At 74.3% G+C, this 57,671-nt stretch carries 42 protein-coding genes (2 of these 42 only partly in view); 25 read left to right on the top strand and 17 right to left on the bottom strand.

Features of this window, described 5'->3' with window-relative positions; all coding sequences use genetic code 11:
- Nucleotides 1–199 carry the 5' portion of an ArsR/SmtB family transcription factor gene (locus DVA86_RS04270; RefSeq protein ID WP_208884372.1) on the bottom strand. It extends 155 nt beyond the left edge of the window, so only the first 199 of its 354 coding nucleotides appear in the window; the start codon lies at nt 197–199; its stop codon lies beyond the left edge, outside the window.
- Nucleotides 200–425: 226 nt separating this feature from the next.
- On the opposite strand from DVA86_RS04270, the gene DVA86_RS04265 reads away from it, so the two are divergent.
- The 5 genes from DVA86_RS04265 to DVA86_RS04245 all read left to right on the top strand — a co-directional run bounded on the left by DVA86_RS04265 (nt 426) and on the right by DVA86_RS04245 (nt 5,650).
- Nucleotides 426–1,508 carry an NADH:flavin oxidoreductase/NADH oxidase gene (locus DVA86_RS04265; protein WP_208875915.1) on the top strand — a complete coding sequence of 361 codons (1,083 nt, stop codon included), beginning with the start codon at nt 426–428 and terminating at the stop codon, nt 1,506–1,508.
- A gap of 124 nt (nt 1,509–1,632) precedes the next feature.
- Nucleotides 1,633–2,742, top strand: a complete 1,110-nt coding sequence (locus DVA86_RS04260) for a WD40/YVTN/BNR-like repeat-containing protein (RefSeq protein ID WP_208875914.1) — start codon at nt 1,633–1,635, stop codon at nt 2,740–2,742.
- 154 nt (nt 2,743–2,896) lie between these two features.
- The gene (locus DVA86_RS04255; RefSeq protein ID WP_208875913.1) at nt 2,897–3,574 is read left to right on the top strand and encodes a uracil-DNA glycosylase; all 678 of its coding nucleotides are present in this window, start codon (nt 2,897–2,899) and stop codon (nt 3,572–3,574) included.
- Nucleotides 3,571–4,623: an N-acetylglucosamine kinase gene (locus tag DVA86_RS04250; RefSeq protein ID WP_208875912.1), complete on the top strand. Its 1,053-nt coding sequence runs from the start codon at nt 3,571–3,573 to the stop codon at nt 4,621–4,623. Before DVA86_RS04255 ends, DVA86_RS04250 begins: the two co-directional genes overlap by 4 nt.
- 151 nt (nt 4,624–4,774) lie before the next feature.
- Complete coding sequence (locus DVA86_RS04245) at nt 4,775–5,650, top strand: sirohydrochlorin chelatase (RefSeq protein WP_245996339.1); 876 nt, start codon at nt 4,775–4,777, stop codon at nt 5,648–5,650.
- Between the two features lie 34 nt (nt 5,651–5,684).
- Here DVA86_RS04245 and DVA86_RS04240 read toward each other — a convergent pair whose 3' ends face one another.
- Nucleotides 5,685–6,773 (bottom strand): lactonase family protein, encoded by a 1,089-nt coding sequence (locus DVA86_RS04240; protein WP_208875908.1) that lies wholly within the window; start codon nt 6,771–6,773, stop codon nt 5,685–5,687.
- Between the two features lie 141 nt (nt 6,774–6,914).
- Between DVA86_RS04240 and DVA86_RS04235 the strand changes: the two genes are divergently transcribed.
- Nucleotides 6,915–7,940, top strand: a complete 1,026-nt coding sequence (locus DVA86_RS04235; protein ID WP_208875906.1) for an alpha/beta hydrolase — start codon at nt 6,915–6,917, stop codon at nt 7,938–7,940.
- A gap of 21 nt (nt 7,941–7,961) precedes the next feature.
- Here the strand turns inward: DVA86_RS04235 and DVA86_RS04230 are convergent, their stop codons facing one another.
- The gene (locus DVA86_RS04230; RefSeq protein WP_208875905.1) at nt 7,962–9,137 is read right to left on the bottom strand and encodes an acyl-CoA dehydrogenase family protein; all 1,176 of its coding nucleotides are present in this window, start codon (nt 9,135–9,137) and stop codon (nt 7,962–7,964) included.
- 211 nt (nt 9,138–9,348) lie between these two features.
- Here DVA86_RS04230 and DVA86_RS04225 point away from each other — a divergent pair, with 211 nt between their 5' ends.
- Both DVA86_RS04225 and DVA86_RS04220 read left to right on the top strand, forming a co-directional pair.
- On the top strand, nt 9,349–10,014 hold the full coding sequence (locus tag DVA86_RS04225; RefSeq protein WP_208875904.1) for a GntR family transcriptional regulator: 666 nt from the start codon (nt 9,349–9,351) through the stop codon (nt 10,012–10,014).
- 81 nt (nt 10,015–10,095) lie between these two features.
- On the top strand, nt 10,096–10,791 hold the full coding sequence (locus tag DVA86_RS04220) for an HAD family hydrolase (protein ID WP_208875903.1): 696 nt from the start codon (nt 10,096–10,098) through the stop codon (nt 10,789–10,791).
- Here DVA86_RS04220 and DVA86_RS04215 read toward each other — a convergent pair.
- Nucleotides 10,770–12,401: a bifunctional phosphatase PAP2/diacylglycerol kinase family protein gene (locus DVA86_RS04215; protein ID WP_208875901.1), complete on the bottom strand. Its 1,632-nt coding sequence runs from the start codon at nt 12,399–12,401 to the stop codon at nt 10,770–10,772. The genes DVA86_RS04220 and DVA86_RS04215 overlap by 22 nt on opposite strands.
- Before the next feature lie 190 nt (nt 12,402–12,591).
- On the opposite strand from DVA86_RS04215, the gene DVA86_RS04210 reads away from it, so the two are divergent.
- Nucleotides 12,592–20,448, top strand: coding sequence for a type I polyketide synthase (locus DVA86_RS04210; RefSeq protein ID WP_208875899.1), 7,857 nt, complete (start codon nt 12,592–12,594; stop codon nt 20,446–20,448).
- 53 nt (nt 20,449–20,501) lie between these two features.
- On the opposite strand, the gene DVA86_RS04205 is transcribed toward DVA86_RS04210, so the two are convergent.
- On the bottom strand, nt 20,502–20,924 hold the full coding sequence (locus tag DVA86_RS04205) for a YjbQ family protein (RefSeq protein ID WP_208875898.1): 423 nt from the start codon (nt 20,922–20,924) through the stop codon (nt 20,502–20,504).
- Between the two features lie 111 nt (nt 20,925–21,035).
- On the opposite strand from DVA86_RS04205, the gene DVA86_RS04200 reads away from it, so the two are divergent.
- The 3 genes from DVA86_RS04200 to DVA86_RS04190 all read left to right on the top strand — a co-directional run bounded on the left by DVA86_RS04200 (nt 21,036) and on the right by DVA86_RS04190 (nt 23,910).
- Nucleotides 21,036–22,163, top strand: coding sequence for an NAD(P)-binding domain-containing protein (locus DVA86_RS04200; protein ID WP_208875897.1), 1,128 nt, complete (start codon nt 21,036–21,038; stop codon nt 22,161–22,163).
- A gap of 112 nt (nt 22,164–22,275) precedes the next feature.
- Nucleotides 22,276–23,571, top strand: coding sequence for an exo-beta-N-acetylmuramidase NamZ family protein (locus DVA86_RS04195; protein ID WP_208875896.1), 1,296 nt, complete (start codon nt 22,276–22,278; stop codon nt 23,569–23,571).
- 51 nt (nt 23,572–23,622) lie between these two features.
- Nucleotides 23,623–23,910 carry a YiaA/YiaB family inner membrane protein gene (locus tag DVA86_RS04190; protein WP_208875895.1) on the top strand — a complete coding sequence of 96 codons (288 nt, stop codon included), beginning with the start codon at nt 23,623–23,625 and terminating at the stop codon, nt 23,908–23,910.
- Nucleotides 23,911–23,944: 34 nt separating this feature from the next.
- Here the strand turns inward: DVA86_RS04190 and DVA86_RS04185 are convergent, their stop codons facing one another.
- Nucleotides 23,945–24,463, bottom strand: a complete 519-nt coding sequence (locus DVA86_RS04185) for an O-acetyl-ADP-ribose deacetylase (RefSeq protein ID WP_208875894.1) — start codon at nt 24,461–24,463, stop codon at nt 23,945–23,947.
- A 155-nt stretch (nt 24,464–24,618) separates the two neighbouring features.
- On the opposite strand from DVA86_RS04185, the gene DVA86_RS04180 reads away from it, so the two are divergent.
- Both DVA86_RS04180 and DVA86_RS04175 read left to right on the top strand, forming a co-directional pair.
- Entirely contained in the window at nt 24,619–25,725 is a 1,107-nt protein-coding gene (locus DVA86_RS04180; RefSeq protein WP_208875893.1) for a DUF2332 domain-containing protein, read from the top strand.
- A gap of 168 nt (nt 25,726–25,893) precedes the next feature.
- On the top strand, nt 25,894–26,274 hold the full coding sequence (locus tag DVA86_RS04175; RefSeq protein ID WP_208875892.1) for a VOC family protein: 381 nt from the start codon (nt 25,894–25,896) through the stop codon (nt 26,272–26,274).
- A gap of 141 nt (nt 26,275–26,415) precedes the next feature.
- Here DVA86_RS04175 and DVA86_RS04170 read toward each other — a convergent pair whose 3' ends face one another.
- The gene (locus DVA86_RS04170; RefSeq protein WP_208875891.1) at nt 26,416–28,245 is read right to left on the bottom strand and encodes an ABC transporter ATP-binding protein; all 1,830 of its coding nucleotides are present in this window, start codon (nt 28,243–28,245) and stop codon (nt 26,416–26,418) included.
- A 159-nt stretch (nt 28,246–28,404) separates the two neighbouring features.
- On the opposite strand from DVA86_RS04170, the gene DVA86_RS04165 reads away from it, so the two are divergent.
- Complete coding sequence (locus DVA86_RS04165; protein ID WP_208875890.1) at nt 28,405–28,920, top strand: MarR family winged helix-turn-helix transcriptional regulator; 516 nt, start codon at nt 28,405–28,407, stop codon at nt 28,918–28,920.
- Between the two features lie 125 nt (nt 28,921–29,045).
- Here the strand turns inward: DVA86_RS04165 and DVA86_RS04160 are convergent, their stop codons facing one another.
- Both DVA86_RS04160 and DVA86_RS04155 read right to left on the bottom strand, forming a co-directional pair.
- Nucleotides 29,046–30,413 carry an alpha-amylase gene (locus DVA86_RS04160; protein WP_208875888.1) on the bottom strand — a complete coding sequence of 456 codons (1,368 nt, stop codon included), beginning with the start codon at nt 30,411–30,413 and terminating at the stop codon, nt 29,046–29,048.
- Between the two features lie 171 nt (nt 30,414–30,584).
- A complete protein-coding gene (locus tag DVA86_RS04155) occupies nt 30,585–32,552 on the bottom strand; it encodes a heavy metal translocating P-type ATPase (RefSeq protein WP_208875886.1) in 1,968 nt (655 codons plus the stop codon).
- A gap of 94 nt (nt 32,553–32,646) precedes the next feature.
- On the opposite strand from DVA86_RS04155, the gene DVA86_RS04150 reads away from it, so the two are divergent.
- Nucleotides 32,647–33,033 carry an ArsR/SmtB family transcription factor gene (locus DVA86_RS04150; RefSeq protein WP_208875884.1) on the top strand — a complete coding sequence of 129 codons (387 nt, stop codon included), beginning with the start codon at nt 32,647–32,649 and terminating at the stop codon, nt 33,031–33,033.
- Between the two features lie 109 nt (nt 33,034–33,142).
- Here the strand turns inward: DVA86_RS04150 and DVA86_RS04145 are convergent, their stop codons facing one another.
- Complete coding sequence (locus DVA86_RS04145) at nt 33,143–33,895, bottom strand: L,D-transpeptidase family protein (protein WP_245996338.1); 753 nt, start codon at nt 33,893–33,895, stop codon at nt 33,143–33,145.
- Between the two features lie 119 nt (nt 33,896–34,014).
- Here DVA86_RS04145 and DVA86_RS04140 point away from each other — a divergent pair, with 119 nt between their 5' ends.
- Together DVA86_RS04140 and DVA86_RS04135 are read left to right on the top strand one after the other, a co-directional pair.
- Nucleotides 34,015–35,862 (top strand): ABC transporter transmembrane domain-containing protein, encoded by a 1,848-nt coding sequence (locus DVA86_RS04140; protein ID WP_208875881.1) that lies wholly within the window; start codon nt 34,015–34,017, stop codon nt 35,860–35,862.
- Nucleotides 35,859–37,640 (top strand): ABC transporter ATP-binding protein, encoded by a 1,782-nt coding sequence (locus DVA86_RS04135; RefSeq protein WP_208875879.1) that lies wholly within the window; start codon nt 35,859–35,861, stop codon nt 37,638–37,640. Before DVA86_RS04140 ends, DVA86_RS04135 begins: the two co-directional genes overlap by 4 nt.
- An 11-nt stretch (nt 37,641–37,651) precedes the next feature.
- Here the strand turns inward: DVA86_RS04135 and DVA86_RS04130 are convergent, their stop codons facing one another.
- A complete protein-coding gene (locus tag DVA86_RS04130; RefSeq protein WP_208875877.1) occupies nt 37,652–38,443 on the bottom strand; it encodes a metal-dependent hydrolase in 792 nt (263 codons plus the stop codon).
- A 169-nt stretch (nt 38,444–38,612) separates the two neighbouring features.
- On the opposite strand from DVA86_RS04130, the gene DVA86_RS04125 reads away from it, so the two are divergent.
- The 3 genes from DVA86_RS04125 to DVA86_RS04115 are packed head-to-tail and all read left to right on the top strand — an operon-like array spanning nt 38,613 to nt 42,159.
- Nucleotides 38,613–41,153: a DEAD/DEAH box helicase gene (locus DVA86_RS04125; protein WP_208875876.1), complete on the top strand. Its 2,541-nt coding sequence runs from the start codon at nt 38,613–38,615 to the stop codon at nt 41,151–41,153.
- Nucleotides 41,150–41,290, top strand: a complete 141-nt coding sequence (locus tag DVA86_RS04120) for a hypothetical protein (RefSeq protein WP_208875875.1) — start codon at nt 41,150–41,152, stop codon at nt 41,288–41,290. The genes DVA86_RS04125 and DVA86_RS04120 overlap by 4 nt, the downstream gene beginning before the upstream one ends.
- The gene (locus DVA86_RS04115; RefSeq protein WP_208875873.1) at nt 41,287–42,159 is read left to right on the top strand and encodes an acyl-CoA thioesterase; all 873 of its coding nucleotides are present in this window, start codon (nt 41,287–41,289) and stop codon (nt 42,157–42,159) included. Before DVA86_RS04120 ends, DVA86_RS04115 begins: the two co-directional genes overlap by 4 nt.
- On the opposite strand, the gene DVA86_RS04110 is transcribed toward DVA86_RS04115, so the two are convergent.
- A complete protein-coding gene (locus DVA86_RS04110; RefSeq protein WP_208875872.1) occupies nt 42,140–43,084 on the bottom strand; it encodes a DUF6397 family protein in 945 nt (314 codons plus the stop codon). The genes DVA86_RS04115 and DVA86_RS04110 overlap by 20 nt on opposite strands.
- A gap of 110 nt (nt 43,085–43,194) precedes the next feature.
- On the bottom strand, nt 43,195–43,587 hold the full coding sequence (locus DVA86_RS04105; RefSeq protein ID WP_208875871.1) for a roadblock/LC7 domain-containing protein: 393 nt from the start codon (nt 43,585–43,587) through the stop codon (nt 43,195–43,197).
- Between the two features lie 182 nt (nt 43,588–43,769).
- On the opposite strand from DVA86_RS04105, the gene DVA86_RS04100 reads away from it, so the two are divergent.
- The gene (locus DVA86_RS04100; RefSeq protein WP_208875870.1) at nt 43,770–44,573 is read left to right on the top strand and encodes a hypothetical protein; all 804 of its coding nucleotides are present in this window, start codon (nt 43,770–43,772) and stop codon (nt 44,571–44,573) included.
- A gap of 66 nt (nt 44,574–44,639) precedes the next feature.
- Here DVA86_RS04100 and DVA86_RS04095 read toward each other — a convergent pair whose 3' ends face one another.
- Complete coding sequence (locus tag DVA86_RS04095) at nt 44,640–44,822, bottom strand: hypothetical protein (protein WP_208875868.1); 183 nt, start codon at nt 44,820–44,822, stop codon at nt 44,640–44,642.
- Between the two features lie 168 nt (nt 44,823–44,990).
- Between DVA86_RS04095 and DVA86_RS04090 the strand changes: the two genes are divergently transcribed.
- On the top strand, nt 44,991–48,056 hold the full coding sequence (locus DVA86_RS04090) for a DEAD/DEAH box helicase (protein WP_208875866.1): 3,066 nt from the start codon (nt 44,991–44,993) through the stop codon (nt 48,054–48,056).
- Nucleotides 48,053–49,360, top strand: a complete 1,308-nt coding sequence (locus DVA86_RS04085) for an SWIM zinc finger family protein (RefSeq protein ID WP_208875865.1) — start codon at nt 48,053–48,055, stop codon at nt 49,358–49,360. Before DVA86_RS04090 ends, DVA86_RS04085 begins: the two co-directional genes overlap by 4 nt.
- A 61-nt stretch (nt 49,361–49,421) precedes the next feature.
- On the opposite strand, the gene DVA86_RS04080 is transcribed toward DVA86_RS04085, so the two are convergent.
- The 3 genes from DVA86_RS04080 to DVA86_RS04070 all read right to left on the bottom strand — a co-directional run bounded on the left by DVA86_RS04080 (nt 49,422) and on the right by DVA86_RS04070 (nt 54,884).
- Nucleotides 49,422–52,952, bottom strand: coding sequence for a hypothetical protein (locus DVA86_RS04080; RefSeq protein WP_208875864.1), 3,531 nt, complete (start codon nt 52,950–52,952; stop codon nt 49,422–49,424).
- 166 nt (nt 52,953–53,118) lie between these two features.
- Nucleotides 53,119–53,919, bottom strand: a complete 801-nt coding sequence (locus DVA86_RS04075; RefSeq protein ID WP_208875863.1) for an SGNH/GDSL hydrolase family protein — start codon at nt 53,917–53,919, stop codon at nt 53,119–53,121.
- Between the two features lie 146 nt (nt 53,920–54,065).
- Complete coding sequence (locus tag DVA86_RS04070; RefSeq protein ID WP_208875862.1) at nt 54,066–54,884, bottom strand: hypothetical protein; 819 nt, start codon at nt 54,882–54,884, stop codon at nt 54,066–54,068.
- 81 nt (nt 54,885–54,965) lie between these two features.
- Here DVA86_RS04070 and DVA86_RS04065 point away from each other — a divergent pair, with 81 nt between their 5' ends.
- Nucleotides 54,966–57,671 carry the 5' portion of a glycoside hydrolase family 2 TIM barrel-domain containing protein gene (locus DVA86_RS04065; RefSeq protein WP_208875861.1) on the top strand. The gene runs 189 nt beyond the window's last position, so the window shows 2,706 of its 2,895 coding nt (coding positions 1–2,706); its start codon is at nt 54,966–54,968; the stop codon falls past the right edge of the window.

Genomic DNA, 57,671 nt, shown 5'->3' with positions numbered 1-57,671 from the left:
CCCGGAAGTGGTACGTGGTGGTGGACTTGCTGACCGGGAGCTCGAAGAACGAGCAGGCCAGCTCGTCCGGCCGGGCGGCCAGCTCCCGCACGACCTGGAGGCGCACCGGGTCGGCGAGCGCGTGCAGCACCCCCTCGAGGCGGATCTCCAGGCGCGTGGGGTGCGGGAGTCGGCGCGCCTCCGCCTTCGGCTCTGACATCTGCTGCGTCGACATCTGCTGCGTCTTCGGGGGATTCGAGGGATTCGGGGTCACGGGATTCATTGTACGAGAACTCTCGTAGTTTGACATCCCACGTACTACGATGCCTATCGTACTTGTGGCCGCCCGCCCGGACCCCGGGTCGGGACGCCCCGTGCCGGTCCGACACCCGGGCCGGCGCGGCCCGTGCCGGGACCCCAGAGCCGAGATCAGGAGAGAACCCGCCGTGAGCGCACTGTTCGAGCCGTACACCCTCCGGTCGCTGACCATTCCGAACCGCATCTGGATGTCGCCGATGTGCCAGTACTCGGCGGCGGTCAGCGGACCGGACACGGGCGCCGTCACCGACTGGCACTTCGCCCACTACGCGGCACGCGCCACCGGCGGCACGGGCCTTGTCATGGTCGAGGCCACCGCCGTCAGCCCCGAGGGCCGCATCAGCCCCGCCGACCTGGGCATCTGGAACGGCACGCAGGCCACCGCGCTGCGGCGGGTCACGGATTTCGTCAAGGAGCAGGGAGCGGTTCCGGGCATCCAGCTCGCCCACGCCGGACGCAAGGCGTCGACCGACCTCCCCTGGCGGGGCGGTGCGCCTCTGGGCGCCGACGCGGACGGCTGGCGACCGTACGGGCCGAGCCCGCTGCCGTTCGCCGAAGGCCATCCGGTGCCGGACGAGCTGACGCAAGATCAGATACGGGAGGTCGCCGGGCAGTTCGCGGACGCGGCACGCAGGGCGCTGGACGCGGGCTTCCAGGTGGCGGAGATCCACGGTGCGCACGGCTATCTGATCGGCGAGTTCCTGTCGCCGCACAGCAACCACCGCGACGACGCCTACGGCGGCTCGTTCGAGAACCGCACGCGCTTCGCCCTCGAGGTGGTGGACGCCGTGCGCGAGGTGTGGCCGGCGGAGCTGCCGCTGTTCTTCCGCATATCGGCCACGGACTGGCTGGACGACGACGCGGGCTGGACGGTGTCGGACACGGTGCGCTTCGCGACGGAGCTGCGCGCGCACGGCGTTGACCTGCTGGACGTCTCCAGCGGCGGCAACGCCTCGGGCGTACGCATCCCGGCGGGCCCCGGATACCAGGTGCCGTTCGCGGCCCGGGTGCGGGCGGAGACGGAGCTGCCCGTCGCCGCCGTCGGCATGATCACCGAGACGGGGCAGGCGGAGAAGATCCTCGCCAACGGCGAGGCGGACGCGGTGCTGCTGGGCCGCGCGCTGCTGCGCGATCCGCACTGGGCGCACCGCGCGGCGCGGGAGCTCGGCCGCGAGCCCGCCGTGCCGCCGCAGTACGCACGCGGCGCCTGACCTGCCGGACTCCCCGCACACGCGCCGCTGAGCTGCGGGGACGCCCTCCGGGGGCCGGTTGTCAGTCCTGAGGTGCAGACTGCTCAGTACCTCAGACACCGACGTCCCGGAGGGGTGTTCCAGCATGGCGGATGTACTGCTCGCGGTAGGCACACGGAAGGGCCTGTTCCTGGCCCGCAGACCCGAGGGCGAGCGCGGCGCCCCTGGCTGGGAGTTCGACGGACCGCACTTCAACGCACAGGCCGTCTACTCCATCGGCATCGACACCCGCCCTGCCTCCGGGCCCCGACTGCTGGTCGGCGGCGACAGCGCGCACTGGGGCCCCTCGGTGTTCCACTCCGACGATCTCGGCGCGACCTGGGTCGAGCCGGAGCGGCCGGCCGTGAAGTTCCCGCAGGACACCGAGACCTCGCTGGAACGGGTCTGGCAGCTGCAGCCCGCCGGGCCCACCGCGCCCGGTGTGGTCTACGCGGGCACCGAGCCCGCCGCTCTCTTCCGCTCCACGGACGGCGGCGCGAGCTTCGACTTCGTCCGCTCGCTGTGGGACCACCCGACCCGTGAGACGTGGATGCCCGGCGGCGGCGGACTGGGCCTGCACACGGTGCTGGTCGACCCGCGGGACCCCGACGCGGTGACGATCGCCGTCTCCGCCGGCGGCGCGTACCGCACAGGTGACGGCGGCGAGAGCTGGGAGCCGTGCAACCGCGGCGTGCAGGCGACGTTCCTGCCGGAGGCCCAGCGGTTCCCCGAGCACGGCCAGTGCGTGCACAAGATCGCACGGGACGCGGTGGACCCGGACCGGCTCTATCTGCAGAACCACTGGGGTGTCTACCGCAGCGACGACCGCGGCACGAGCTGGACGTCCATTGGCGACAGCCTCCCGTCCGACTTCGGCTTCCCGGTCGCCACCCACCCCCGTCGGGGCGGCGTGGCGTACGTCTTTCCGCTGAACGCCGACGCGGACCGGGTGCCCGCCGAGCGGCGCTGCCGGGTGCACCGGACCGAGGACGGCGGGACGAGCTGGCAGGAGCTGAGCACGGGGCTGCCGGAGTCCGCGCACTACGGACCCGTGCTGCGCGACGCGATGTGCACGGACGACGCCGACCCGGCGGGCATCTACTTCGGGAACCGCAACGGCGAGGTCTTCGCCAGCGCCGACGACGGCGACAGCTGGCAGCAGCTCGCCCGGCACCTGCCGGACGTCCTGTGCGTACGGGCGGCGGTGATCGGCTGACCACGACGCACGCCACCGTCACCCTGCGCCGCTCGTACCGTCGTCGCGGTCGCGTCCCCGTCCCGAACTCCCCTGCGGGGCTGGGCGGTACGGGTACGGGCGGGCGGCCGGAAGTGGACGGAGCGCCCCCGCGGAGCCACTAGAGTGACCGCTCGTGGCTGCACGAGCGTTGAATGAGATCGTTGAACCGGGCTGGGCCAAGGCACTGGAGCCGGTGGCCGAACGAGTCGCCGCGATGGGCGACTTCCTGCGCGCGGAGATCGCCGCCGGGAGAACGTACCTGCCGGCGGGCGCACATGTACTGCGCGCCTTCCAGCAGCCCTTCGACGAGGTCCGGGTCCTCATCGTCGGGCAGGACCCGTATCCGACACCCGGCCACGCGGTGGGGCTGAGCTTCTCGGTGGCTCCCGAGGTCAGCCCGCTGCCCGGCAGCCTGGAGAACATCTTCCGGGAGCTGAACAGCGACCTCGGGCTCCCCCGCCCGTCCAACGGCGACCTCACCCCGTGGACCGAGCAGGGCGTGCTCCTCCTCAACAGGGCGCTGACGACGGCGCCCCGCAAGCCCGCCGCCCACCGCGGCAAGGGCTGGGAGGAGGTCACGGAGCAGGCGATCCGTGCGCTCGTCGCCCGGGGCCGCCCGCTGGTGTCCGTGCTGTGGGGCAGGGATGCCCGCAATCTGCGCCCCCTGCTCGGCGGCCTCCCTGCGGTCGAGTCCTCGCACCCCTCCCCCATGTCGGCCGACCGCGGATTCTTCGGCTCCCGCCCGTTCAGCAGGGTCAACGACCTGCTGGCGCAGCAGGAGGCGGCGCCGGTGGACTGGCGCCTGCCGTGACCGGCGGCTGGGTCCTCGGCGTCGACTCGGGCGGCTCCGGCCTGCGTACGGCGCTGGCACGGGCCGACGCGGCCACACCCCCGGCAGCGGACGCGCCCCGGACGACGGGTGCGCCGCCCGCCGTCGGCCGTACGAGCTCGCCCGAGCCGGTGCGTACCAGCGCCTCCGGGATCGACGCCGGCCATCTGCTGGAGCAGCTGCTGCCCGCCGCCCGCTCGCTGCTCGCCGACGCGGGCGGCGGACACGTCGACGCCGCGTGCGTGGGCGCGGCCGGCATGGCGACACTCGGCGAGGAGCTGCGCGAGAAGCTGCCGTCCGCCCTCGCGGACGCGCTGGGCGTGCGCCGGCTGGCGCTGGCCGCCGACGCCGTGACGGGGTACGCGGGGGCGCTCGGCGAGCGCCCCGGAGCTGTCGTCGCGGCGGGCACCGGAATGATCGTGGTGGGCACGGACCTGCGGTCCTGGCGCCGGGCCGACGGCTGGGGGCATCTGCTCGGCGACTGCGGCGGCGGCGCCTGGATCGGCCGTGCCGGGCTGGAGGCGGCCATGCGGGCGCACGACGGCCGGGAGGGCGGCTCGACGGCGCTGCGGGAGCGGGCGGAGCGGATGTTCGGCCCGCTGACCGGTCTGCCGGGGCAGCTGTATCCGCGTACGGACCGTCCCGCGGTGCTGGCGGCCTTCGCGCCGGAGGTCATCCGGTGTGCGGGCGGGGAATCGGAGGGGAGCCCCGACCCGGTCGCCGCCGGGATCGTCCGCCGGGCCGCCGCCGAGATCGCCATGTGCGCCGCCGCGGCCTGCCCGGCCACGGACTCCGCCCCAGCCCCCGCAGCCCCCGCAGCCCGCCCCGAAGTGGCGCTCACCGGCGGCCTGTTCCGCTCCGGCGCGGTGCTGCTGGAGCCCGTCCGCGAGGAGCTCGCCGTACGGCTGCCGCACGCGCGTGCCGCCGAGACCGCGGGAGATCCACTGGACGGCGCGCTGCTGATCGCATCCCGGCTGAGCACGGACTCCCTGCGGCTCCCGCCGGACCCGTCCCTGCTCACGGTGAGCTGAGCGAACACGCCGGAGAGTGCACAGCGACACGCGGGGCAAAACACACATAACCGGACTGTCCTCCCCCGCCCGAACAGCCACCCCCACCAAGGCATTAACATGCGGCCACATGAGCTCCCCCACTGGGCCGGACAATGGCCTGCCTGTACGAATGCCGCGTCCCCGTCAGTCCGGACGGCACCGCCGGCCCGAGCCTGTCGTGGCGCCGGAGAACGCTCCGGCGCTGGTGCTCGCCGTTCCCGGTGAGCCGTCCACGGCGACGCGGGGCCTGGCCGCCGAGATCGTGAGCATCGCGCGCTCCGAGCTCCCCGGCCTGGACGCCCGGGTGGGCTATGTGGACGGTGGCGGCGAGGAATTCCCCGCTCTGGACAAGGTCCTGTCGGAGGCCGCGGCGGAGCGCAGCGCCGAGGGCGCCACGGAGGAGCCGCCCACGGAGGGCCTCGACGACGCGCCCGCGGCCGTCGTGGTCCCGCTGCTGGCCGGTCCGGACGCCAGTCAGATGCGGCAGATACGGCAGGCGGTGCTCAGCAGCGGCTCCGGTTCGGAGCTGACCGATGTGCTCGGCCCGCACCCGCTGCTCGCGGAGGCGGTGCACGTGAAGCTGTCGGAGGCGGGTCTCGCCCGTGCCGACCGGGCCCGGCTGTTCACCGTCGCGACGGCGGCGGACGGCATCATCCTGGCCACCATCGGCGGCGAGGACGCCGTGCAGGCGGCCGGGATCACGGGGATGCTGCTGGCCGCGCGGCTGGCGGTGCCGGTGCTCGCGGCGGGCCTGGACGACGAGGGCGCTGTGGGGCGCATCGCCACCCAGCTGCGTGAGTCCGGTTCGCAGCAGCTCGCGGTCGCGCCGTGCCTGATCGGGCCCGAGGTCCCGGAGGGTCTGCTGGCGGCGGCGTCCGAGGAGGCGGAGTGCCCGTCGGCGGAGCCGCTGGGCGCGTACCCGTCGCTGGGCAAGCTCGTGGCCTCCGCGTACGCCGCGAAGCTCGGCCTGCCGCAGCAGCCCCAGCAGGGCATGCCCATGCGCTGAGGCGCGCGCCCAGCGCCCAGCGCCCGCGGGCCGTTCAGCCGAAGACGACGCACGAGGCGGCGGGTGCCTCCACCGATCCGCCGCGCCGCGGCATGCCCGTGCGGTCGTCCAGCGTGAACCAGGTGACGTCGCCGGAGCGCTCGTTGGCCGCGTACAGCCACTGCCCGCCGGGGTGCAGTGCCAGCCCGCGCGGCCAGTGCCCGCCGCACGGGACGGTACCCGCCGGTTCCACCGTGCCGCCGTCCCCGCCGAGCGCCAGGACGGCGATGGCGTCCTGGCCGCGTACGGCGGCCCAGGCGAACCGCCCGTCCTGCCGCACCACCAGCTCCGACGGGTAGCTCTCGCCGGTCGCGCCCGCGGGCAGCAGCGGGGTCTCGGCGAGGGGTTCCAGCGTGCCCGTGGTGTCGTCCCAGCGGCACAGCGTGACCGCCGGGTCGAGTTCGCCGGTGACGTACGCGTACGCGCCGCCCGGGTGGAACGCGATCTGGCGCGGCCCACTGCCCGCCCGCAGCCGGACCTCGCCGTGCGGACGCACCTCGTCGCCGCGCTCCACCGAGTCCGGGCCGTCCAGGGCGTAGATCCACACCGAGTCGGTGCCGAGGTCCACCGCGAGCAGCCACCGCCCGGACGGCGCGGCCACCACCGCGTGGGTGTGCGGCCCGCGCTGCCGGTCGGGGTGGGGTCCGCCGCCGTGGTGGGGGTGTACGGAGGGCTGGCCGCCGAGTGTGCCGTCCGCGCGCATTGGGAGCGCGCTGACGCTGCCCGAGGTGTAGTTGGCGGTGAACAGCCGGCCCGCGGCGAGCGTCAGATGCGTCGGCGCGGCGCCGCGTACCGGCACCGGTTCGCCGAGCGGCACGGGCCGGTCCCGGTCGGCCAGGGACAGCGCCGCCGCCGTGCCCTGCTCGGTCTCGCAGACGGCGTAGAGCAGTCCGGGCCGGGCCAGGAGGTACGAGGGGTCGGGCAGCGCCCGGTCCGTGTGGTGCACGGGACGGAGTGCGCCGTCGGTGGTGTCGATCACGGCGGTGGTGATGCCGCGGCCGCCCGAAGAGGTGAACGAGCCGATGTACGCGCGGTCCGCCGGGGCGGGCTCCGTGGACCGGCGGGCCGTGCTGTCGGTGGTCACTGCTGGTGCCCTTCCGCCGGTGACGGTGATCGAAAGTGACCGTAGCAGCCGGTCACGGCGGGCCGCGGGAACCGGCGGGCCCCGCACGGCTGTTGACCGCACGGTTGACCGGGCACTCGGCGGGCGTGCTTCACTTGCCTGATGCTGCCTTGGGACGCGGAGCTCGCCGGCCGGCTCGACCGCCACACCGTCAGTTCGCGGCTCCTGCGGGACAACCCGCTGGGTGATCCGTACGAGCGCCCCCTGTGGGTGTACGTGCCGCCGGGCTACGACGACAGCCCGGACCTCCGCTATCCCTCGGTGTACGTCCTCCAGGGCTACACCGGCCATCTCTCCATGTGGGCGAACCGCCAGCCGTTCCGCCGGCCGTTCGTGGAGACGGCGGACGCCGCGTTCGCCGGGGGCACGCCCGGCTGCGTCGTGGTCTACGTCGACGCGTGGACGGCGTACGGCGGCTCGCAGTTCGTGGACTCGCCGGGCACCGGCAGATACCACTCGTATCTCTGCGAGGAGATCGTGCCCTGGGTCGACGAGCGCTACCGCACGCTCCGCGGCCCGAACTCCCGCGCCGTCTCCGGCAAGTCGTCGGGCGGCTTCGGCGCGATGATCACGCCGATGCTGCGCCCCGACCTGTTCGGCGCGCTCGCCACGCACGCCGGCGACAACCTCTACGAGTTCAGCTACGCGGAGGAGTTCGCGAAGTCGGTCCGCGCCCTGCGCGCGTACGACCACGACATCATGCGCTGGTGGGCGGACTTCCGCTCGCGGACGGCGTTCACCGGGCAGGACGACGGCACGCTCGTGATGATGCTCGGCCTCGCCGCCTGCTATTCGGCGCGCGAGGACGGCACGCCGGAGCTGCCGTTCGACCCGGTGACCGGCGTGCTGCGGCCCGAGCAGTGGCAGCGGTGGCTGGACTGGGACCCGGTGCGGATGGTCGCGCGGTACGCGGACGCCGTACGGTCGCTGCGGGCCGTGTGGATCGACGCGGGCACCCGTGACGAGTGGTATCTCGACGTGGGCGCCGAGGCGTTCCGCGCGGAGATCGCGAAGGCCGGACTGCCGGACGAGCGGGTGTACTTCGAGCTGTTCGACGCGGGCCACGGCGGGATCGACTACCGCTACCCGCTCGCCCTGGACTGGCTCGCCCGGCGACTGGAGCGCTGACCGGCACACCACGGGGCGGGGTCAGCGGAACGCGGCCTCACCCGTCAGTGCCTTGCCGACGACCAGGGTGTGCACCTCGCTGGTGCCCTCGTACGTGAGCACCGACTCCAGATTGTTGGCGTGGCGGAGCACCGGGTACTCGAGGGTGATGCCGTTGGCGCCGAGGATCGTGCGGCACTGCCGCGCGATCTCGATCGCCTCCCGTACGTTGTTCAGCTTGCCCACGCTGACCTGCTCGGGCGTCAGCTCCCCGGCGTCCTTGAGCCGACCCAGGTGCACGGCGAGCAGCATGCCCTTGCCGAGCTCCAGGGCCATGTCGGCGAGCTTCTGCTGGGTCAGCTGGTACGAGGCCAGGGAGCGGGCGAACACGGTGCGGTCGGCGGCGTACGACAGGGCCGTCTCGAGGCAGTCGCGTGCCGCGCCGAGCGCGCCGAAGATGATGCCGAAGCGGGCCTCGGTGAGGCAGCCGAGCGGTCCGGAGAGGCCGCGCACTCCGGGGAGCATCGCGTCGGCGGGCAGCCGTACGTCCTCCAGCACCAGTTCGCTGGTCACGCTGGCGCGCAGGGACAGCTTGCCCTTGATCTCGGGGGTGCCGAAGCCGGGGCTGCCCGCCGGCACGAGGAAGCCGCGTACGCCCTCCTCGGCGCGGGCCCAGACGACGGCGACGTCCGCGACCGAGCCGTTGGTGATCCACATCTTGGTGCCGTTCAGCACCCAGTCGGAGCCGTCGCGGCGGGCGTTGGTGCGCATCGCGGCCGGGTCGGAGCCGGCGTCGGGCTCGGTGAGGCCGAAGCAGCCGATCTTCTCCCCGGCGGCCATGCCGGGCAGCCACTGCTGCTTCTGCTCCTCGGAGCCGTACTTCCAGATCGCGTACATGGCGAGCGAGCCCTGTACGGAGACGAGGCTGCGCAGTCCGGAGTCGACCGCTTCGAGTTCCTGGCAGGCGAGGCCGTACGCGACGGCGTTGGTGCCCGCGCAGCCGTAGCCCTCCAGGTGCATGCCGAGCACGCCGATCTCGCCGAGGCGGCGGGCCAGTTCGCGGGCGGGGATGGCGCCCTCCTCGAACCAGCCGGCGACATGCGGCCGCAGTTCGCGCTCCCCCATGACCCGTACGGTGTCGCGGATCTCGCGCTCCTCGTCGGACAGCAGCCCGTCGATGGCGAGCAGGTCGAAGGGGTGAACGGGCGACGACGTCATTCGGGCCTCCAAGCTGTACGGCGCCGCGGCCCGTGCCGGCCCGGCTGGGGGCACCCTAGCGGCAGATCGGATTTTGGATCCAGTGTGGATTATCCTTTCCCGGGGGCCGGGGAGAATCCGGACTCTCCCGCTGTGGCGCTCGCCACAGAGGAGGATGTACGCGGTCGGCACCGGAGACCGGCCACCGAAACCGGCGGAGAGGCCAGCGGACATGAGCAGCCCGGTGCAGCGGCGGCGCCCGCCGACCGCCCAGCAGTTCGTCCTCGGGGAGCTACGGCGCGCCATCACCAGCGGCGAACTGCGGCCCGGCGAGCCGATCCGGCAGGACGCGCTCGCCGCGGACCTCGACGTGAGCCGGGTGCCGCTGCGCGAGGCGCTGAAGATCCTCGAGGGCGAGGGCCTCGTCGTGCACCGCGCGCACCGCGGGTACTCGGTCACCGAGCTGTCCCTCGCGGACCTGGAGGAGGTCTACCGCATCCGGGAGCTGCTGGAGGCGGAGGCCGTACGGCAGGCCGCCGCGCGGCTCGGGCCCGAGCTGCTCGCACGGCTCGAAGAGGCGCAGCGCGAGGTGGAACGGGCCGGTGCGGCCGGGGACGTGGCGGACATGGCGGCGGCGAACCGGCGGTTCCACTTCGCCCTCGTCGAGGAGTCGCGGATGCCCCGGCTGATCCGGCTGATCGGCACCCTCTGGGACGCCACGGACGCCTACCGCTCGCTGTACTACGCCGAGGAGCCGAACCGCGAGCGCGTCGTACGGGAGCACCACGCGGTCATCGAGGCGCTGCGCGCGGGCGATGCCGAGACGGCCGTGCGGTGGCTCGACGAGCACCGGGCGCACGCGGTGGCCGCGCTCCGGGAGGTCCTGGACACGGAGTGAGCAGCGGCTGACGGGCTGCTGCCGTACGGCAGCGGGAGGCCCGGTGCCGTACGGCGCGCCGCGGCTTGGCAAGCTGGAACCATGAACGACTCTCCTCCCGCCCCGGTGATCTTCGATCTGGACGGCACGCTGGTCGACAGCGAGCCGCACTACTTCGAGGCGGGCCGCCGCGTCCTCGCCGCACACGGCGTACCGGGCTTCACCTGGGAGGAGCACGCGAGCTTCATCGGCATCGGCACGCGGGAGACCGTGACGACGCTCCGCGAGCGGTACGGGATCGGGGCCACGGTGGAGGAGCTGCTGGCGGAGAAGAACGCCGCGTATCTGGAGCTGGCGCGGTCCGCCACCGAGGTGTTCCCGCAGATGCGGAAGCTCGTGGAGCAGCTGCGCGCGGCCGGGCACCCGATGGCGGTCGCCTCGGGGTCCTCGCGTACGGCCATCGACACGGTGCTGGGCGCCACCGACCTCGACCCGCTGCTGACGGTCCGCGTCTCGGCGGAGGAGGTGGAGCGCGGCAAGCCGGCGCCGGACGTGTTCCTGGCGGCGGCCCGGCTGCTGGGCGCCGCCCCGGCGGACTGCGTGGTGCTGGAGGACGCGCCGCCCGGCGCGGAGGCCGCGCGGCGCGCCGGGATGCGGTGCGTCGCGGTGCCGTACGTGCCCGGGTCGGCCGGCGATCCGGCGTTCGCCTCGGCGGGGCTGCTCTTCGCGGGCGGACAGGCGGAGTTCGACGCGCGGCGGGCGTACGGCTGGATCCGTCAGCCCGGCAGTGGCCGGTAGACGGTCAGCGCCTCGTGGCGCTTGTCGAGGAACAGTTCGGCGGGCGCCTCGGCGACCTCGCCGTCGTACGCGAGCAGCGTGCCGGGCGGGATGTCGGTGATCCGCAGCCGCCGCAGCCGCGTCGTACTGTGCACCGGCGAACGGTCCACGACGCTCGTCAGCGCCGCCGTGAACAGCCGCGTACGGGCCCACCGCCCGCCGCGCACCACCCGTACGTCGAGCAGCCCGTCGGCCAGGTCGTGCCTCCGTACGGGCGCCAGGCCGAGGCCGCGGTAGGCGCAGTTGCCCACGAACAGCTGCCACAGCGGGCGCTGCCGTCCGCCCAGTCCGGCCTCCACGGGCCCCGACGTGCGCAGGACGCGCACGGCGGCCACCACACCTGCGGGCCAGGCGCCGATCCTGGGCGCCCAGCGTTCGCGTATGCGCACGAGTTCGGGGTACGAGCCGAGGCTGAAGGTGTTGAGGAAGTACCCGGCCGGCCCGTGGCCGCGGCCGGGTGTGAAGCGGGCGACGTCGACGGCGACGGCATCGCCCGCGGCCACGGCCCGGCAGGCGTCGACGGCGGTCTCGATGCCGAGGTCGTACGCGAAGTGGTTCCGCGTGCCGCCGGGCAGGACCGCGAGCGGCAGCCCGTGCCGTACGGCGATCGCGGCGGCCGTGTTGACGGTCCCGTCGCCGCCGAGCACGCCGAGGGCGCCGCCCAGCGCGGCGGCGCGAGCCGCCGCCTTCTCCAGCGCCTCGTGGAGCGGGGCCGACGCCGGGTCGCAGACGACGATCTCGGCCTCCGGGAGGGCCGCGCGGACGGCCGTCAGGGCAGCGCTCCCGGCAGGGCTGCCACCCGCCTCGACGGGCCCGCCCGCTTCCGCAGCGTCCTCCCCCCTGGCGTCCCGCCCCGTGGGGGCGTGCTCCGGCACGCGCTGCCCGGAGGCCACGTTCGCCACCAGCACCAGCCCCTCGCCCTCACGCAGCGCGGGCGCGTCCGCCAGCGGCCGGGCCGGGGCGGGCAGTTGGGAGCGGGTGGGCGCGATGCCGCGTACGGCGAACGCGGCGCCCACCCCGATCGCCGCACCCGCGAGTACGTCGCCGGGGTAGTGCACGCCCGTGTACACGCGGGAGAACGCCACCGCCGCCGCCACCGGCGCGACCGCCGCGCCCCAGCGCGGCGACTCCAGCGCCACCCCGGTCGCGAACGCCGCCGCCGAGGCCGCGTGCCCGGACGGGAAGGACGTGGTCACCGGCTGCCGGTGCAGGCGGCGTATCACCGGCACGGTGTCCACCAGCGGACGCGCGCGGCGTACCGCCCGCTTGCCGAGGGTGTTCACGGCGCCGGAGGCGACGGCCAGCGATGCGACACCGCGTACGGCGGCCCGCCGCGCCTTCGGCGTGCCGGCGACGGCGATCCCGGCGGCAACGGCGTACCACAGGACGCCGTGGTTCGCGGCCCGGCTCAGACCGGGCAGGACGCGTTCGCCGCCCGGCCAGTGCCGTACGGCCACGCGGTGGAACGTGCCGTGGTCCCAGGCGCCGACGCGGTGCGCGTGCGGGATCCGGCGTACGGCGCCGGGCAGGGTGGCGGCGCGGCGGCGAGCAGGGCTGGCCGGTGTGCTCATCGGTCCTCACTCACTCCCGGCGCGGCCGGGTCTCCGGACTGTGCCGCGTACCCCGCTGCGCGCCCCGCTCACTGCCCCGGGACGGGCGACCTGATCCGCGGCCGGCGCGGACTCCCGCGCCGGCCGCTCAACCGTACGGGAGCATGCCGCGGTCCTGTCCTGCGTGCACATACGAGGGGGGAACGATCAGATGAGTCCAGGGGAAGCAGATCTCGTCAGGCCGCTGCCGGAGCTGCTCCGGGAGCACGCGCGGCACTTCGGCGACGCGGTCGCCTTCGAGGACCGGCGCACCCGGCTGACGTACTGGGAGCTGGAACGGCGGACGGGACGGCTGGCCGGCCGTCTGGCGGAGCTCGCCGGGGGGCGCGGCGAGCGCGTGGCCATCCTGCTCGGCAACCGGGTCGAGGCGGCCGAGAGCCTCCTCGCCGTGGTGCGGGCGAGCGCGGTGGGCGTGCCGCTCGACCCCGGCTGTCCGGACGCCGAGCTGGCCGGGTTCCTCGACGACAGCGGCGCCCGCGTGCTCGTCACCGACCGCGAACGGCTGGCGCGGCTGCGGCCGCTGCTGGCGGGGCGCCCCGGACTGACCGTGGTGGCCGCAGGCGAAGAGGACACCGGGCGCGGCGAAGCCGCCGACGGCTTCCTGGGCTACGAGGAGCTGGCGCGCACCCGTCCGCACTCGCCCGCGCCCGACGATCTCGGGCTCGACGAGGTGGCCTGGCTGCTCTACTCCTCCGGTTCCTCCGGCGCCCCCAAGGGCGTGCTCTCCACGCAGCGCAACCGTCTCGCGCCGGTCGCCGCGGGCTTCGCCGGCGTGCTCGGCCTGTCGCGGCACGACCGCCTGCTGTGGCCGCTGCCCCTGCACCACGCCATGAGCCAGGTGGCCGCCGTGCTCGCGGTGGCCGCGACGGGCGCGAGCGCACGCTTTCTGCCGCGCTTCTCCGTCGCGGACGTGCTCGGCGAACTGCGCCGTACGGACGCGCCGTTCACCCTCGTCGGCGGGGTGCCGACGACGTACGCCGAGCTCCTCGACGCGGTCCGCGCGCAGGAGGGCGGGCGTCTGGGCACGCCCGCGCTGCGTGCCTGTCTCAGCGGGGGCGCGCCGGCGGGCACCGAGTTCCGGCAGGCATTCGAGGAGACCTGCGGTGTCCCGTTCCACGAGCACTACGGCAGCACCGAGGCCGGTCCGGTCACCATGCCAGCGCTTGGCGACGGCACGGCCGCCGGCTCCTGCGGCCCCGTCATCCCGGGCACCCGCGTGCGCGTGGGCGGCGGCAGCGACGGACGGGACGCGGGCGAAGGCGAGTTGTGGGTCAGCGGGCCGGGGGTGATGGCCGGTTACCACCGCAGGCCCGAGGCGACCGCCGAGGTGCTGCGGGACGGCTGGTTCCGCACGGGCGACCTGGCGAGGATCGACGCCTCCGGTGAGCTCGTCATCACCGGCCGGGTCGGTGAACTGATCCTCCGCGGCGGCAAGAACGTCCACCCCGCCGAGGTGGAGGCGGTGCTGCGGGAGCTGCCCGGCGTCGCGGACGCCGCCGTGGCCGGCCGCCCGCACCCCGCGCTCGGCGAGGTGCCGGTCGCCTATCTGGTACCCGAGCCGGCCACGGCACTCGACCGGGGGCGGATCCTCGCGGCGTGCCGTACGCGCCTCTCGGCGTTCAAGGTGCCCGCCGACCTGTACGAGCTGGCGCGCGTCCCGCGTACGGCCTCGGGGAAGGTCCGGCGGCACGCGCTGGAGGACGAGCCCGCCCGGCTGCTGGCGCCGGAGCCCGCGGGCGCCCCGGCGCCGGACGCGCTGGCGCTCGTACGGGCGGAGGCCGCGGCCGTGCTCGGCTGCACGGCCGACGAGGTGGAGCCCGGCACGGCGCTGCGGGACCTGGGCCTGGACTCGATGACGTCGACCGTGCTGCGCGAGCGGCTGTCGGCGGCGACAGGCCTGTCGCTGTCCGCGGCCGTGGTCTTCGACTTCCCGACGGCTGCCGCGCTGGCCGCGCATCTGCGGCAGCGCGGAGTCGCGGCACCGTACGGGTCGGTGCCCGTGCGCGGCGGCGCGGACCGCGACGACGGCGACCCCGTGGTGATCGTGGGGATGGCCTGCCGCTATCCCGGCGGCGTGGATTCCCCCGAGCGGCTGTGGCGGCTGGTGGCGGACGGGGTGGACGCGATCGGTCCGTTCCCGGCCGACCGGGGCTGGGACACGGAAGGGCTGTACGACCCCGATCCGGGGCGGGCCGGCCGTACGTACGTGCTCGAGGGCGGTTTCGTCGCGGGCGCGGACCGGTTCGACGCGGCCTTCTTCGGGATCTCGCCCCGCGAGGCGCTGGCCATGGACCCGCAGCACCGGCTGCTGCTCGAGGTGGCGTGGGAGGCCGTCGAACGCGCCGGCGTGGACCCCCGTACGCTGCGCGGCTCGCCGACCGGTGTGTACGCCGGCGTGATGTACAGCGATTACGCGAACCGGGGCGCCATCCCGGACCACCTCGAGGGGTACGTCGGCACCGGCAACGCGGGCAGCGTCGCCTCCGGCCGTATCGCCTACACCCTGGGCCTGGAGGGGCCGGCGCTCACCGTCGACACGGCGTGCTCGTCGTCCCTGGTGGCCCTGCACCTGGCGGCGCAGGCGCTGCGCAGGGGCGAGTGCACCCACGCGCTGGCCGGCGGGGTCACGGTCATGTCGGGCCCTTCGTCGTTCGTCGAGTTCAGCAGGCAGCGCGCGCTGGCGCCGGACGGGCGCTGCAAGGCGTTCGGCGCGTCCGCCGACGGCACGGGGTGGGCCGAGGGCGCGGGCATGCTCCTGCTGTGCCGCCTGTCGGAGGCGCGCCGCGCCGGGCTCCCGGTGCTGGCCGCGGTGCCGGGCTCCGCCGTGAACCAGGATGGCGCGAGCAACGGGCTGACCGCGCCGCACGGCCCGGCGCAGCGGCGCGTGATCGGGCAGGCCCTGGCAGACGCGGGGCTGGCGCCCGCGGACATCGACGCGGTCGAGGCGCACGGCACGGGGACGCGGCTGGGCGACGTGATCGAGGCGGAGGCGTTCCTCGCGGCGTACGGGCAGGGGGCGCGGGAGCACCCGCTGTGGCTGGGCTCGGTCAAGTCGAACATCGGCCACACGCAGGCCGCCGCCGGGGTGGCCGGCGTCATCAAGACCGTGCAGGCGATGGCGCACGGGACGCTCCCCCGTACGCTGCACGCCGAGGAACCGAACCCCGGCGTCGACTGGTCGTCGGGCACAGTGTCGCTGCTGGACAAGGCGGTGGAGTGGCCCCGTACGGGGCGGCCGCGCCGCGCGGGGGTGTCGTCGTTCGGGATCAGCGGCACGAACGCGCACGTGATCCTCGAGCAGGCACCGGAGGAGGACGCGCCCGCCGGTTCCGACGACGGTCCCGACGACGACGGCGCCGGGCTGCCCGTGCCGTTCCCGGTGTCCGCCCGGAGCGCGCCCGGACTGCGGGCGCAGGCCCGCCGGTTGCACGACCGTGTGGCGGCCGATCCGGACGCACGGCCGGCGGACATCGGATGGTCGCTGGCCACGACCCGTACTGCCTTCGAGCACCGCGCCGTGATCGTGGCCCGCGACCGCCGGGAACTGCTCGGCTCCCTGCGGGCGGTGGCCGAGGGAAGGGAGCGGCCCGAGGTGCGTACGGGCGGGCCCCGGCAGAACGGGCGCCTCGTGCTCCTCTTCGCCGGGGAGAGCGGCCAACGGCCCGGAACGGGCCAGGAGTTGTACGGCCTGCACGCGCAGTACCCCGCCTTCCGCCGGTCGTTCGACGAGACCTGCGCGCTGCTCGACCCGCTGCTGCCGACGCCGTTACGGGAGGTGCTGTCCGCGGCGGGCGACGCGCAGGAGGGTGCGCTCCTGCGGTCGGCGCGGTACGGGCAGCCGGCGCTGTTCGCCCTGGAGACGGCCCTGTTCCGGCTGCTCGAGTCCTGGGGCGTACGCCCCGGCCTGGTGGCGGGCCACTCCGCCGGCGAGGTGGCCGCGGCCCACGCCGCCGGGGTGCTGTCCCTCGCGGACGCCTGCACCCTGGTGGCGGCGCGGGGCCGGCTGGTGGACGAGCTGCCCGCGGACGGCGGCACGGCGGACGTGCAGGACGCCTTCGCGGCGGTCGCGTACGGCCTCGCCTACGCACCTCCGCGACTGCCCCTGGTGTCCGCCCTGTCGGACCGTGCCGCCACCGACGAGGAGCTGTACTCGCCGGACTTCTGGGTGGAGCACGTACGCCGCCCGGTCCGCTTCGCCGGCACGATGGCGTATCTGCGGGAGCGCGGCGCGACGCACTGCGTGGAGGTGGGCCCGGACGCGGTGCTCACGGAGCAGGCGCGTGACCGCCTCGCGTCGCCGCCGCCGGAGTCGGACGCCGCCGAGCCCCTCGTCGTACCGACGCTGCGCGGCGCGTGCCCGGAGCCGGACGCGCTGCTCGACACCGTGGCCGCGCTGCACGCGGGCGGCGTGCCCGTGGACTGGCGGGGCGTGTTCGCGGGGCGCGGGCCGCGGCGTACGGCGCTGCCCACGTACGCGTTCCAGCGCCGCCGCTACTGGCTCGGTCCGGGCACGCCTCCGCCTCCCTCCGGCGACTCCGCTTCCGCGCACCCCTTTCTCCGGTCGGCCACGCCGACGGCGGACGACGACGGCCTCCTGCTGAGCGGGCTGCTGTCGCTGCGCGAGCAGCCGTGGCTGGCAGGCCACGCGGTGGCGGGCGGCGTGCTGCTGCCCGCGACCGCGTTCGTCGACATGGCCCTGCACGCCGGCGGCCTGGCGGGGACGCCCGTACTCGCCGAACTCACCCTGACCGCGCCCCTGCCGCTCGCCGCGGACGGGGCCGTCGACGTACAGCTGAAGGTCGCCGGGGCGGACGGCGACGGGCGGCGGGCCGTAGTCTGCCACGCGCGCCCGCACGGCGCGGCGGGCGGGCGGCCGTGGCGCCTGCACGCCACCGGGACGCTCGCGCCGCCCGCGCCGCCGGGCGAGAAGCGGGCGGCGGACGGGAGTTGGCCTCCCGCGGGCGCCGTGCCGCTGGCCGTGGACGGAGCGGGCGCGCCTCTGGACGGCGCCGGGCTCTACGAGCGGCTGGCCCGCGCCGGGCTGGAGTACGGCCCCGCCTTCCGGGGCCTGCACGCGGTCTGGCGGCTCGGGGACGACCTGTACGCCGAGGTCGCCCTGCCCGAGACCACCGGGCGGGAAGCGCCCGGTTTCGCCCTGCATCCCGCGCTGCTGGACGCCGCGCTGCACACGGTGGCGCTCGCCGGTCTGACGGCGCAGGAGGCGGAGGCGCCGGAGGAGGGCGGCGGCGCGGTGTCGCTGCCGTTCGCCTTCAGCGGCGTACGCCTGCACGCGGCCGGCGCGCGGCGGCTGCGCGTACGGGTGTCCGCGGGCGCGGACGGCCGGGCCGGACTGGAGCTGACCGACCCCGCGGGCGCACCCGTCGCGACGGTCCGCACGCTGGCCCTGCGGCCCTTCCGGGGTGCCGCACCGGAGGCCGGAGTGGCGCGCGGCGACTGCCTGTTCCGTACGGACTGGGTACACCTGCCGGCCCCGTCCGCCTCCGCGCGCGCGGAGGCGGACGAGCGCGCGGAGGTGCCCGAGTGGGGCGTGCTGGGCGGCGCGGGCGTACGGCTGCGGGAGCTGCTGGCTCCGCCCGGTTCCGGCGTCCCGGTGTACGCGGACGTGGCGGCGGCGGGCGCTGACGCGCCGTCCGTCGTGCTCGCCCCCTGCCCGCCCCCGGGAGCTGCCGACGCAGGCGCCGAGGCGGACGCAGCGGCCGAAGCGCACCGTACGGCGGCCTGGGCGCTGGCGCTGGTGCAGGACTGGCTCGCGGAGCCGCGCCTGGCGCGCTCCCGCCTCGCCGTCGTCACCTCCGGCGCCGCCGGCCCGGACTCCGGGGAGACGGACATCGGTTCGGTGCCGGTGTGGGGGCTGGTCCGCTCGGCCCTGCGGGAGAACCCGGGCCGCTTCACGCTCGTCGACACGGACGGCCACGAGGACTCCGTACGCGCGCTGCCCGCGCTCCTGGCGGGCGCTCCGGAGGCGGAGACGGCCGTGCGCCGGGGCGAGGCGTACGTGCCGCGGCTGGTCCCCGCGTCCGGAGCACGCTCCGGCGGAGGCTCCCGCGGGATGGCTCCCGAGGGTACCGTCCTGGTCACCGGGGGAACCGGCTCGCTGGGCATGCTGATCGCCCGGCACCTCGTCACCGCATACGGCGTCCGCCACCTGCTGCTCGCGGGGCGGCGCGGCTCGGCGGCGCCCGGCGTCGCCGAACTGTGCGAGGAGCTGGCCGAGTCGGGGGCGCGGGTGACCGTCGAGGCGTGCGACATCGCCGACCGTACGGCGCTCGCCGCCCTGCTCGACGGGATTCCGGCGGCGCATCCGCTGACGGGTGTGGTGCACAGCGCGGGCGTACTGGACGACGGGATCGTCCCGGAGCTCACCCCCGTACGCCTCGACCGCGTGCTGCGGCCCAAGGCGGACGCCGCCCTCGCCCTGCACGAGCTGACCAAGGGCCGCGACCTGGCGATGTTCGCGCTGTTCTCCTCGGTGGCCGGCACGTTCGGCTCGGCCGGGCAGGCCAACTACGCGGCGGCGAACTGCGTTCTGGACGCCCTGGCGCGCCACCGCAGGCAGCACGGCCTGGCCGGTACGTCGGTCGTCTGGGGTCCGTGGCGGCAGAGCGGCGGCATGACGGAACATCTGAAGGGCACGGATGTGCGGCGGATGACGCGTTCCGGGTTCGAGCCGCTCGGCACGGACGAGGGCCTCGCGCTGTTCGACGCCGCCGTCGGAAGCGACGACGCGGTCCTGGTGGCGGCTCGGCTCGGCGCCGCGGCCGGGCAGGGCGCGGCCGCCCCGTACGACGGGCGGTCCCGCGCACCGGAGCGGGCGCCCGTCGCGGAGGCCGGCGGCCGGGGCGCGCTGAGCGGGCGGCTGGCCGCCGCGCCTCCCGGCGAGCACGGTGCTCTGCTCCTCGCGGAGGTGCGGACGGTGGCGGCCGAGGTGCTCGGGCATCCCGAGGGCGAGTCCGCGATCGGCGCGGACGACGTCCTGGCGGACCTGGGCATGGACTCGCTGGCCGCCGTCGAACTGCGCAACGGCCTTGAGACGGCGACGGATCTGCCGCTGCCCTCCACGCTGGTGTTCGACTTCCCCACCCCTCGCGCGGTGGCCGCCCACCTGGCGGAGCGGTACGCGCACGAGCCGGCCCCGGAGGCAGCGCCTGCCCAATCCGGCGCGGCGGAGGAACAGGGCGCCCCGGACTCGCTCTCCGCCCTCTTCCGTACGGCCTGCGCGCAGGGGAAGACGTGGGACGGGATGGCGCTGCTCACCGTCGCGTCCCGCTTCCGTACGGTGTTCGATCTCGACGAGGCTCCCGGTGCGGCGCCCGAGGCCGTGACGCTCGCGTCGGGCGGCGCGGGCCACCGGCTGATCTGCTTCCCGGCGCTCAGCGCGCTCTCGGGCCCGCAGGAGTACACGCGCCTCGCCCACGGCCTGCGGGGCTTGCGGCCGGTCTCGGCGCTGCGGCATCCCGGATTCCGCCGCGGGGAGGCGCTGCCGGCCACCCTCGGCGCGTTCGTCTCGGCTCAGGCCGCGGCCGTCCGTACGGGTGCGGGCGGCGAGCCGTTCGTCCTGCTGGGGCGTTCGGCGGGCGGCTGGGCGGCGCAGGCCGTGGCCGAACGGCTGGCAGCGGAGGGCTCCCCGCCGGCCGCCGTCGTACTCGTGGACACCTACCCCGGCGAGAGCGGCGGCACCGAGGAGACGCTTTCCCCGATGACGGCGGACATGCTGCACAGGGCGGCGGAGTCCGAGCCCGCCGAACCGGACCGGCTCACCGCCATGGCCGGGTACTTCGGCCTGTTCGCCGGCTGGGAGCCCGTACGGGCGGCGGCCCCCACCCTCGTCGTACGGGCCCGCGACCCGCTGCCCGGCGCCGATCCCGCACCGGCGTGGGACCTGCCGCACACAGAAGTCACCGTGCCGGGCGACCACTTCACCGTGCTGGAGACCCACTCCCGCACGACAGCGCTCGCCGTCCAGGACTGGCTGACCGCCCTGCCCTGACGACACCCCCACGGCGCTACGGACGTGCGGGACCGGGGCGCCCGGCAGGGCGGCTACCCGAGGAAGCTCAGCCGCACCTGCCGGTGCGGGTTGTCCCGGTTGGTGTCGACGAGGCAGACGGACTGCCAGGTGCCCAGCTCCAGCCGCCCGTTCAGCACCGGCAGGGTGGCGTGCGGGGGTACGAGCGCGGGGAGCACGTGGTCGCGGCCGTGGCCGTGGCTGCCGTGCCGGTGCCGCCAGCGGTCGTCGGCGGGCAGCAGGTCGCGGAGGGCGGCGAGCAGGTCGTCGTCGCTGCCGGCGCCGGTCTCCAGGACGGCCACGCCGGCGGTGGCGTGCGGCACGAACACGTTGAGCAGCCCGTCGCGCCCGGCTGCGACCCGTTCGAGGAACGCGGCGCAGTCCCGGGTCAGGTCGGCGACGGTCTCGTCCGTGCCGGTGGTGAGGTCGAGGACGTGGGTCCGAAGTGCGTCGGTCATGGTTCCATCCTGCCGTGCCGTACGGGCGCGCGACCGGCGGCCGGTGACGGCACCGCCCACGCCGTCCGCGCCGCCGGGAAGCTCCGGGCCGCTCCGGTGGTTGGCAGAGGCATGAACGAGGGAGTGCGCACGACGGAGGCAGTGGTCATCGGCGCCGGGCAGGCGGGCCTGTCCAGCGCCTACCATCTGCGCCGCAACGGTCTCGAGCCCGGCCGCGACTTCGTGGTCCTGGACCACTCGCCGCGGCCGGGCGGCGCGTGGCAGTTCCGGTGGCCGTCGCTGACGTACGGCAAGGTGCACGGGATGCACGCGCTGCCCGGCATGGAGCTGACCGGCGCCGACCCCGGCCGGCCGTCCGCCGAGGTGATCGGTGAGTACTTCGCCGCGTACGAGAGCGCCTTCGGGCTCCGCGTACAGCGCCCGGTCGACGTGACCGCCGTACGCGACGCCCCGGAGGACGGTCCGGGGCGGCTGCGCGTCGAGACGCGTTCCGGCGCCTGGTCGGCGCGCGCCGTGATCAGTGCGACGGGCACCTGGGACCGCCCGTTCTGGCCGCGCGTCCCGGGGCAGGAGACGTTCCTCGGGCGGCAGCTGCACACCGCGCAGTACCCCGGGCCCGGCTCGGACGTGTTCGCCGGGCGGCGGGTGGTCGTGGTGGGCGGCGGTACGTCGGCCGTGCAGCACCTGCTGGAGATCGGCGGGGTGGCGGCGGCCACGACGTGGGTGACGCGGCGGCCGCCGGTGTTCCGCGAGGGGCCGTTCGGCGAGTACGAGGGCCGGGCCGCCGTCGCCATGGTCGAGGAGCGGGTACGGGACGGGCTGCCGCCGCGCAGCGTCGTGTCCGTGACGGGCCTGCCGCTGACCGAGGCAGTGCGCGAGGGCCGCGCCAGCGGGCTGCTGGAGCGGCTGCCGATGTTCGACCGCGTCACACCCGAGGGCGTCGTCTGGGCGGACGGCCGTACCGCAGGAGCCGACACCATCCTGTGGGCCACCGGCTTCCGGCCCGTCATCGCGCACCTCGTACCGCTGCGGCTGCGCGAACCGGGCGGCGGCGTCCGGCTGGACGGCACCCGCGCGGTCCGCGACCCCCGGGTCCACCTGGTCGGGTACGGGCCGTCGGCGAGCACCATCGGCGCCAACCGTGCGGGCCGGTCGGCGGCCCGGGAGGTCCGGCGGCTGCTGGACGGGGAGGCCGCCGGGGACGGGGCGCCCGTACGGGAGCTGACGGCGGCGGCGTAACGCCCGGACCCTCCCGGCACCACCCGGCGCCACCCGGCCGCCATTGCTCTACACCTTTGTTGTCGCGTGTGGCCCCTTGTCGCTGCTGGGAGCGGGTGGATAGCTTCCCGGCATGCCTACCCGCCGCTCGCTCCTCACCGGTGGCACCGCCGCCGCCCTGACCGCTCCCCTGCTCACGTCCGGCCAGGCGCACGCCGCCTCCCCGGACGCCGCGCAGCAGGCCCGTACGCACGGGGTGACGCCGGGCGCCGACCTGGCGGCGGCCCGCGGCTGGTCGATGCTGCGCGGCCGCAAGATCGGCGTGATCAGCAACCCGACCGGCGTGCTGCGGGACACCAGCCACATCGTCGACTCGATGGCGGCCCGCGACGAGCTCGACGTCGTCGGCGTGTTCGGGCCGGAGCACGGCTTCCGGGGCAGCGCGCAGGCCGGCGAGTCGGAGCCGGAGTTCGAGGACCCGCGTACGGGTCTGACGGTGTACGACGCGTACGGCGCGGACGCCGCGAAGATGCAGGCGCTGTTCACGAAGGCGGGCGCGGACACCATCGTCTTCGACATCCAGGACGTCGGCGTCCGCTTCTACACGTACATCTGGACGATGTACAACGCGATGGTCGCGGCCCGCGCGATCGGCGCCCGGTTCGTCGTGCTCGACCGGCCCAACCCGGTCGGCCGCCGCGCGGACGGCCCGATGATGACGGACGGCTTCACCTCGGGGGTGGGCCTGAAGCCGATCATCCAGCAGCACGGGATGACCGTCGGCGAGCTGGCCCGCTACTTCAACGGCGAGCTGCTGCCCGACGAGGGCGACGGCGGCCGCGTGGAGCTGGAGGTCATCGAGCTGAGCGGCTGGCGGCCGTCCCACGTCGGCGCCGTGGAGGGGCTGCCGTGGGTGCCGCCGTCGCCGAACATGCCGACGCCGGACACCGCCGTCGTCTACCCGGGCACCGGGTACTTCGAGGGCACGAACCTCTCCGAGGGCCGCGGCACGACCCGCCCCTTCGAGCTCGTCGGGGCGCCGTACCTCGACTACCACCTGAGCGACCGGCTCAACGCCCGCCGGCTGCCCGGAGTCCGGTTCCGCGAGGGCTACTTCGTGCCGACGTTCAGCAAGCACGAGGGCGAGACCTGCGCGGGCGTGCAGATCTTCGTGACCGACCCGGGCCGCTACCGCCCGGTGCTGACGGCGGTCGCCATGCTGGTGGAGGCGCGCCGCTACGACGGGTTCGCCTGGCGGGAGGACTCCTGGGACCCCGAGCGCCCGTTCTGGATCGACAAGCTCTCCGGCTCGCAGCGGCTGCGCAAGATGGTCGACGCGGGCGACGAGCCTGACGCCATCGCGGACGCGTGGGCGGGCGAGGTACGGGACTTCGAGCGGAAGCGGCGCCGCCATCTGCTCTACGGCTGAGTGAGTATCCGTACTCATGACCGCGCGCCGGGGCCCCGCCACGATGGGCGCATGACGACACAGATTCAGCGGCCGACGACGGCGGCGTTCTACGCCCAGGCCGCGATCGCTTTCGGTGTGTCCCTCCTCGCGGTGGCCGTCGGCGTGGTGTATCTCCCGGTGGGGCCGTGGGAGCGGGCTTTCCTCGCGCTCGGCGTGCTGTTCCTGGTCAGCTCCTCGTTCACGCTCGCCAAGTGCGTACGGGACCGGCAGGAGGTGCAGGAGCTCACGCACCGGGTGGACCAGGCGCGGGTGGACAAGCTCCTCACGGAGCACGATCCGCTGGAGCTGAAGAAGTAGCCGGAAACCGGTGGCCGTCGGGAGGCGGGCGCGGTCAGAGCACGGCGGCGAAGGCGTCGTGCCCGGCCTGGTCGAAGACCACGAAGCGCACCTCGTCGAACTGTCCGGGTGCCGCGTCCACCGCCTCCCGTACGGTGCTCACCGCGATCCGCGCGCCGTCCTCGAGCGGCCAGCCGTAGACGCCGGTGGAGATCGCGGGGAAGGCGACCGTACGCGCGTCCAGCTCGGCCGCGACCCGCAGCGACTCGTCGTAGCAGGAGGCGAGCAGGGCGGAGCGGTCCTCGCCCTCGGCCCACACGGGGCCCACCGTGTGGATCACGAAGCGGGCGGGCAGCCGGCCCGCCGCGGTGGCCACGGCGTGGCCGGTGGGCAGGCCGCCGCCGTAGCGTCCGGCGCGCAGCCGGCGGCACTCGGCGAGGATGTCGGGGCCGCCCCTGCGGTGGATCGCGCCGTCGACACCGCCGCCGCCCAGCAGCGACGAGTTGGCGGCGTTCACCACCGCGTCCACGTCCTGTTCGGTGATGTCACCGTGTACGAGGGTGAGGTCCGTCATGGGGCCCATCGTGCCACGGCGCATACTGGGCTTCAGGCCAGCGCGGCAGGCGACGGCCAGCGTGTACGGCGGTGCTCCCGCACACCGTACGAGCACGTGCCGCACGCATGCGCGACCGCCGTACGCGCGGCAGCGGCCGCACCCGAGGAGGGCCCATGTCCCGCGAACGCATCGCCCGGATGATCGAGTGGCAGGCGGCGTCCTGCGCCGAGCTGGGCTCGCCGCTGTACGCGACGCTGCTGCCGTGCGTCGCGGACGACGTGCGGGCGGGCGGCGTGTGCGCGGAGGCGCTCGCGGAGTACGAAGACGCGCCGGGCCCGGACGCGATCGCGCTGCGCCTCCTCGGCGGCGTCCACGCGCTGGTCCTCACCGGGCGGGCACCGGAGCTGGCGGAGCACTACGCGGAGGCGGCGGCCGGTGCGCTCGGGCAGCACCGTACGGATGCGCTCTGGGCGGCGTTCCGCGACACCGTCGGCGGGTCCCCGGACTGGATCCGCGACTGGATGACCCGGCCGCCGCAGACGAACGAGGCGGGGCGCGCGAACGTGCTGCTGCCCGGCGCGCTGTACGCCCTCTCCCGGCTCGCTCCGGCGTCCCGGCCCGCGCCGCGCGTGCGGCTGTTCGAGCTGGGCGCCAGCGCGGGGCTCAACCTCCGCGCGGACCGGTTCCGTTACGCGGCGCCGGGCTTCGCCTGGGGCCCGGAGGACTCCCCCGTACGCCTCGACGAGGGCGCGTGGCGCGGTCCCGTACCCGCGTGGCTCACGGACGCGGCCACCCACCACCCGGAGCTGACGGTCACCGAACGCGCCGGCTGCGACCTCTCCCCCGTAGACCCCCTGTCGGCGGACGGCGCCCTGGCGCTGCGCGCGTACGTGTGGCCCGACCAGGCCGCGCGGGCCGCCCGGCTGGAGGGCGCGATACGGCTCGCCGCCAAGGTCCCGGCACGCGTCGAACGCGCCGGCGTCGCCGAGTTCCTCGCCGGCGTCGCACCGGAGCCGGGCACCGTCACCGTCGTGTGGCACTCGATCATGCGGCAGTACGTGCCGAAGGAGGAGTGGGCGCGTGCCGCCGCCGAACTCGACCGGCTCGCACGGGCGAGCGGCCCGGACGCGGGATTCGCGTACGTCACGTTCGAACCGGAGCGCGTGGGCAACGAGGGCGACGACCGGCCGTGCAGGCTCTCCGTACGGACCGGCACCGGCCCGGCACGGCTGCTCGCGGGGGCAGTCCCGCACGGGATGCCTGCGTACGGGCTGGACTGACTCGCGGTCCCGGCGAACTGCCGCATGACATGGGCTTCGCCGTCCTCTGCGGCGTGGACAAGATCCGCACCGTTCACCATCGGGACAACACGGCGGCGCGCCGCGCCGGTGCGGGGCGCGGATACGTCAACGCCGCCCGCGGAGGCCGTCGCGCAGTAGGCTCCGCACATGCCCGCACGCTTCAAGGGACTGGCCCTGGACGCCATCGATCATCAGGCGCTCGCCGACTGGTGGTGCGCCGCACTCGGCTATCTGCGCCGTGAGCCGCCCGCGGGACAGGGCGAACGGCCGCCGGAGTGGCCCGTGCCGATCTACGATCCGACCGGGCACGGCCCGCTCATCTGGATCAACCCGGTACGGGAGCCGAAGACGACCAAGAACCGCATGCACCTCGACGTGTACGGCTACAGCGCCGAACTCCTCGAGCTGGGCGCCACGATGGTGCGGCGGCACGCGGCACGTATCGAGTGGGACGTGCTCGCCGACCCGGAGGGCAACGAGTTCTGCGTCTTCCCTCCGCCGCCACCGCCGCTGCCGTCGGCCCGCTGAGCCGGACCGTCCGCGAGCACCGTACGGGTGCCGATCGAGGACCGTACGGACGCCGAGCGAGGACCGTACGAGCGCGCCGTACGAGCACCGTACGGACGCCAATCGCGCACCGTACGGCGGCTGACTGTACGCGGGAGCCGCCTACGTCTGCGACACGGCGCTGTGTGCGTCCCGGCGGACGAGGGCGGCGTAACGGCCGTCCAGCGCGAGGAGTTCGCCGTGGGTGCCGCGCTCCACGATGCGGCCGCCGTCGAGGACGACGATCTGGTCCGCGTCCCGCACGGTGGACAGGCGGTGCGCGATGGTCAGCGTGGTGCGGTCTGCTGCGAGCGCGTCGATCGCGTCCTGCACGGCCCGTTCGGTACGGGTGTCGAGCGCGCTGGTCGCCTCGTCCAGGATGAGCACGGGCGGGTCGCGGAGGATCGTACGGGCGAGGGCGAGGCGCTGCTTCTCGCCGCCGGAGAAGCGGTAGCCGCGCTCGCCGACGAGGGTGTCGTAGCCGTCCGGGAGACCGGCTATGTGGTCGTGGATCTGGGCGGCCCGCGCGGCGGCGCGCAGTTCGCCGTCGGTGGCGTCGGGCTTCGCGAAGCGGAGGTTGTCGGCGACGGAGGCGTGGAAGAGGTACGTCTCCTGGGAGACCACTCCGACGGCGCGTGACAGCGACTCGAAGGCGAGGTCGCGTACGTCGGTCCCGTCGAGGGTCACGCGCCCGCCGGTGACGTCGTACAGCCGGGGCACCAGATAGCTGAGCGTGCTCTTGCCGGAGCCGGTCGGCCCGACCACGGCGAGGCTGCTGCCGGCGGGCACGGTCAGGTCGATGCGGTCCAGGGTCGGCGCGGCCACGTCGGGGTCGTAGGCGAACGTGACGTCCTCGAACCGTACTTCGCCGCGCGCCCTGGCCATCCGTACGGGACGCTCCGGCTCGGTGATGTCCGAACGCAGGTCGAGGTACTCGAAGATGCGCTGGAACAGCGCCAGCGACGCCTGCATGTCGACGCCTGTCGACAGCAACGAGACCGCAGGGCGCAGCAGCCCCTGCTGCAGCGTGACGAACGCGACCAGGGTGCCGATGGAGAAGACGGGGCCGCCGAACTGCAGCAGCACACCCGCGGACCAGTAGAGCAGCGCGGGCACCGCCGCCATCACCATGCCGATGGTGGCCATCCGCCAGCGCCCGGCCATGCTGGACCGTACCTCCAGGTCCACGAGGCGCTCCGACTCGTCGGCGAAGTCGCGGGTGAGGGAGTCGGCGCGGCCCATGGTGCGGCCGAGCAGGATGCCGCTGACCGAGAGCGACTCCATGACGAGCGCGGACATGGCCGCCATCTGCTTCTGCCGCTGCGTGGTGATCTTCTTGCGCTCGCGGCCGACCCGCCGGCTGATCCAGACGAAGCAGGGCAGCAGCGTCAGCGACACGAGGGTCAGCCGCCAGTCCAGCGCCAGCATGGCGGCGATGGTCGCGATGACGCTGGTGAGGTTGGAGACCAGGGACGTGGCGGTGGAGGTGACGGTGGCCTGCATGCCGCCGATGTCGTTGGCGATACGGGACTGCACCTCGCCGGTGCGGGTGCGGGTGAAGAACGCCAGCGGCATGCGCTGCAGTTGGGCGTACACGTCGGTGCGCAGGTCGTGCATGACGCGCTGCCCGACGGTGGTGCTGATGAACGTCTGGAGGACGCTGAACACGCTGGTGACGACGGCGGTGAGGATCATGCCGAGCGCGAGCAGCGAGAGCAGCCCGGTGCGCTGCTGCGGGATCGCGACGTCGAGGATCTCGCGGAGCAGGAACGGCGAGGCGACCGAGACCAGCGAGGACGCGCAGACGAGCAGGCCGACGAGGGCGAGACGGGCCCGGTAGGGGCGGAACAGCCGCAGGATGCGGCCGATACGGGCGGGCTGCTCCGGAGGGCCGGGGGCGTCCGGGTCCTTGGGGAACGGTGCCGGGGTCCAGTCGGGACTGTCGCTGCGCAACGGGCTCCTCGGGTAGGGGCGGCGGCCTGCGGCCTGGGCACAACCTGCGGGCCAGGGGCACGGTCTGCGGGCCGGGCACGGGCCGCGGGGCCGCGAACGCGAGCATAGTTCATTGTTACCTAAGCTCATAGTGACTTACGTCCTGCTACGCTACGGCCCATGCCCCCGCACCCGAACCCGCGCCCGCCTGCCCCGTCGCCCGCGCCGGCGCGCGCCTCCGCGCCGCGCGCCGAGGAGCCGGCCGGCGGCGAGAGCGCCGGGGATCTCGCCGACCAGTTGCTGTGGCTGACCCGCCGGCTGCACCACGCGCACAAGCGGAACCTGGCCCCGGTGGGCATCACGCCCGCGCAGTCGCGGCTGCTGCGCACGGTGGCACGGAGCGACGGGCCGCCCCGTATGGCCGACGTCGCCGAGCGGCTGGGCGTCGTACCGCGGGCCGTCACGACCCTCGTGGACGCATTGGAGGAGCGGCGCCTGGTGCGCCGCGTCCCCGACCCCGCGTCGCGCCGGGTGGTGCGGCTGGAGGTGACGGAGGAGGGGACGGCGGTGCTCAAGGAGCTGCGCAGCGCGCGCCGTTCGGCGGCGGAGGCGATCCTCGCGCCGCTCTCGCAGGAGCAGCGGACGGAGCTGAGCGGGCTGCTGGCCCTGCTCGGCGCGGAGCGCGGCCAGCGCTGAGGGCGGCCGACGCCGGCGCGACCGACGCTCAGGGCGGCACAAGCGGAAGCCCCGGCCCGCCACCCGGCAGTGCCGGGCGGAGGGCCGGAGCCCGCCTGTCACGCGCGGCGTGCCCGCCGCCGCCGTTACTCCTTCGCGTCCGCGTGCAGCGCGAGCGCGCCCTTGGCCGGCACCGTGGCCTCGACCTTGCCGTCGTCGCCGACCGTCACCGTGTTGCCCGCGCAGTCGCCGGGCGCGGCCTTGGCGACGTTGCAGTACGTGCCGCCGGGCAGCGAGGTGGTGAAGGCCTGCTGGAGGTCGCCGTCGCCCGCGTTGAGGGCGACGAAGCCGCGGTCGCCGCGGCTGAACGCGAGGGCGCTGCCCTCCGCCCACCAGTCGGTGAGTTCAGCGTCACCTACGGCGTTCCGGAATCCGACCATGCCGGTGATCTCGGGACGGGCGTGCATGTTGGTCCAGCCGTCGCCGCCGCTGGGCGGGCCCGCGTCCTTGTCCGACCACTCGTAGCCGGAGAAGACGTTGGGCGAGCCGTACGGGTGCGCGAGCATGAACGCGTTGGCGAGTGTGTGGAGTTCGCCGTCCTTGTACGTGAGCGTCGAACCGTTCCGCTCGGTGTCCCAGTTGTCCACGAACGTACGGGCCTTGCCGCTCTCCAGCTTGCCGTCCGCGATGTTCTGGAGGCCCGCGAGGTCGCCGCCCTGGAACGCGCTCTTGAGGTGGCTGCCGTAGCGGAACTCGTCGACGTCGCCGAGCCCGGTGTACTCCTCCGGCGTGACCGGCTCACCGCCGCCGTAGATGACCTCGGAGACCCAGAAGCCGGGGTCGGCCATCTTGCCCTTGATGGCCTCCATGTCGGCGGCGGACATGTGCTTGGCGGCGTCGATCCGGAATCCGTCGACGCCCATCTCGCGCAGGCTGTCGAGGTACGCGGCGATCTTCGTCTGCACGGCGTCGCTGCCGGTGTCGAGGTCGGCCAGGCCGACGAGTTCGCAGTTCTGCACCTCCTCGCGGTTGGTGTAGTCGGCGATGTCCTCGCGGCAGCCGTGGAAGTCGCCGTCCTGGTAGAGACCGGGGTAGTCGTACTTCGTGTACTGGGTGCCGCCGGTGCCGGTGCCCGAGCCCGCCGACATGTGGTTGACGACCGCGTCGGCGATCACCTTCACGCCGGCCTCGTGGCACGCGCTGACCATGCTCTTGAACGCCTCGGCGTCGCCGAGCCGGCCGGCGATCTTGTAGCTGACCGGCTGGTACGAGGTCCACCACTGGTCGCCCTCGATGTGCTCGGTGGCGGGCGAGACCTCGACGTAGCCGTAGCCCGCGGGGCCGAGCGAGTCGGTGCACGCCTTGCCCACCGTGGCGAACGGCGTCTCGAAGAGGGTGGCGGTGACGGTCTTCTCGCCCGGCGGCGTGGCCTGGGACTGCCACGGGGCGGCGGCGTACAGGCCGCCGGTGGCCAGCACTCCGGCCATCACTCCACCGAACAGACGTTTTCTCATCCTGCGGCTCCTTCGACGTGGGGGCACGGGGGTGCCTCCGAAGGCAGCCACGCGCCAGGCCACCGTGGGGGTATGCGGGGAGCCTGCCTTCGCGCCGTGAGCACGTCAAGATGCTGCGCAAGGTTTTCCATTCACTTGCTGCAAAGTTTTACGGGTGGACCAGCGCCTCGTTCACGGCCGCCAGGCCGCGTCACGCAGCAGGCGGAGGCCGTTGAGTCCGACGACGACGGTGGAGCCCTCGTGCCCCGCGACACCGAGCGGGAGCGGCAGATGACCCAGGAGGTCCCAGGCGACCAGCACGGTGATGAACGCGCCCGCGATGACCAGGTTCTGCACCACCAGCCGCCGCGCCCTGCGGGACAGACGGACGACGGCCGGGAGGGCGGCGAGTTCGTCGCGGACCACGACGGCGTCAGCAGTCTCCAGCGTGAGGTCGGAGCCGGCCCGGCCCATCGCCACGCCGGAGTCGGCGGCGGCCAGCGCGGGCGCGTCGTTGACGCCGTCCCCCACAGCGAGCACCGTACGGCCCGCGTCCTGCCACTCCCTGACCGCCGCCACCTTGTCCTGCGGCAGCAGCCCGGCCCGTACGTCGGTGATGCCCACCTCGGCGGCCAGCCGGCCGGCGGCACGTGCGTTGTCGCCCGTGAGCAACACGGGTGAGCGGCCGGTGAGTTCGGCCAGCGCCGCGACGGCCGCGGCGGCACCGGGCCGCAGCCGGTCGGACACGCCGAGCACGCCGACGGGCGCGCCGTCGCGCAGGACGGCCACGGCGGTACGGCCGGCGTCCTCCAACTCCCGTACGGCATCCCGTACACCGCCATCCGCGAGCGCGCCTCCGGGCGCGAGCAGCCGGGCCGGGGAGCCGACCCGGACGGTGTGCCCGGCGACGGTGGCCGAGACGCCGAGGCCGGGTGCGGAGGTGAAGCCGGCCGCGTCGGCGAGGGTGAGGCGGCGGGCGCGGGCCGCGTCGACCACCGCGCGCGCGAGGGGGTGTTCGCTGGGGTGCTCGGCGGCGGCGGCCAGTGCCAGCAGCGCGTCCTCGTCCAGCCCGTGGCCGGGCAGCGGGCGTACGTCGGTGACGTACGGGGCGCCCTCGGTCAGCGTGCCGGTCTTGTCCAGGGCGACGGCGTCGACACGGCCGAGGCGCTCCATCACGACGGCGGACTTGGCGAGGACGCCGTGCCGGCCGGCGTTCGCGATGGCCGACAGCAGCGGCGGCATCGTCGCCAGCACGACCGCGCAGGGCGAGGCCACGATCATGAAGGTCATCGCGCGCAGCAGCGCGGACCTCGGCTCGTCCCCGAAGGCGAGGGGGACCAGGAAGACCGCGAGGGTCGCGACGACCATGCCCAGCGAGTACCGCTGCTCGATCTTCTCGATGAACAGCTGCGTGGGCGCCTTCGTACGGGACGCCTCCTCGACCATCCGTACGATGCGGGCGATCACGGAGTCGCCCGGGTCGCGGCCGACCCGCACCCGGAGGGCGCCGGTGCCGTTGACCGTACCGGCGAACACCTCGTCCCCCGGCGCCTTGGCCGCGGGCAGCGGCTCGCCGGTGATGGTCGCCTGGTCGACCTCGCTCTCCCCGGCCAGGACCCGGCCGTCCGCGCCGATCCGCTCCCCGGGACGCACCAGGATCGTGTCGCCGGCGGCCAACTCCTCCGCGGCGACGGCCTCTTCGCCGCCGTCCGGGAGCAGCCGGGTGGCGGTCGCGGGGGCCAGGTCGAGCAGACCGCGCACGGAGTCGGCCGTACGGGCGGTGGCGACGGCCTCGAGCGCGCCGGAGGTGGCGAAGATGACGATGAGCAGGGCCCCGTCGAGGAACTGCCCGATGCCGGCGGCTCCGAGGGCGGCGGCCACCATCAGCAGGTCCACGTCCAGCGTCTTGTACCTGAGGGCCTTGAGGCCCTCCCGGCCGGGCTCCCAGCCGCCGGTGGCGTACGTCGCGGCGTACAGCGGCCCCCAGGTCCACGCGGGGGCGCCGAGCAGGTCGAGCGGGAAGGCGGCAAGGAACAGCACCAGCGCGGCCAGCGCCCAGCGGGCCTCGGGCAGCGCCAGGACGCGCGTACGGCGCGGCGCCGCCGCGGGGCGCGGGTCCGGCGCGACGGGCGCAGGCCGCTGGTCCAGGACTGAAGGCATGACGGAATGACCCTCCGCGGAAGGGGAACGGGCAGGACCCCACCGTACAGGAATATCTGAACAGGCCTTCATTTGTGGTCGGTATGATGGCCCCATGGGTCACGGAGTCGACACCGCCAGCAGCGTCACCACCCGCGAGCGCCTGGACGCCGTCGGCACCGCCGACGTCGCCGCCACCCTCCAGGCGCTCGCCACGCCCTCACGGCTGCGTATCCTCGCCCGCCTCCAGGAGGGCCCGTGCGCCGTGGGTGATCTCGCGACGGCCGTCGAGATGGAGGCCTCCGCCTGCTCCCACCAGCTACGGCTGCTGCGGAACCTCGGGCTCGTCACCGGCGAACGGCGGGGCCGCTCCATCGTCTACGCGCTCTACGACAACCACGTCGCGGAACTCCTCGACCAGGCCCTCTACCACGTCGAGCACTTGCGGATCGGCGTACGCGACGCGCCCGCCGCGCGCCGCGCGGCGACCACCGCCGAGTGACACGCGGCGGCCGGTACGGTCGGTGCGCCCTGGCGCGGGTGACACCGTCGAGTGAACCTTGAGCCCTCTCCGGAGCACTTTCCGGGCTCCAACGAGCCCGTTCGCGCGCTCACTTCGCCAGCGTCGCCCTGTCCCCCATCACCACGACCGGGTGCTGCGCCGGGTCGAGCGTGCGCAGCAGGTGCTCCATGCCGGACTTGGACAGGCTGACGCAGCCGGACGTACCGCTTCCGTGGTCCATGTGCAGCCAGATGCTGCCGCCCTTCGACTGGCCCTGGGGCCGCGTCGGGTCGAGCGGCGTCGTGCCCTTGACCCGGTTGTAGTCGATGGCGATGACCCGGTCGAAGTCGTGCCGGGTCGACTTGGGCCAGTACGTGGGCGGGGTGAAGGCCGAGGTGTGCGTGTACGGCAGCTTCGCGCCCGGGTCGGGCAGCACGCCGCCCGCGTCGGACAGCGTGAAGACGCCGACGGGGCTGCGCTTGTCTCCCTCGCGGTGCTGCGGCGTCCAGCCCTTCCTGCCGTTGTGCGCGGGCCAGCGCTGGTCACGCGACCAGCGTCCGTCCTCCTTGGAGTAGAGCTCGACGGTGGCGTCGGCGGAGTCCTTGCCCTTCCCGTACACCGCGACGACCTGCCGCGACGCGTCCGGGATCTTCGACTGCAGCCGGTCGCCGACGCCCGGGATACGGGTCGGATCGGCGGCCTTCCGGGACTCCTTCCCGGACGGCGCGGCCTTCGCTGCGGCCTTCGAACCCCCGCCGCCATCGCCCCCGCAGCCGGCCAGCAGCGCGGCCACCGCCACCGCTGTCGCCGCCAGTGCCGCCGTCGTCCTGCCACGCGCCCGCCCCGCACCGCTTGTCTCCATGCTCTTCATCGTCGCACTCCCCGCGGCGGAACGGCGGCCGGACGAAAACTGGTTGATATCCGGCCCTTCGGCTCGACAAGCTTGCTCCTCCCCCTCCCGCCGATACGCACTGGGACGTCATGCTGATCCGCGACCTTCCGTATGCCGACCCCGGTGTCCCCGATGTCCGCTCCGGCCGCCACTTCCTGCTCTGGCTCGGCCGCCGCCAGCTGCGCGGCCAGGCGAAGTCACTGGCCTGGGGCACGCTGCACATGGCCTCCGTCGCGAGCATCCCGATCGCCGTGGGGCTGGCCGTACAGGCCGTGGTGGACCGCTCCGGAGGAGGGCTCGCGCTCGCCGGCGCGCTGCTCGCGCTGCTCGGCCTCGGTGCGACCGTCGGCGACACCATGCTGCACCGCACGGCCGTCACCAACTGGATCACCGCGGCCGCGCGCGTCCAGCAGCTGCTGGCACGCCGTACGGCCGAGCTGGGCGCGACGCTGACCCAGCGGGTCGCCGCGGGCGAGGTGGTGGCGGTGTCCACGGGCGACATCGAGAAGATCGGCTGGTGCGTCGAGTCGGTGTCGCGGTTCAGCGCGGCACTGGTGGTCGCGCTCTCCGTCTGCGTGGGCCTCGTCGTGTACGAGCCCGAGCTCGGCCTGCTGGTCGCCGCCGGGCTGCTGCTCCTGATCGCGGTGGTGCTGCCGCTGCTGCCGCGCGCCACCCGGCGCGCGGACCTGCAACGGGAGAAGGCCGGCCGGGCCACCGAACTGGCCGCGGACACCGTGGCCGGCCTGCGCGTGCTGCGCGGCATCGGCGGCGAGGAGCTGTTCCTGCGCCGGTACCGGAGCGCGTCCCAGGAGGTGCGGCAGGCGGCGGTGCGTACGGCCAGGATGTGGGCGCTGATCGAGGCCGTACAGGTGGCGCTGCCCGGTCTGCTGCTGATCGCCGTCGTGTGGCACGGCACGGGGCTGGCGATGGACGGCCGCATCACGGTCGGTGAACTCACCACGGTGTACGGCGCGGTGACCTTCCTGCTGTTCCCGCTGCGGCTGGTGCAGGAGTTCGCGATGGCGTACTCGTTCTCCCGGCCGTCGGCCGCCCGCGCGGCCCGGGTGCTGGGGCTGCGCCGCTCGGGCGACGGCGCGGGCGTGGGCGACGGCGCGGGCGGCGGCGAGGCCCGCTCGCTGGAGAATCCGGCCGAGGGTGACCTGCACGACCCGGCCGGTGGGCTGCTGGCGCCCGCCGGGCGGCTGACGGCGGTGGTGTGCGGCGACCCGGACGAGGCGGGGCGGCTCGCGGCCCGGCTGGGCGGGCACGACCCGTCGGCCGAGGAGGACCCGGCCGAAGAGGAGGGGGAACGGCCCGACGCGCGGGAACGCGCCCTGCCCTCCGTGCTGCTGGGCGGCGTCCCCCTGGACGCGGTGCCGCTGGAGAAGGCGCGCGCCGCCGTACTCGTCCAGGACAAGGACCCGGTGCTCCTCTCCGGCACCCTCCGGGAGCTGCTCGACGTGCCCGGCTCCGGCCGCGTCTCGGCGAACGAGGCGCTGGCGGCGGCGCAGTGCGCCGACGTCCTGGACGCGCTGGCGCAGGGCACCCCCGGGCTGAACGGCGACCCGCTCGAGGCCCGGATCACCGAACGCGGCAGGTCGCTGTCGGGCGGGCAGCGGCAACGGCTCGCGCTGGCCCGCTCCCTCGTCACGGACCCGCCTGTGCTGGTGCTGGACGAGCCGACGAGCGCGGTCGATTCGCACACCGAGGCACGCATCGCGGGCGCCCTGCGCCGCGTACGCGCCGGGCGCACGACGGTCGTCCTGGCCTCCAGCCCACTGCTGCTGGACTGCGCGGACCAGGTCGTCCTCCTCCAGGACGGCAGGGTCACGGCCGCCGGCACGCACCGCGGACTGCTCCGCGACGACCCGCACTACCGCGCGGTCGTCACCCGTGAGACCGACGACGAACTCGCTGAAGGGACCACCCACGCATGATCGGCGTCGCTCCTCCCGACTACGACCCGGCCGCCCCGGAGTCCGCCACCACGCTGCCGGTCGGCTCGCCCGTGACGGTGCGGGCGTATGTGCGCGAGCTGATACGCCGCCACCGGCGGGCCTTCGGCGTGCTGATGGCGGTCAACGCGGTCGCGGTGACCGCCTCGATGGTCGGCCCGTATCTGCTGGGCACCGTCATCCAGGACCTCGCCGTGGGCGCGGACGACATTCCGCTGGGGCGCACCGTCGCGGTGTTCGCCGTCGCGCTTGCCGTGCAGACGTTCTTCGTGCGGCTGGTGCGGCTGCGGGGGGCGATGCTCGGCGAGCAGATGCTGGCGGACCTGCGCGAGGACTTCCTCGTACGGTCCGTGGGGCTGCCGCCGGGCGTACTGGAGCGCGCGGGCACCGGCGACCTGCTGTCCCGGATCACCACGGACATCGACCGGCTGGCGAACGCGATGCGGGAAGCCGTGCCGCAGCTGTCGATCGGCGTGGTGTGGGCGGCGCTGCTGCTCGGCGCGCTGGGGGTCACGGCGCCGCCGCTGGCGCTGGCGGTGCTGGTGGCGCTGCCTGTGCTGCTCATCGGCTGCCGCTGGTACTACCGGCGGGCCCCGAGCGCCTACCGCTCCGAGGCCGCGGGGTACGCCGCCGTCGCCGCCGCGCTCGCCGAGACCGTGGACGCGGGCCGGACGGTGGAGGCGCACGGGCTGGGCGCACGCCGTATCGCGCTCTCCGAGCAGCGCGTCCGCGAGTGGACGGCGTGGGAACGCTACACACTCTGGCTGCGCACCATCCTGTTCCCGACGGTCAACGTCAGCAACGTGCTGGTCCTCGGGTCCGTGCTGATCCTCGGCGGCGTGTTCGTGCTCCAGGACTGGATCACCGTCGGACAGCTGACCACGGGGGCGCTGCTGGCCCAGATGCTGTTCGAGCCGGTGGGGATGATCCTGCGCTGGTACGACGAGCTCCAGGTGGCGCAGGTCTCGCTGGCCCGGCTGGTGGGCGTGCGCGAGATAGAGCCGGACGCCGGGGAGCAGGCTCTGACGCCCGACGGCCGCGACGTACGCGCCGACCGGGTCCGCTTCGGCTACCACGAGGGCGCCGACGTGCTGCACCAGGTGTCGCTGGACGTGGCGCCCGGCACCCGGCTCGCCCTGGTCGGCCCCTCCGGCGCGGGCAAGTCGACGCTGGGACGGCTGCTGGCCGGGGTCTACGGGCCGCGCACGGGCGAAGTCACCCTCGGCGGCGCGGAGTTGTCCCGGATGCCCGCCGAACGGGTCCGTTCCCATGTGGCGCTGGTCAACCAGGAGCACCACGTCTTCGTCGGCTCGCTCCGCGACAACCTGCTGCTGGCGCGGACGAACGCGGACGACGGCGAACTGTGGGGCGCGCTCCGCGCGGTCGGCGCCGACAACTGGGCGGCGTCGCTGAGCGAGGGGCTGGACAGCGAGGTGGGGTCCGGCGGGCAGCAGGTCACCCCGGCGCAGGCACAGCAGATCGCGCTGGCCCGGCTGGTGCTGGCGGACCCCCACACGCTGGTCCTCGACGAGGCCACGTCGCTGCTGGACCCGCGCGCGGCACGGCACTTGGAACGCTCGCTTGCACAGGTGCTGGAGGGGCGCACGGTGGTCGCGATCGCCCACCGGCTGCACACGGCGCACGACGCGGACGTGATCGCGGTGGTCGAGGAGGGCCGGATCACCGAACTCGGCAGCCACGACGCGCTGGTGGGGAGCGATGGCGCGTACGCCGCGCTCTGGCGGTCCTGGCACAGCTGAACCGCGCCGGGTCAGATGACGTTGAGGGCGCTCAGCCCGCCCGCGCCGCCAAGCAGCATGAACAGCGGCATCAGGACCTTCACCTCGACCCAGGCGCCGGCCCGGAACCGCATGAACCGCGGCGTGCCCAGCGGATACCAGCGCTTCCCGGCTATCCGGATCGGCCACAGGATCGGGCAGCCGGATATCGTGAGCGCGTCCCCGATGCTGTGCACCAGCGCGCCCAGCACGATGGGCAGGCCGAGCCACAGGTACTCCTGGCCGTCCGCGTGGAACAGCCAGTCCGAACCGTTGCCCGGCTGGTCCAGCACGCCGGCCAGGATCCAGGCCGAGGCGGCACCGAGCAGCCAGACCAGCACATCGCTGGAAACCCGGGCCATCCGCCACAGAAGCCCTTCGACGGCCAGCACCACGTGGATGAACAGGATCGTGAGCACCGCCCAGCGGCCGCCCGCCACCGCGGCGGCCGAGAATCCGGCGCCGATCAGCACCGCCCAGACCCAGGTGTGGGTGAGGGTCCGGTGTCCGCCGGAGCGGCGGCGTTCGCCACTGGCGCGGGTGGCGTTGAACACGGTCTCGGAGAGCTTGTCGATCACTCCGCACAGCGCGCGGGACAGCGGCCCGAAGGCCCGGGATATCGTCGCCGACTTCTGGTCGAGGTCCGGCGCCAGGGCAGCGCCCGCGCAGATCAGCGCGCCGACGACGAGCACCGGCCAAGGCATGGGGTGGTCCAGCGCGTTGGCCGCCGCACCCGCCCCGAGCCAGGCTGCCGCCCCCGACAGCGAGTGTGCCGGTCCCATCATGTTCGATCCCCACCCCTGTGCCGTACGGCTCCTGCCGCAGGGCTGCGTCGTGTGCGTGCGCCGGCGTCCGGGCAGGCATGCACACTGCCGACCGGCCGGCGACACAGCGTAGCGTCCGGTGATCACCAACGTCCCACCGGTTCCCGGATTCGGACCGGGGAAGGGCAAGATGGGGTGTGTGACTGCCACCCTTATCGATCAGATGCCGCCCGAAGCCGACCCGGATGCCCTCTTCGAGACCTTCTCGAGCTGGGCGGAAGAGCGGGGCATCGCGCTGTATCCCGCTCAGGAGGAAGCGCTGATCGAGGTGGTCTCCGGGGCGAACGTCATCCTGTCCACCCCGACCGGTTCCGGTAAGAGTCTCGTCGCGGCGGGCGCGCACTTCGCGGCGCTCGCCCGGGACCAGGTCACCTTCTACACCGCACCGATCAAGGCGCTCGTCTCGGAGAAGTTCTTCGACCTGTGCAAGCTTTTCGGCACCGAGAACGTCGGCATGCTGACCGGCGACGCCTCGGTCAACGCCGACGCCCCCGTCATCTGCTGCACCGCCGAGGTGCTGGCGTCGATCGCGCTGCGGGACGGCGAGAACGCCGACATCGGCCAGGTCGTGATGGACGAGTTCCACTTCTACGCCGAGCCGGACCGCGGCTGGGCCTGGCAGATTCCGCTGCTGGAGCTGCCGCACGCCCAGTTCATCCTGATGTCGGCGACGCTGGGCGACGTCAGCAGGTTCGAGGCGGACCTGACCCGCCGGACGGGCCGGGACACCGCGGTCGTACGGTCGGCGAGCCGGCCGGTGCCCCTGTCCTACGAGTACCGCACGACCGGCCTCACCGAGACGCTGACCGAGCTGCTGGAGACGCACCAGTCGCCCGTCTACATCGTCCACTTCACGCAGGCACAGGCCGTGGAGCGGGCGCAGGCGCTGATGAGCATCAACATGTGCACGCGCGCCGAGAAGGACGAGATCGCGCAGCTGATCGGCAACTTCCGGTTCACCACCGGCTTCGGCCGCAACCTGTCGCGCTATGTGCGGCACGGCATCGGGGTGCACCACGCCGGGATGCTCCCGAAGTACCGGCGGCTCGTCGAACGGCTGGCGCAAGCCGGACTGCTGAAGGTCATCTGCGGCACCGACACGCTCGGCGTCGGCGTCAACGTGCCGATCCGCACCGTGCTGTTCACCGCCCTCACCAAATACGACGGCAACCGGGTGCGCACGCTGCGCGCCCGCGAGTTCCATCAGATCGCCGGGCGCGCGGGCCGGGCCGGCTACGACACGTCCGGCTTCGTCGTGGCCCAGGCGCCCGAGCACGTCGTGGAGAACGAGAAGGCGCTCGCGAAGGCCGGCGACGATCCCAAGAAGCGCCGCAAGGTCGTCCGCAAGAAGGCGCCGGAGGGCTTCGTCAACTGGGGCGAGCAGACCTTCGAGAAACTGATCGCGTCCGAACCCGAGCCGCTGAACTCCCGCTTCCGCGTCACCCACGCCATGCTGCTGGCCGTCATCGCCCGCCCCGGCGACCCGTTCCAGGCGATGCGGAAGCTGCTCGAGGACAACCACGAGGACAGGCGCTCCCAGCTCAGGCACATCCGGCGCGCCATCGCCATCTACCGCTCGCTGCTGGACGGCGGCGTCGTGGAACAGCTGGACGCCGACGACCCCGCCGCCGAGGGCGGCAAGCGCCGCATCCGGCTCACCGTCGACCTGCAGCAGGACTTCGCGCTCAACCAGCCGCTCTCCACCTTCGCGCTCGCCGCTTTCGAACTGCTGGATCCCGAATCGCCGTCCTACGCACTCGACATGGTCTCCGTCGTCGAGTCCACGCTGGACGATCCGCGCCAGATCCTCGCCGCCCAGATGAACAAGGCCAAGGGCGAGGCGGTCGCCGAGATGAAGGCGGACGGGATCGAGTACGAGGACCGGATGGAACGGCTGATGGACATCAGCTATCCGCAGCCGCTGGAGGAACTCCTCTTCCACGCATACGGCCTCTACCGCAAGTCCCACCCCTGGGTGGGCGACCACCCGCTCTCCCCCAAGTCCGTGATCCGCGACATGTACGAACGCGCCATGACCTTCGGCGAGTTCGTCTCCTTCTACGAGCTCGCCCGCACCGAGGGCATCGTGCTGCGCTACCTGGCCAGCGCGTACAAGGCGCTGCAGCACACCGTCCCGGACGACCTGAAGTCCGAGGACTTCCAGGACATCATCGAGTGGCTGGGCGAGATGGTCCGGCAGGTCGACTCGAGCCTGCTGGACGAGTGGGAGCAGCTGGCCAACCCGGCGGACGAGACGGCCGAGGAGGCCCAGGAGCGCGCCGACCAGGTGAAGCCGGTCACCTCCAACGCGCGGGCCTTCCGCGTACTGGTGCGGAACGCTATGTTCCGCCGGGTGGAACTGGCGGCGCTGGACAAGGTGGGCGAACTCGGCGAGCTGGACGGCGAGTCCGGCTGGGACGCGGACGCCTGGGGCGACGCCATGGACGCGTACTGGGACGAGTACGACGACCTGGGCACCGGCCCCGACGCGCGCGGCCCCCGGCTGCTGCAGATCGAGGAGGTCCCGGAGGACCGGCTGTGGCGGGTCCGCCAGACCTTCGCCGACCCCAACGGGGACCACGACTGGGGCATCTCCGCCGAGGTCGACCTCACGGCCTCCGACGAGGAGGCCCGCGCGGTCGTCAAGGTCACGGGAGTCGGCCAGCTGTGAGCACCGCCCGCACTCCCACCGGCGGCGCCCGCGGCTCCACGGTCCCCGGCATCCCCACCACCGGCGCCGTACAGGAACGGCTCCCCACGACCGCGAACCCCCATCCGGGGCCCGAGACAGAGAGGGTCCACCAGTGACCGCGCCCAGTCCCGCAGAACGGCTCGTCGATCTCCTCGGGCTGGAGCGGATCGACCACAACATCTTCCGCGGCCAGAGCCCGGACGAGTCCCTCCAGCGGGTCTTCGGCGGGCAGGTCGCCGGGCAGGCGCTGATCGCCGCCGGCCGCACCACGGACGGGGAGCGTCCGGTGCACTCCCTGCACGCGTACTTCCTGCGTCCGGGCAGGCCGGGCGTGCCCATCGTGTACCAGGTCGAACGGGTGCGGGACGGCCGTTCGTTCACCACGCGCCGGGTGGTCGCCGTCCAGCAGGGCCGCACGATCTTCAACCTCACCGCCTCCTTCCATCAGCCTGAGTCGGGCATCGAGCACCAGGTGCCGATGCCGCGGGTGCCGGATCCCGAGAGCCTGCCGAAGCTGGCCGACGAGATCCGCGAACATCTGGGGGCCCTGCCGGAGCGGCTCGAGCGCATGGCCCGCCGGCAGGCGTTCGACATCCGCTATGTGGAGCGGCTGCGCTGGGACGCCCGGGAGCTGACCGACGCGGAGCCGCGCAGCGGCGTCTGGATGCGGGCGATCGGCTCGCTCGGCGACGACCCGCTCGTCCACACCTGCGCCCTGACCTACGCCAGCGACATGACGCTGCTGGACGCCGTGCGCATCCCGGTCGAGCCGCTGTGGGGACGCCGAGGCTTCGACATGGCCTCGCTCGACCACGCCATGTGGTTCCACCGGCAGTTCCGCGCGGACGAGTGGTTCCTCTACCAGCAGGAGTCCCCCATCGCGACGGGCGCGCGCGGGCTGGCCCGCGGCCAGATCTACGACCGCGAGGGCAACCTGATCGTCTCCGTGATGCAGGAGGGCCTGTTCAGGAAACTGGACGGCTGACGGGACCGCGCCGCCCCGTGCCGGACGCGCGCGCCAGCAGCCGCCGCAGTCTCGTCGGCCGCCTGCCGGCGTCCACCGGCCCGACGACGGACCCCGGCTCGGGATGGCTCTCCGCGGAGCCGCCCGCCGGCGCGTCCGCACGGCCGCCGGCGCCGCTCTCTGCCACCGGCCGCGGACGCGCCTCCCCCGCCTCGTCCTGCCTCCGGGCCTCCTCGAGATCCGCGGCGAGCAGCAGCCGGTGCCGCAGCACCTCGTCGTCGTCGAACGCCGTGCTGAGCTCCTTCACCGCCTCGCACATCGCCGCCGACTCCGAGCGCACCGAGACGAGCTCCGGCCGCAGCGCGGCGAGCCGCGCGCGCTCCACCGGATCCGGCACGGCCTCCGCCAGGACGTCCTCGTCCAGCACCGCGGCGCGTGCCGCCGCGCGCTCCCACGGACTCGTGGCCTGGCCCGCCAGCTGCGTGACCCGCCGGGCGCGCCAGTCCCGCGGCCGGCGGTCGGCGCCGCCGTCCACCGCGGTCCGCAGCGCCGGCGGCAGCTGCCCGGTGAGCAGCTCCGGCCGGCGCTCGCCGAACCGGCGCAGCTCGCTCGCGAGATAGAGCCAGACCACCGCGCGATACCTGTTCATGTGGAAGCGCACCGGGGTGAAGCACCCGGCCCGTGCGAGCCGCCCGAAGCGGCCGGTGGTGATCTCCAGCAGCGCCGCGCCTTCCACCGTGGTCACCACCCGCAGCCGCTCGCGCAGGCCGCCCGGAAAGTCCTCGGCCTTCTTCAGCGCGTCGAGCGCCGCACGCGGCACCCGGCGTCCCCAGCCCTCCGGCCCGGGGACCGTGGGCACCTCCCCGAGCTGCATGCCCAGCTCGAACTCCCGGGGCCGCAGCCCCAGCTCCCTCGCCGCCCGGCCCGGCACAACGGTCTCGGACATGTCGATCATCTCCCCCGCCACTAGTCGTCACTCTCTGTAACGACCATAGCGCGTGCCGGAGAATCCCGCCGAGCCTGTGGATAACTCCACTCAGCCGCTGGTCAGAGCCGTCAAGGAAGGTTCCGTGTGCCCACCCCGAGATGTTCGCCGACCCGGTTGACCAGCAGCGTCATCTCGTACGCAATCTGGCCGATGTCGGCGTCCCCGCCCGCGAGCACGCACAGACAGCTGCCGTCCCCGGCAGCTGTCACGAACAGCACGCCCTCGTCGAACTCGATCATCGTCTGCCGTACCCGACCCGACGCGAAGTGCTCACCCGAGCCCTTCGCCAGGCTGTGCAGCCCGGAGGCGACCGCGGCCAGATGCTCCGCATCCGACCGGTCGAGCTCCTGGTTCTTCGCCGTCACCAGCCCGTCGTTGGAGAGCACCAAGGCATGCCGAATGAACGATATGCGCTGCGTGAGATCGTCCAGCAACCAGTCGAGACCCGTATTGAGTGCCATTCCCCGCTCCCCCTTCACCGTGGCAGCCGCCGTGCCACCCTTACCCACGACGGCACCGCGGGCAACCTCCAGCGCGCACACCCTCGTTCACCGGTTCTCCGCGCCGGCCGCACAGGCGGTGCTCTGTCGCGGCGCGGGATCCGGAGTTAAAGTGCCCCGACACTTGACCGAGAGGGGGCTGCGTGGCCGCCGACGAGGACGATGCGCTCTATGTGCTGACGGCCGTCCTGCTGACGCCCGCCCAGTTTCCCAGCGTGCTCGGGGACGACTACCCCGAGGCGTGCGAAGTGCTCGGCCTGGAACCGTACGCGGAAGGCTACGGGCTGGTGTTCGGACAGGACGGCGACGGTGCCCGCTGGACCGTGGCCACCGACGACGTGACGCTGGTGGCCTGCGCCATCGCCGCGTGGGACTGCGGCATGGAGTACGACCTCTCGCCGGACGACCGTACGGTGGCGGCGGCGCTGCCCGGATGGCCGCTGGCCCTGGCGGTGGCCGCTCCCGACGTGCCCCCGCCGCACGATCCGGAACCCGATGCGGAAGCCGGGGACGAGTGGATCGTCCTCACCCCGCCGGCCACCGAGGTGTGGGGGGCGGCACAGCGCCGGATGGGCGCGGACGAGATCGCCGCCCAGTGGTCCGCGTGGCGTGCCCAGGTCGACGGCGACGGTGTGACCTTCGCCGAGCCGGGCGGCGGGCAGGACGGCGAGCAGCCGGAAAGCCCCGTGCAGCGGGTGCTGCGGGAGGTGGCCGGGTATCTGGACGATCCGCCCCCACCCGGCCGGATCCGTTCGTCGTTCGCCGCGGGCGACGCGCGCATCCTGCGCGCCGACGGTCCGGGCTGGAGCATGGTGGCCCGCACGGACGACATCGCGTTCCTGCTGCTGGACGAAGAGCCGGGCGAGGTGACACCCGTCGGCCGCGGCCCCGAACTGCCGGGGCTGCTGCGGGCGCTCGACGGCATGGCGGCCCGGCCCGCCAGCTGAGCGCTGCCGCTCCCCGGCCGCCCGCCGTGTACCTCGGCCGCCGTCTGCCTCGGCCGCGGGCCCGTGCTAGCGGCCCAGCTCCTTCCGGCTCACCCGGCGCAGCCTCGCGCGCTGAGAGGGGTCGAGCGTCAGATAGGCGACCGCGGGAACGCCGACGATCACCAGGATCGCGATCCAGAACGACGTCAGCCACCACAGGAGCAGGCCCACGGCCACGCCCCCCACAGCGACCTTTCCTCTGTTGGTCATCTCCATGCCTCCTCCGCGGCGACGGCTGCCACCGCTCTCTCCATTGAACGCCTTTCGTGCGGAACGCGTTCCTTACGGGCATCGCGGGATTGTTTCGGCCTGCGCCCGCGGGTGAGGTACCCTCGGCCGCTCCGTTCACTAGTCAAATTTGAGGAACGATTCAGCGACGTGGTCCCGTTTCCTTCACCGCCTGCCCAGATCGCCGAGCTCTCAGACTGTGCCGCCGTATTCCTTCCCGCCGATCCGCCACGGCTCGGGCGGGTCGCTTTCTGGCGTCCGGACGGCACCCCGCCCGTGTCACCCGTGTCCGGTGAGACTTCCGAAGAGCTGACCGTGGCCCTCCCCGACGGCGCCGGTGAAATCCGCGTCCGTACGGTGCCCGCGTACGTGCTGCCCGTACGGGACGCGCTGCCCGTCCTCACGCGCGCACGCGCCGCCGGAGCGCGCGGCGGCGCGTGCCCGGACGGTACGCAGGGCCCGCACGGGGCCACCGCCTTCTGGGGCGCCGCCGCGCTCCTGTCGCTCCAACTCGCCGCACGCGGGCGGCTGCTGCCCGGCCTCAGCAGCGGCGCGAACGACGCCTGGCGGCTCGGGCCGCTCGGCCCCGACGACGTGGCGCGGCTGCGCGACCTCGCCGCCGCGATGCCGCCATACGCGCACGCCGTGCCCCTGCCGGACACCTCCCCGCCGCGGCTGCCGGACCCGGAGCGGCTCGTACGGGCGTTCCTGGACGCCGTCGCCGACGGCCTCCCGCGCAGTCCCGCCGCGCAACTGGCCGCGGGTGCGCCCGCGTTCGCGGCCGAGCCCGCACAGCACCTGCCGGAGCTGCGGAGCTGGGCGGACGATGTCGCCGCCGGGCACGACGCGGGCGTACGGCTGTCCCTGCGGGTCGAGGTCAACGGGCTGGACGACGCCGGTACGGCCGCGGCGCAGGCAGGCGGCTCCGCCGGCGCCCGTTTCCGCGCCGTGCTCCAGCTGCACAGCGTGACCGACCCGGCGCTGGTCGCCGACGCCGCGGAGGTGTGGTCCGGGGGTTCGCCCGTCGCGGCGGGTTTCGGCCCGCGTGCCCGTACGGACGCGCTGCTGACGCTGCGCCGGGCGGCCTCCGCCTGGGAGCCGCTGCGGCCGCTGCTGTCCGCGGCCGTACCGGACTCCGTCGAGCTGGCGGACGAGGAGATCACCGAACTGCTGGGCGCGGCGGTCAACCAGGCCTTGGACGCCGCCGGCATCCAGGTCCACTGGCCGAAGGAGCTGGCGCGGAAGCTCACCGCGCGCGCGGTGGTCGGCCCCGGCGCGCAGGGAGCCGATTCCGGGCCGCGGGGTGCGAACGACAGGGGGCAGCACACGGGACAGCACGCGCAGGGGGCCGCTCCGGGCAGTGCTGCCTCTGGCGCGCCCTCGTCGCTCTCCGCCGCCGCGCTGCTCGGCTTCAGCTGGCGCTTCGCCATCGGCGACCAGCAGCTCACCCGGGAGGAGCTGGACCGGCTGGCCGAGGCGGGCCGCCCGCTCGTACGGCTCCGCGACCAGTGGGTGCTCGTCGATCCGGAAGCCGTACGCCGCGCGCGCGAGCGCCGGGACCGGCAGGTCGGCACGGTCGAAGCGATCGGTTCGGTGCTCGCCGGCAGTACGGAGGACGACGGCGACCGGCTCGAGGTGACGGCGACCGGCTGGCTGGAGACGCTGCGCGAGCGCCTGGCCGACCCGGAGCGCACGGACCGCGATCCGGCGCCCGTGCCGCAGCCTCCGGCGCTGACCGCGACCCTGCGCGACTACCAGCTGCGCGGGCTCAACTGGCTGCACCGCATGACCTCCCTCGGCCTCGGCGGCTGCCTGGCCGACGACATGGGCCTGGGCAAGACCATCACTCTCATCGCACTCCATCTGCACCGGCAGCAGGACCCGGAGACGGCGGGTCCGACGCTCGTCGTCTGCCCGGCCTCCCTGATGGGCAACTGGCAGCGGGAGATCGAGAAGTTCGCGCCGGGCACGCCCGTACGCCGCTTCCACGGCTCCGGGCGCAGCCTGGAAGGGCTCGCCGACGGGGAGTTCGTGCTCACCACCTACGGGACGATGCGGCTGGACGCGGAGCGGCTCGCACAACTCTCCGGCCCGCCGGGCGGATCGGAGACCCCCGACGATGACGGCGCACCAGGCCGGTCCGAGTCCCCCGCCGTCTGGGGTCTGCTCGTCGCCGACGAGGCTCAGCACGTCAAGAACCCGTTCTCCACCACCGCCCGGCAGCTGCGTACGATCTCCGCCCGCGCGCGCGTCGCGCTCACCGGCACTCCGGTGGAGAACAACCTGTCCGAGCTGTGGGCGATTCTCGACTGGACCACCCCCGGACTGCTGGGCAGGCTCGGCGCGTTCCGCCGGGACCACGCCGCCGCGGTCGAGGGCGGCGGCGACCCGGCCGCGACCGAGCGGCTGACGCGGCTGGTGCGCCCGTTCCTGCTGCGCCGCCGCAAGTCCGATCCGGGCATCGCGCCGGAGCTGCCGGCGAAGACCGAGACGGACCGTGCCGTGGCGCTCACCAAGGAGCAGGCCGGGCTGTACGAGGCGGTGGTGCGCGAGTCGCTCGCGGACATCGCCGGCACCGACGGCTTCGCCCGGCGCGGTCTGGTGGTCAAGCTGTTCACGGCGCTGAAGCAGATCTGCAACCACCCCGCGCAGTACCTCAAGGAGACGGACGCGGCGCTGCAGGGCCGTTCCGGGAAGCTGGAGCTGCTGGACGAACTCCTGGACACGCTCCTCGCCGAGGACTCCAGCGTGCTGGTCTTCACGCAGTACGTGCAGCTGGCGCGGCTGCTGGAACGGCACCTCGCCGACCGCGGCGTGGCCACACAGTGCCTGCACGGAGGTACGCCCGTCGCACGCCGGGAGGAGATGGTGCGGCGGTTCCAGGACGGCGAGGTGCCGGTGTTCCTGCTGTCGCTGAAGGCCGCGGGCACCGGCCTCAATCTCACCCGCGCCGAGCACGTGGTGCACTTCGACCGCTGGTGGAATCCGGCGGTCGAGGCGCAGGCCACCGACCGCGCGTACCGCATCGGGCAGACGCGTGCCGTACAGGTGCACCGGCTGATCACGGAGGGGACGATCGAGGACCGGATCGCCGAGATGCTGGCACGCAAACAGGCGCTGGCCGACGCCGTGCTGGGCACGGGCGAGGCGGCGTTCACGGAGCTGTCCGACACCGAGCTGGCCGAGCTCGTCGAGCTGAGGGGGACCGACAGGTGAGCACCACCCCGTCGAACGACGAAGAGCGCGTCTTCGACGCCCTTCCGCCCGCGCAGGGTCGCGGTTTCGCGAGCACCTGGTGGGGCCAGACGTGGCTGAAGGCGCTGGAGGACACGGCGCTCGACGCCGAACAGCTCCGCAAGGGCCGCCGGTACGCGCGGCAGGGTGCGGTCGGTGCCGTGTCCGTACGTCCCGGCCGCATCACCGCCGTCGTACGGGACCGGGACGGCAGTCCGCACCGCGCGGACGTGCTGCTGCAGCAGCTCGGCGAGGACGACTGGGACCGGCTGCTGGACGTCGTCGCCGGCGAGGCGGGGCACCTGGCGGCACTGCTGGACCGGGACATGCCGCCCCGGCTGGTCGAGGACGCGGCGGACGCGGGCGTCGAACTCCTCCCGCGCATCGGCGACCTGGAACCCGAGTGCAGCTGCGACGCCTGGGACCACTGCCTGCACACCGCCGCCCTCTGCTATCAGCTGGCCAGGCTGCTGGACCAGGACCCGTTCGTCCTGCTGCTGATGCGCGGCCGGAGCGAACGGGCCTTGCTGGACGAGCTGCAGCTGCGCAGCGCGGCGCGCGCCGCGCAGGAGTCCGCCGCGGCCGGCGGGTCGGAGGGGGCGGCTCCGGCGGAGGCGCGGGACGAGGGTGTCGCGGCGGACGAGGCGTTCGCGCTGGGCGCCGTCCTGCCGCCGCTGCCGCCCCCTCCGCCGCCGGTCGCCGCGCCGGGCGGCCCGCCGGCGCTGGACGGCGGCACGGCTCCGCCCGCGGCGGCCGGACTGGACGTGGCGGCGCTGGAGTTCCTCGCCGCGGCGGCGGCCGTACGGGCGCACCGCGCGCTGGCCGACGCGCTCGGGCCCGGGCACGCCGGGAGCATGCCGGCGGCGCCGCTCGGCGCGGCACAGGACGTTGTACGGCTGGCCGCCGCCCGGCCCGCGCCGCGGATCGCCGCGCGGCTGGCGGCGGGCGGCGGGCGTACGGCGGTGGAGCTGGAAGCGGCCGTACGCGCCTGGGAGTTCGGCGGCGCGCCGGCGCTCGCCGTCCTGGAGGAGGCGTGGACGCCCGAACGCGACGCCCTGGCGCGCGTCCGGGGACAGCTCGCCGCGGTCTGGCCGGACGAGGAGTCCCGGCCGCCGCTGCGCGCCGAGCGGAACCGGTGGACCCTCGTGGACTCCGCCGCCCAGCTGCGGTACGCGCGGGACGGCCGCTGGTGGCCGTACCGCAAGGAGCGCGGCAGGTGGTGGCCCGCGGGCCCTGCGGAGCCGGACCCCGCGGCGGCGCTCGCCGCGCTGCTCACCGGCGGCTGACGCGACGGGGCGCCGTACTGGCGGGTTCCGCTGCCGCGAACCGCCCGTACGGCGCCCTGTGTCAGCGCAGCACCGTGAGCAGCGCCGCCTCCGCCGTGTCCGGGTCGGGGTGTGCGCGCAGGGCGTCCAACTGGCCGTGCCACCACGCCTGGTGCGGGCTGCGGACGGCGACGCTCCGCACCAGCGCGAGCGCGGTCAGCCCGGCGGCGGGGGCGGCGCTGGCCCGGAGGGCGGCGACGACCTGCCGTGCGGCGCTCTCCACGTCCGGATCGCCGCCGTCGAGGGTGAACGTCCGGGCGTCGGACAGCCGTTCCACGCGGCCGGCGGCGAGTTCCATGGCACGCTGCCAGCCGCCGGTGTCGGCGACGCCGTTCCGGAGTGTGCGGTACGCGCTGCCGAGGGCGGTCTCGGCGGCGCGGCCGCGCAGTCCCGCGGCGAGCAGCGCCTCGACCACGGCGGCGCGGTCCGCGGCCTGTTGGGCCGGTGAGCCGCGGCCGTTGTGGACGATCTCGGCTGCGAGGTCAGCGAGCCGCCGTACGGCGTCCGCGTCCCGTTCCGTACGGGCGCCCGCCGCCGTGTCGGCGGCACCGTACGGGCAGGCGCGTTCGCGCAGCCGCCGGAGTGTGTCCCGCAGCGTCTCCCGGCCGGCGTCGCCGGCCAGGACGCCGAACTGCCGTACCGCCGCCCGCCACACCGTCAGCGGCCGCTCCGTCCCGGACATCACCTCCGTGACCGCGTCCAGGGCGTCGGACGCGCCGGGCGGCACCCATCCCGGCAGCGCCGTACAGGCGGCTTCCGCCGACGCGTCGTCTGCCGTACGGATCAGCCCGGTCAGGAAGTCCCCGTAGGCCGCGCGGGCCTCGAACGGCACCGTCAGGGCGGCACGCGGAACGACCGCCGTACGGATCGCCGGTTCGGCGATGCCCGCGGTGAGCCGTTCCGCCACTCCGGGGCGGGCGATACGGGACACCAGCTGCCGCGCGAGCGCCGCCCGTACGTCCCCGTGCTGGCCGGGCGCGTCCCAGGCGGCGCAGAGTTCGCGCAGTGCGGCCTCTCCGGTCAGTTCGCCGAGCGCGCGGGCGGCCTCCTTCCGGCTGCCGACGGACGCGTTCGTGTCCCGCGCGGCGGCCCCGAGGACCGCGAGCGCCGTGCTGTCCGGCAGCCGTGCGGCGACGCTCCGGACGGCGGCCAGGGCCGCGCGTCCGCGCGCTCCGCCGCTCCCCGTGTGCCCGAGAAGCTCCCGCAGCCGCGCCTCGGCGCCACCGTCGCCCGCGAGGGCTCCCTCGCCCGTCTCGCCCAGTGCGGTGAGTGCGGCGGTCGCCACCGGCAGCGGCGCCTCACGTGCGAGGCGCACCAGCGCGTCCGGCGTGCGCAGCCGCAGGGCCGCGTCCGCACGGGTCCGCAGCTCGGTGTCCTCGTCCGCGGCGGTGCGCGCCAGCCACCGCTGCCAACGGTCCCGCTGGTCGGGCCGCCATCTGCCGGTGACGGACGGCGGCAGCCGCAGGAGCCCGCGCGACGCGTCCGAGAGGGGCGCACCTTCCACTCCCCCGCCGCGTACGGAAGTCGGTACGGCGTCCTCGGAGGCGTCCAGGACCGCGTCGAGGACGGTGTCCAGCAGGTCCGTGCGCCGGGTGGCCACCGTACGCAGCGCGACGCCGTCGCCCAACGCCAGCCCCGTGGCGAGCAGTTCGGCGCACCGCGCCTCCCGGTGTGCTGCCGGGCGCAGCCAGGACGGTACGGCGCGTGCCGCCCACTCCGGCCCGTGCGCGCCCCGTACGGCGCCGCCCAGCAGGGTGTCCAGCGCGGGCAGTGCGTCCAGCCGCCGGGCCAGCAGGCCGGCGAGCGGCACGAACACCCGGGGCCGTACGGCCTGTTCGCCGGGCACCGCCGCCCACAGCCCGGCGGCGGCCGACGGGGTGAGCCGCAGCGGGTGCACGGGGCCGCGCCAGCGCGGGTCGTCCACCACCCGGCAGAGCAGCAGGGCGGTGCGGGCGGCCCGTTCGAACGCGCCGCCCTCCGCGGCGTGTTCGGCCGTACGGCGCAGCCACAGGGCGGCGGCGCCCAAGGTGCCGCCGCGGGAGTCGCCGTACTGGACGGTGGCGGCGACGGCCTCCCGCAGCACCTGTTCGGGCACCGCGCCGAGGAGGGCGGGCCGCGCCGCGGCGGCTTGGCGCAACGTTGCGGCGCGCACCTCGTCCCGGTCGTGCCAGGCGCGTTCGCAGGAGCCGAGCACGCGGGCGTACTCCTCCGGCACGGCGTTCAACTGGGCGCAGGCGAGCAGGGCCTGCCAGGAGCACGCGCGTTCGTGCGTACGGTGGCTGCCGGTACCCGTCCGCAGCAGCTCCTCCGCGTCCGCGAGGGGAGCGGTCGCGGCCTGGCCCAGCCGTACAGGCGATGCGTAGGGGCGGTCCCGCAGGTACGGCCGTACCAACTCGCCGCGGTCCGCAGCCGACAGAGCCGCGAACGCCCGCAGGCTGCCGCGTGCGGGCCCGCGCCGCGCCAGGTGCGGCTCGACCAGGCGGCGCCGTTCGGCGGGCGGCAGGAGGGCGAGCAGCGGGTGCGGCCGGTTGTCGAGCCGGCCGTCCGCCGCGAACGGGCGGTAGGGCACTCGGCACCGGCCCGCCAGCTCCGCCAGCTCGTCGGGTGGCAGTGCGCGCAGGGCGCGCAGCACCGCGCGGGGCAGCCGTTCGGTGGTGATGTTCAGGGTTCCGCCGCCGGCCGTACCGGCGCCGGCGAGGGCGCGGGCACCGCCCCGGCCGGCGGGACCCTGCCGCCGGAGCACGGCGAGCACCGCGCCGGGCCGGCGCAGCAGCGCCGTGCCGCCGCGTCCGTCGAGCAGCGCGGGGGCGCGGTCCAGCAGCAACAGCCCCGCGTCGGTGTCGCGTTCGGCGATCACGGCTGCCAGCAGGCGGTGGCGGCGGGTGAAGCGGTACGGGGCCGCCGCCGCGGCCGTGTACTCCGCCGCGAGCCGCTCCGCGACCGCCGCGGGCGCCGTACGCGCCAGGCTGCGCAGCACTCCGTCCGGCGCGCCCGTGCGGGGCAGCCAGGCGGCGGCGACGGCGGGAGTGCAGGCGGGCAGCAGCCGGGACGCCTCGGCGGGTCCGTGCCGCGCGTGGACGCGGGGCAGCAGCCGGGCGGCGAGGCAGGTGCGGCGGCTGAGCCGCAGCACCCGGAAGGTCTCGTGCCGCACCTCCCGTGTCCCGCCCGACGCGAGCCGGGACAGGGCCGTTTCGGACACCGGCAGCCGGATGGCGGCGGCGAGGGCTCGGCGGCGCAGCAGGGGGTCGTCGAGGGCGGCGTGCACCGCGTCGAGGTCGCGGCGGGCGACGGCGAGGAGGAGACCCGTACGGCGGTCGTCGGGGTCACCGGCGTCGAGGGCGGTGCGCAGCGCGGCGTACGCGTCGGGGCCGAGGGAGCGGGCGTGGCGGGCGAGGGCGCGCGTGCGGTCCGGGAAGGGCAGCGGGCCGAAGCGGGCACAGAGCTGATCCGGGGTCAGCGGGCCTGCGGGGCCGGGCGGCGGTGCTGTGAGCGGCCGCCGTCCGGAAGGCTGCGGCTCGGGCTGAGGCGCCTGCGGGTGTTCGTTGTGGGCCATCGGCGATCACCGGGAGATCGCGAGGCCGTCCTTTCCACGTGTCATGCGCCAAGGATGGGCGATGCCGTCCGTGCACGCCAGCAGTTTTCCCGCTGGCGTGCACGGACGCCGGGTCAGTGCCTACGGGTCCCCCGAGGGCTCCCGACAGGCCCGGACTCCGGGACCGTCAGGCCACGTCTTCCATGGCCGGGTAGTAGCCACCCGACTGGCCCGCGGCGGTGGGGTGGTACGAGTCACCGATGGGGAAGGTGACGCTGTGCAGCCACTCGTCGGAGGAGCAGATCTCGTGGCCGGTGAAGTTGCCACGCACGTCGGCGAAGTCGAAGCCGTGGTCAGCGGCGCGCTTCGCGGTGACGTCGTTCAGGGTGCCCGCCACCTCGTTGATGGCGGCGCGGGACTTCTCGCTGAGGCCGACCGAGCACTCGCCCTCGAGCTTGTACAGGTTCGGGTAGCCGAGGACGACGACCTGCGCCGACGGCGACTTCCCGGAAATGGCGTCGTACACGGCGTCGAGCTTGCCGGGCAGGGTGCCATTGATGTACGAGGTGGCCTCCTCCATGCGCGTCAGGCAGGCACTTTCGCCCTGCAGCACGCACGTGGTCATCGCGTCGGCGAATCCGGCGTCGTTCCCCCCGACGCTGATGCTGACGAGACCGGTCGACTCGGTGAGCGGGCCGAGCTGGTTGTTGATGACGTCGTCCGTCACGGCGCCGGAGCAGGCCGTGAAGTCGAACGAGGCAGGGGAGTTGGCGTTCGCCCAGAGATGCGGGTAGGCGTTCGCGCTCCGCTTGCAGTTGTCGTCTTCGTAGTCGCCGGCACCGACGCCCGAGGAGTAGGAGTCGCCGAGTGCCACGTACGCGGGAGCCGCTTCAGCCGAGTCGGCGGAAGCAACACCGCTTGTCAGGGTGGTCAGTCCGAGGAAGACGGACACGGCGGTTGCCGTGGCCGCCCATCTGTGCAGCTTCAATGGAGCCTCTCATGGGTGACATGGAGAACTGCTGGTCGTACTGAGTAGTAGCAGCGCTGAGAGGTCCAGAGGAAGTGGGCCGCTGACTATTTCACTCAAGGCCACCTGGATGAACGGACATATGTGCGGACCTTTGTGACGTCAGTTCAGGAGATCGATTTGTAAAGCTTCTTGCCTTCGCCTGCCGTCAGGCTGCACGTGACGGTCCGCATGCCGAGGCTCACACCGGTCGACTTCGGGTACTGCACGAGCGTTCCCCCGACCGACGACTCGCCCTCGGCCGCATCTTTCATCGGGATCTTGCAGACAGCGTCCGCCTTCTTCCGCACTTCGGCGTCGGTGTCGTATTCGCCTGCCAGCTTCTCCTGGTGGACGACTTCGGCGTCGTGCGCGGCGGAGCACTCGACGGGGTCACCCTGGCCCTGCTTGCCCTCCGGGAGGTCGAAGCAGTCGCCGACCTCCATCTGGTACGCGGGCCGCGGGCCGTCCGAGGGCGTCGGCATGATGTCCTCGAAGTCGCGGGGGCTCTCCTCGTCCGTCGGGTAGTCGTCCGTCGGAAGACCGTCCGTAAGGTCGTCGTCCGGGAACTCCTCCGTGGCGGAGTCGCTCGGTGCCGGTTCGCGGCCCTCGGCGGTGCCCGAGTCGGTCGGTGTCGCCGTGCCTGCGGCCGTCGGCTCCTTGTCGTCGTCGCCGCCGCGGAAGACCGCCACGGCGCCGGCTGTCAGCGCCACGGCGACGACGGCGGCCACCACGATGGCGACGACCGTTCGGCGGCTGTCGCGGGGCGGCGGCGGGGGCGGAGGGGGCCAACCGCCGGGCGCGGGCGGCCCGAAGCCGCCTCCGCCGGGCGGCCCGAAGCCACCGGATCCGCCCCCCGGAGAGCCGCTGCCGCCCTGTGGCGGGTAGTTGTGGAACGGTGGCTGGCCAGGCGGCTGGGACGGCGGCGGAGGCGGAGGCGTCGACATGGACTCACTCTGTCATGCCACGCTCACCCAGAGCGACCGGAGATCCGTCACACGGGCCGGCCGATTGACGCGAGGAGAGCGATGAGCAACCCCGTTTACTACGAAGACGTTTCACCCGGACACGGCACCCTCCCGGCGCGGGCCTGGACCGCCGGGTCGGACGCGCGCCGGCTGGACCTGAGCGGCGACTGGTCCTTCCGCCTGTCGCCGACCGCCGAGGGCGGCGACGAGGCGTTCACCAAGGACGGGTACGACCCCTCGGGTGCGCCCGGCTGGCACACGCTGACGGTGCCGGGCCACTGGGTGCTCCAGGGGCACGGCGCGCCCGCGTACACCAACACCCGCTACCCCTTCCCCGTCGATCCGCCGCGCGTGCCGAACGAGAACCCGACCGGCGACCACCGGCACGAGTTCGACCTGCCCGGCGACTGGCCGGAGGGCGGTGAGGCGCTGCTCCGCTTCGAGGGTGTCGAGTCCTGTGCGCGGGTCTGGCTGAACGGCCGGGAGCTGGGCGACTTCCAGGGCAGCAGGCTGCCGCACGAGTTCGCGGTCGGCGAGCTGCTGCGGCCGCGCGGGAACGTGCTCGTCGTACGGGTGCACCAGTGGTCGGCGGGCAGCTACCTCGAGGACCAGGACATGTGGTGGCTGCCCGGCATCTTCCGCGAAGTGACCCTGCTGCACCGCCCGGAAGGCGCGGTCGCCGACTTCTGGGTGCACGCAGGCTACGACCACACGGACGGCAGCGGCCTGCTCCGCGCGGAGTGCGGGCAGCAGGCGCGGCTGTCGGTGCCGGAGCTCGGCGTGGACATCGTTGCCGGTGAAGAGGTGCGCCTGCCGGTGGAGCCGTGGACGGCGGAGACGCCGCGGCTGTACGACGCCGTGCTGAGCACCGCGGGCGAGTCCGTACGGATGCGGATCGGCTTCCGTACGGTGGTCATCGAGGACGGTGTGCTCAAGGCGAACGGCAAGCGCATCCTGTTCCGCGGCGTCAACCGGCACGAGTTCCACCCGGAGACCGGGCGGACCGTGGATGAGGAGACGATGCGCCGCGACCTGGTGCTGATGAAACAGCACAACATCAACGCCGTACGCACCAGCCACTACCCGCCGCACCCCGCGTTCCTCGACCTGTGCGACGAGCTGGGCCTGTGGGTCATCGACGAGTGCGACCTGGAGACGCACGGCTTCACACACCTGGACTGGCGCAACAACCCCGTCGACGACGACCGTTGGACGCCCGCCCTGCTGGACCGCGCGCGCCGGATGGTGGAGCGGGACAAGAACCACCCCTCCGTCATCATTTGGTCGCTCGGCAACGAGTGCGGCAGCGGCGCCGGGCTCGGCGAGATGGCCCGGTGGATCCGCGAACGCGACCCGTCGCGGCCGCTGCACTACGAGAACGACCACGACTTCCCGGACTCCGACCTGCACAGCCGGATGTACCCGCGGCAGTCGGAGGTCGAGGAGATCGGCCGGCGCGAGGGCGCGGAGAAGCCGTTCGTCCTGTGCGAGTACGCACACGCGATGGGCAATGGACCGGGCGGACTGAGCGAGTACCAGCGGCTGTTCGAGAAGTACGAGCGCTGCCAGGGCGGCTTCGTCTGGGAGTGGACGGACCACGGCCTGCCGCAGCGTACGGAGGACGGCCGCGAGTTCTTCGCGTACGGCGGCGACTTCGGCGAGGAGGTGCACGACGGCAACTTCGTCTGCGACGGCCTGGTCTTCCCGGACCGGACCCCCTCCCCCGGGCTGACCGAGTACAAGAAGGTGATCGAGCCCGTACGGATCACGGGTGACGGCACCGCCCGTACGCTCCGGGTGAGCAATCTGCACGACTTCGCCGACCTGTCCCATCTCGCCCTGGAGTGGAGCTACGAGGTCGAGGGCGAGGCGCTCGCCGGCGGCCGGCTGCCGCTGCCGGACGTGCCCGCGGGCGAGTCGGCGGACCTGGAGCTGCCGGTGCCGCCGCGGACCGGCCAGTCCGGGGAGGCGCAGTGGACGGTACGGGCGGTGCTCGCGGACGACACCGCCTGGGCGCCGCGCGGCCACTGGGTGGCGTGGGCGCAGCTGCCCGCAGTGCCGCCGGCGCCCGCCGGCGTGCCGTACGCCGGCGCGGAGGTGGCGCCGCGGCGCGACGGGGCATCGCTGGCGCTGGGTCCGGCGCTGTTCGACGCGGCGACCGGCGCGCTGACGCGGCTGGGTGACGTGCCCGTCGAGGGGCTGCGGCTGGACGTGTGGCGGGCCCCGACCGACAACGACGAGGGCGCGCCCTGGAAGCCGGGCTCCGGCCCCGGCCCGGCCTGGCGGCGCCTCGGCCTGGACCGGATGCGGCACCGGGTCGACGCGGTGGAGCCGGACGACACGGGCGTGACGGTGCGCACGCGTGCCGCGCCCGCCGCCACCGACCTGGGCCTGCGGGTGGTGTACCGCTGGACGGCCACGGCCGAACTCCTGCGGCTGGACGTGTCCGTGGACCCGGAGGGCGAGTGGAACTGCCCGCTGCCGCGGCTGGGCGTACGGTTCGGGCTGCCCGCCGCGTACGACCGCGTGCGGTGGTTCGGCGGCGGGCCCGGCGAGGCGTATCCGGACACCCGGGCGGCCTCGCTGGTGGGGCACTGGGAGGAGACCGTGGACGGGCTGCAGACGCCGTACGTGCGTCCGCAGGAGAACGGCGCCCGTGCGGACGTGCGCTGGGCGCGCCTCACCGACGGCTCCGGTGCCGGACTGCGGGTCGCCGCGGGCACGGCGCACTTCTGGCTGACCGCGCGCCGCTGGACGAGCGAGCAC

This window comes from Streptomyces armeniacus (assembly GCF_003355155.1).
GTDB lineage: Bacteria > Actinomycetota > Actinomycetes > Streptomycetales > Streptomycetaceae > Streptomyces > Streptomyces armeniacus.
The sequence above is the reverse complement of the archived record's forward strand: the minus strand, read 5'-3'. Positions and strand labels throughout refer to the sequence as shown.

Excerpts from the sequence above, each read along its gene's own strand:
- DVA86_RS04165 (WP_208875890.1), top strand. The coding sequence starts at position 28,405 with ATGCCCCCGCACCCGAACCCGCGCCCGCCTGCCCCGTCGCCCGCGCCG.
- DVA86_RS04130 (WP_208875877.1), bottom strand. The coding sequence starts at position 38,443 with ATGATGGGACCGGCACACTCGCTGTCGGGGGCGGCAGCCTGGCTCGGG.
- DVA86_RS04105 (WP_208875871.1), bottom strand. The coding sequence starts at position 43,587 with ATGGCACTCAATACGGGTCTCGACTGGTTGCTGGACGATCTCACGCAG.
- DVA86_RS04160 (WP_208875888.1), bottom strand. The coding sequence starts at position 30,413 with ATGAGAAAACGTCTGTTCGGTGGAGTGATGGCCGGAGTGCTGGCCACC.
- DVA86_RS04135 (WP_208875879.1), top strand. The coding sequence starts at position 35,859 with ATGATCGGCGTCGCTCCTCCCGACTACGACCCGGCCGCCCCGGAGTCC.
- DVA86_RS04220 (WP_208875903.1), top strand. The coding sequence starts at position 10,096 with ATGAACGACTCTCCTCCCGCCCCGGTGATCTTCGATCTGGACGGCACG.
- DVA86_RS04070 (WP_208875862.1), bottom strand. The coding sequence starts at position 54,884 with ATGTCGACGCCTCCGCCTCCGCCGCCGTCCCAGCCGCCTGGCCAGCCA.
- DVA86_RS04175 (WP_208875892.1), top strand. The coding sequence starts at position 25,894 with ATGCCCGCACGCTTCAAGGGACTGGCCCTGGACGCCATCGATCATCAG.
- DVA86_RS04180 (WP_208875893.1), top strand. The coding sequence starts at position 24,619 with ATGTCCCGCGAACGCATCGCCCGGATGATCGAGTGGCAGGCGGCGTCC.
- DVA86_RS04230 (WP_208875905.1), bottom strand. The coding sequence starts at position 9,137 with ATGACGTCGTCGCCCGTTCACCCCTTCGACCTGCTCGCCATCGACGGG.
- DVA86_RS04225 (WP_208875904.1), top strand. The coding sequence starts at position 9,349 with ATGAGCAGCCCGGTGCAGCGGCGGCGCCCGCCGACCGCCCAGCAGTTC.
- DVA86_RS04110 (WP_208875872.1), bottom strand. The coding sequence starts at position 43,084 with ATGTCCGAGACCGTTGTGCCGGGCCGGGCGGCGAGGGAGCTGGGGCTG.
- DVA86_RS04235 (WP_208875906.1), top strand. The coding sequence starts at position 6,915 with ATGCTGCCTTGGGACGCGGAGCTCGCCGGCCGGCTCGACCGCCACACC.
- DVA86_RS04080 (WP_208875864.1), bottom strand. The coding sequence starts at position 52,952 with ATGGCCCACAACGAACACCCGCAGGCGCCTCAGCCCGAGCCGCAGCCT.
- DVA86_RS04125 (WP_208875876.1), top strand. The coding sequence starts at position 38,613 with ATGGGGTGTGTGACTGCCACCCTTATCGATCAGATGCCGCCCGAAGCC.
- DVA86_RS04190 (WP_208875895.1), top strand. The coding sequence starts at position 23,623 with ATGACGACACAGATTCAGCGGCCGACGACGGCGGCGTTCTACGCCCAG.
- DVA86_RS04145 (WP_245996338.1), bottom strand. The coding sequence starts at position 33,895 with ATGGAGACAAGCGGTGCGGGGCGGGCGCGTGGCAGGACGACGGCGGCA.
- DVA86_RS04205 (WP_208875898.1), bottom strand. The coding sequence starts at position 20,924 with ATGACCGACGCACTTCGGACCCACGTCCTCGACCTCACCACCGGCACG.
- DVA86_RS04200 (WP_208875897.1), top strand. The coding sequence starts at position 21,036 with ATGAACGAGGGAGTGCGCACGACGGAGGCAGTGGTCATCGGCGCCGGG.
- DVA86_RS04155 (WP_208875886.1), bottom strand. The coding sequence starts at position 32,552 with ATGCCTTCAGTCCTGGACCAGCGGCCTGCGCCCGTCGCGCCGGACCCG.
- DVA86_RS04095 (WP_208875868.1), bottom strand. The coding sequence starts at position 44,822 with ATGACCAACAGAGGAAAGGTCGCTGTGGGGGGCGTGGCCGTGGGCCTG.
- DVA86_RS04185 (WP_208875894.1), bottom strand. The coding sequence starts at position 24,463 with ATGACGGACCTCACCCTCGTACACGGTGACATCACCGAACAGGACGTG.
- DVA86_RS04150 (WP_208875884.1), top strand. The coding sequence starts at position 32,647 with ATGGGTCACGGAGTCGACACCGCCAGCAGCGTCACCACCCGCGAGCGC.
- DVA86_RS04215 (WP_208875901.1), bottom strand. The coding sequence starts at position 12,401 with ATGAGCACACCGGCCAGCCCTGCTCGCCGCCGCGCCGCCACCCTGCCC.
- DVA86_RS04140 (WP_208875881.1), top strand. The coding sequence starts at position 34,015 with ATGCTGATCCGCGACCTTCCGTATGCCGACCCCGGTGTCCCCGATGTC.
- DVA86_RS04260 (WP_208875914.1), top strand. The coding sequence starts at position 1,633 with ATGGCGGATGTACTGCTCGCGGTAGGCACACGGAAGGGCCTGTTCCTG.
- DVA86_RS04195 (WP_208875896.1), top strand. The coding sequence starts at position 22,276 with ATGCCTACCCGCCGCTCGCTCCTCACCGGTGGCACCGCCGCCGCCCTG.
- DVA86_RS04245 (WP_245996339.1), top strand. The coding sequence starts at position 4,775 with ATGCCGCGTCCCCGTCAGTCCGGACGGCACCGCCGGCCCGAGCCTGTC.
- DVA86_RS04210 (WP_208875899.1), top strand. The coding sequence starts at position 12,592 with ATGAGTCCAGGGGAAGCAGATCTCGTCAGGCCGCTGCCGGAGCTGCTC.